At 70.9% G+C, this 55,539-nt stretch carries 54 protein-coding genes, 1 tRNA gene and 2 pseudogenes (2 of these 57 cut by a window edge); 27 read left to right on the top strand and 30 right to left on the bottom strand.

All coding sequences use genetic code 11. The annotated features are described in order from the left end of the window. Both AB0J66_RS10595 and AB0J66_RS10590 read left to right on the top strand, forming a co-directional pair. Positions 1-1,064, top strand: partial view of a trypsin-like peptidase domain-containing protein gene (locus tag AB0J66_RS10595; protein WP_364658693.1) — the 3' portion only. Its footprint begins 184 nt before the window's first position; only the last 1,064 of its 1,248 coding nucleotides appear in the window; its start codon lies beyond the left edge, outside the window; the stop codon is at positions 1,062-1,064. 72 nt (positions 1,065-1,136) lie between these two features. Further along, the gene (locus AB0J66_RS10590) at positions 1,137-1,547 is read left to right on the top strand and encodes a preprotein translocase subunit TatB (protein WP_364658299.1); all 411 of its coding nucleotides are present in this window, start codon (positions 1,137-1,139) and stop codon (positions 1,545-1,547) included. A gap of 6 nt (positions 1,548-1,553) precedes the next feature. Here the strand turns inward: AB0J66_RS10590 and AB0J66_RS10585 are convergent, their stop codons facing one another. Genes AB0J66_RS10585 through AB0J66_RS10575 form a run of 3 tightly spaced genes read right to left on the bottom strand, consistent with a single transcriptional unit; the run spans position 1,554 to position 4,547 of the window. Next, the gene (locus tag AB0J66_RS10585) at positions 1,554-2,705 is read right to left on the bottom strand and encodes an Mrp/NBP35 family ATP-binding protein (RefSeq protein ID WP_364658297.1); all 1,152 of its coding nucleotides are present in this window, start codon (positions 2,703-2,705) and stop codon (positions 1,554-1,556) included. A gap of 25 nt (positions 2,706-2,730) precedes the next feature. Beyond that, positions 2,731-3,273 carry a DUF1003 domain-containing protein gene (locus tag AB0J66_RS10580; protein ID WP_364658294.1) on the bottom strand — a complete coding sequence of 181 codons (543 nt, stop codon included), beginning with the start codon at positions 3,271-3,273 and terminating at the stop codon, positions 2,731-2,733. Beyond that, on the bottom strand, positions 3,270-4,547 hold the full coding sequence (locus AB0J66_RS10575; protein ID WP_364658292.1) for a CBS domain-containing protein: 1,278 nt from the start codon (positions 4,545-4,547) through the stop codon (positions 3,270-3,272). Before AB0J66_RS10575 ends, AB0J66_RS10580 begins: the two co-directional genes overlap by 4 nt. 27 nt (positions 4,548-4,574) lie before the next feature. Here AB0J66_RS10575 and AB0J66_RS10570 point away from each other — a divergent pair, with 27 nt between their 5' ends. Beyond that, the gene (locus AB0J66_RS10570; protein ID WP_364658289.1) at positions 4,575-5,447 is read left to right on the top strand and encodes a PhzF family phenazine biosynthesis protein; all 873 of its coding nucleotides are present in this window, start codon (positions 4,575-4,577) and stop codon (positions 5,445-5,447) included. 170 nt (positions 5,448-5,617) lie between these two features. On the opposite strand, the gene AB0J66_RS10565 is transcribed toward AB0J66_RS10570, so the two are convergent. Together AB0J66_RS10565 and AB0J66_RS10560 are read right to left on the bottom strand one after the other, a co-directional pair. After that, the gene (locus AB0J66_RS10565) at positions 5,618-6,115 is read right to left on the bottom strand and encodes a hypothetical protein (RefSeq protein WP_364658286.1); all 498 of its coding nucleotides are present in this window, start codon (positions 6,113-6,115) and stop codon (positions 5,618-5,620) included. Between the two features lie 4 nt (positions 6,116-6,119). Continuing rightward, complete coding sequence (locus AB0J66_RS10560) at positions 6,120-6,830, bottom strand: HAD family hydrolase (RefSeq protein WP_364658284.1); 711 nt, start codon at positions 6,828-6,830, stop codon at positions 6,120-6,122. Positions 6,831-6,989: 159 nt separating this feature from the next. Here AB0J66_RS10560 and AB0J66_RS10555 point away from each other — a divergent pair, with 159 nt between their 5' ends. From AB0J66_RS10555 to AB0J66_RS10545, 3 genes are all read left to right on the top strand, one after another. After that, on the top strand, positions 6,990-7,883 hold the full coding sequence (locus AB0J66_RS10555) for a DMT family transporter (protein ID WP_364658282.1): 894 nt from the start codon (positions 6,990-6,992) through the stop codon (positions 7,881-7,883). A 76-nt stretch (positions 7,884-7,959) separates the two neighbouring features. Beyond that, on the top strand, positions 7,960-8,601 hold the full coding sequence (locus AB0J66_RS10550; RefSeq protein ID WP_364658279.1) for a hypothetical protein: 642 nt from the start codon (positions 7,960-7,962) through the stop codon (positions 8,599-8,601). A gap of 124 nt (positions 8,602-8,725) precedes the next feature. Further along, entirely contained in the window at positions 8,726-9,517 is a 792-nt protein-coding gene (locus AB0J66_RS10545; protein WP_364658276.1) for an SDR family NAD(P)-dependent oxidoreductase, read from the top strand. Positions 9,518-9,615: 98 nt separating this feature from the next. Here the strand turns inward: AB0J66_RS10545 and AB0J66_RS10540 are convergent, their stop codons facing one another. The 4 genes from AB0J66_RS10540 to trxA form a co-directional block, all read right to left on the bottom strand. Next, on the bottom strand, positions 9,616-10,062 hold the full coding sequence (locus tag AB0J66_RS10540) for a DUF4190 domain-containing protein (protein ID WP_364658274.1): 447 nt from the start codon (positions 10,060-10,062) through the stop codon (positions 9,616-9,618). 63 nt (positions 10,063-10,125) lie between these two features. After that, complete coding sequence (locus tag AB0J66_RS10535) at positions 10,126-10,533, bottom strand: CoA-binding protein (protein WP_364658271.1); 408 nt, start codon at positions 10,531-10,533, stop codon at positions 10,126-10,128. 19 nt (positions 10,534-10,552) lie between these two features. Further along, entirely contained in the window at positions 10,553-12,463 is a 1,911-nt protein-coding gene (locus AB0J66_RS10530; protein ID WP_364658269.1) for an intein-containing Rv2578c family radical SAM protein, read from the bottom strand. Positions 12,464-12,564: 101 nt separating this feature from the next. Then, complete coding sequence (gene trxA / locus AB0J66_RS10525; protein WP_364658266.1) at positions 12,565-12,927, bottom strand: thioredoxin; 363 nt, start codon at positions 12,925-12,927, stop codon at positions 12,565-12,567. Between the two features lie 390 nt (positions 12,928-13,317). Here trxA and AB0J66_RS10520 point away from each other — a divergent pair, with 390 nt between their 5' ends. The 7 genes from AB0J66_RS10520 to AB0J66_RS10490 all read left to right on the top strand — a co-directional run bounded on the left by AB0J66_RS10520 (position 13,318) and on the right by AB0J66_RS10490 (position 18,334). Further along, positions 13,318-13,950, top strand: coding sequence for an RNA methyltransferase (locus tag AB0J66_RS10520; RefSeq protein WP_364658264.1), 633 nt, complete (start codon positions 13,318-13,320; stop codon positions 13,948-13,950). A 64-nt stretch (positions 13,951-14,014) separates the two neighbouring features. Then, entirely contained in the window at positions 14,015-14,695 is a 681-nt protein-coding gene (locus AB0J66_RS10515; protein WP_364658262.1) for a DUF6758 family protein, read from the top strand. Between the two features lie 130 nt (positions 14,696-14,825). Beyond that, a complete protein-coding gene (locus tag AB0J66_RS10510; RefSeq protein ID WP_166661190.1) occupies positions 14,826-14,984 on the top strand; it encodes a hypothetical protein in 159 nt (52 codons plus the stop codon). A gap of 9 nt (positions 14,985-14,993) precedes the next feature. Continuing rightward, positions 14,994-15,833: a PH domain-containing protein gene (locus tag AB0J66_RS10505; protein WP_364658258.1), complete on the top strand. Its 840-nt coding sequence runs from the start codon at positions 14,994-14,996 to the stop codon at positions 15,831-15,833. Between the two features lie 63 nt (positions 15,834-15,896). After that, positions 15,897-16,748 (top strand): PHP domain-containing protein, encoded by an 852-nt coding sequence (locus AB0J66_RS10500; protein WP_364658255.1) that lies wholly within the window; start codon positions 15,897-15,899, stop codon positions 16,746-16,748. 52 nt (positions 16,749-16,800) lie between these two features. After that, positions 16,801-17,418 carry a MarC family protein gene (locus AB0J66_RS10495; protein ID WP_364658252.1) on the top strand — a complete coding sequence of 206 codons (618 nt, stop codon included), beginning with the start codon at positions 16,801-16,803 and terminating at the stop codon, positions 17,416-17,418. 91 nt (positions 17,419-17,509) lie between these two features. Further along, positions 17,510-18,334: a PD-(D/E)XK nuclease family protein gene (locus AB0J66_RS10490; protein WP_364658692.1), complete on the top strand. Its 825-nt coding sequence runs from the start codon at positions 17,510-17,512 to the stop codon at positions 18,332-18,334. 475 nt (positions 18,335-18,809) lie between these two features. Here the strand turns inward: AB0J66_RS10490 and AB0J66_RS10485 are convergent, their stop codons facing one another. Together AB0J66_RS10485 and AB0J66_RS10480 are read right to left on the bottom strand one after the other, a co-directional pair. Then, on the bottom strand, positions 18,810-19,667 hold the full coding sequence (locus AB0J66_RS10485; protein WP_364658249.1) for an oxygenase MpaB family protein: 858 nt from the start codon (positions 19,665-19,667) through the stop codon (positions 18,810-18,812). Between the two features lie 56 nt (positions 19,668-19,723). Beyond that, positions 19,724-20,152, bottom strand: coding sequence for a Fur family transcriptional regulator (locus tag AB0J66_RS10480; protein ID WP_364658246.1), 429 nt, complete (start codon positions 20,150-20,152; stop codon positions 19,724-19,726). 164 nt (positions 20,153-20,316) lie between these two features. Here AB0J66_RS10480 and AB0J66_RS10475 point away from each other — a divergent pair, with 164 nt between their 5' ends. Beyond that, on the top strand, positions 20,317-20,790 hold the full coding sequence (locus tag AB0J66_RS10475; protein WP_364658243.1) for a DUF2231 domain-containing protein: 474 nt from the start codon (positions 20,317-20,319) through the stop codon (positions 20,788-20,790). A gap of 665 nt (positions 20,791-21,455) precedes the next feature. On the opposite strand, the gene AB0J66_RS10470 is transcribed toward AB0J66_RS10475, so the two are convergent. Next, entirely contained in the window at positions 21,456-21,788 is a 333-nt protein-coding gene (locus tag AB0J66_RS10470; protein WP_364658240.1) for a translation initiation factor 2, read from the bottom strand. A 64-nt stretch (positions 21,789-21,852) separates the two neighbouring features. Between AB0J66_RS10470 and AB0J66_RS10465 the strand changes: the two genes are divergently transcribed. After that, entirely contained in the window at positions 21,853-22,029 is a 177-nt protein-coding gene (locus AB0J66_RS10465) for a hypothetical protein (RefSeq protein WP_179854984.1), read from the top strand. A gap of 71 nt (positions 22,030-22,100) precedes the next feature. Here AB0J66_RS10465 and AB0J66_RS10460 read toward each other — a convergent pair whose 3' ends face one another. The 3 genes from AB0J66_RS10460 to AB0J66_RS10450 form a co-directional block, all read right to left on the bottom strand. Next, a complete protein-coding gene (locus AB0J66_RS10460; RefSeq protein WP_364658237.1) occupies positions 22,101-22,763 on the bottom strand; it encodes a hypothetical protein in 663 nt (220 codons plus the stop codon). A gap of 692 nt (positions 22,764-23,455) precedes the next feature. Further along, complete coding sequence (locus AB0J66_RS10455) at positions 23,456-23,815, bottom strand: FmdB family zinc ribbon protein (protein ID WP_364658234.1); 360 nt, start codon at positions 23,813-23,815, stop codon at positions 23,456-23,458. Positions 23,816-23,925: 110 nt separating this feature from the next. Next, positions 23,926-24,744 carry a 5-formyltetrahydrofolate cyclo-ligase gene (locus AB0J66_RS10450; protein ID WP_364658232.1) on the bottom strand — a complete coding sequence of 273 codons (819 nt, stop codon included), beginning with the start codon at positions 24,742-24,744 and terminating at the stop codon, positions 23,926-23,928. Between the two features lie 81 nt (positions 24,745-24,825). On the opposite strand from AB0J66_RS10450, the gene AB0J66_RS10445 reads away from it, so the two are divergent. The 5 genes from AB0J66_RS10445 (at position 24,826) to AB0J66_RS10425 (ending at position 29,784) form a co-directional block, all read left to right on the top strand. Then, the gene (locus AB0J66_RS10445; RefSeq protein WP_364658229.1) at positions 24,826-26,757 is read left to right on the top strand and encodes a diguanylate cyclase; all 1,932 of its coding nucleotides are present in this window, start codon (positions 24,826-24,828) and stop codon (positions 26,755-26,757) included. Positions 26,758-26,822: 65 nt separating this feature from the next. Then, positions 26,823-28,133, top strand: coding sequence for a gephyrin-like molybdotransferase Glp (gene glp, locus AB0J66_RS10440; RefSeq protein WP_364658227.1), 1,311 nt, complete (start codon positions 26,823-26,825; stop codon positions 28,131-28,133). Then, complete coding sequence (locus AB0J66_RS10435) at positions 28,130-28,762, top strand: GNAT family protein (RefSeq protein WP_364658224.1); 633 nt, start codon at positions 28,130-28,132, stop codon at positions 28,760-28,762. The genes glp and AB0J66_RS10435 overlap by 4 nt, the downstream gene beginning before the upstream one ends. 135 nt (positions 28,763-28,897) lie before the next feature. Beyond that, the gene (locus AB0J66_RS10430; protein ID WP_364658222.1) at positions 28,898-29,623 is read left to right on the top strand and encodes a hypothetical protein; all 726 of its coding nucleotides are present in this window, start codon (positions 28,898-28,900) and stop codon (positions 29,621-29,623) included. Positions 29,624-29,710: 87 nt separating this feature from the next. Then, positions 29,711-29,784: transfer RNA gene (locus AB0J66_RS10425), tRNA-Ala, on the top strand. Between the two features lie 84 nt (positions 29,785-29,868). Here the strand turns inward: AB0J66_RS10425 and AB0J66_RS10420 are convergent. From AB0J66_RS10420 to AB0J66_RS10400, 5 genes and pseudogenes are all read right to left on the bottom strand, one after another. Then, positions 29,869-30,054: pseudogene (locus tag AB0J66_RS10420) on the bottom strand (site-specific integrase); the annotation flags it as partial. A gap of 658 nt (positions 30,055-30,712) precedes the next feature. Further along, entirely contained in the window at positions 30,713-31,369 is a 657-nt protein-coding gene (locus tag AB0J66_RS10415) for an ImmA/IrrE family metallo-endopeptidase (protein WP_364658690.1), read from the bottom strand. Between the two features lie 291 nt (positions 31,370-31,660). Next, a pseudogene (locus tag AB0J66_RS10410) lies at positions 31,661-31,819 on the bottom strand (helix-turn-helix transcriptional regulator); the annotation flags it as partial. 38 nt (positions 31,820-31,857) lie between these two features. Then, positions 31,858-32,535: a hypothetical protein gene (locus AB0J66_RS10405; RefSeq protein ID WP_364658219.1), complete on the bottom strand. Its 678-nt coding sequence runs from the start codon at positions 32,533-32,535 to the stop codon at positions 31,858-31,860. 619 nt (positions 32,536-33,154) lie between these two features. After that, the gene (locus AB0J66_RS10400; RefSeq protein WP_364658217.1) at positions 33,155-33,409 is read right to left on the bottom strand and encodes a GntR family transcriptional regulator; all 255 of its coding nucleotides are present in this window, start codon (positions 33,407-33,409) and stop codon (positions 33,155-33,157) included. A gap of 289 nt (positions 33,410-33,698) precedes the next feature. Between AB0J66_RS10400 and AB0J66_RS10395 the strand changes: the two genes are divergently transcribed. The 4 genes from AB0J66_RS10395 to AB0J66_RS10380 all read left to right on the top strand — a co-directional run bounded on the left by AB0J66_RS10395 (position 33,699) and on the right by AB0J66_RS10380 (position 38,323). Beyond that, positions 33,699-35,864: a helix-turn-helix domain-containing protein gene (locus AB0J66_RS10395; protein WP_364658216.1), complete on the top strand. Its 2,166-nt coding sequence runs from the start codon at positions 33,699-33,701 to the stop codon at positions 35,862-35,864. Between the two features lie 64 nt (positions 35,865-35,928). Next, positions 35,929-36,711: an alpha/beta hydrolase gene (locus AB0J66_RS10390; RefSeq protein WP_364658214.1), complete on the top strand. Its 783-nt coding sequence runs from the start codon at positions 35,929-35,931 to the stop codon at positions 36,709-36,711. Further along, positions 36,708-37,526 (top strand): alpha/beta hydrolase, encoded by an 819-nt coding sequence (locus AB0J66_RS10385; RefSeq protein ID WP_364658211.1) that lies wholly within the window; start codon positions 36,708-36,710, stop codon positions 37,524-37,526. Before AB0J66_RS10390 ends, AB0J66_RS10385 begins: the two co-directional genes overlap by 4 nt. Continuing rightward, positions 37,523-38,323, top strand: coding sequence for an alpha/beta hydrolase (locus tag AB0J66_RS10380; RefSeq protein WP_364658209.1), 801 nt, complete (start codon positions 37,523-37,525; stop codon positions 38,321-38,323). Before AB0J66_RS10385 ends, AB0J66_RS10380 begins: the two co-directional genes overlap by 4 nt. On the opposite strand, the gene AB0J66_RS10375 is transcribed toward AB0J66_RS10380, so the two are convergent. Continuing rightward, positions 38,300-40,882 (bottom strand): AAA family ATPase, encoded by a 2,583-nt coding sequence (locus AB0J66_RS10375; RefSeq protein WP_364658206.1) that lies wholly within the window; start codon positions 40,880-40,882, stop codon positions 38,300-38,302. The two genes, AB0J66_RS10380 and AB0J66_RS10375, sit on opposite strands and share 24 nt — an antisense overlap. 80 nt (positions 40,883-40,962) lie before the next feature. Here AB0J66_RS10375 and AB0J66_RS10370 point away from each other — a divergent pair, with 80 nt between their 5' ends. Next, entirely contained in the window at positions 40,963-41,985 is a 1,023-nt protein-coding gene (locus tag AB0J66_RS10370) for a helix-turn-helix domain-containing protein (RefSeq protein ID WP_364658203.1), read from the top strand. 454 nt (positions 41,986-42,439) lie between these two features. On the opposite strand, the gene AB0J66_RS10365 is transcribed toward AB0J66_RS10370, so the two are convergent. Genes AB0J66_RS10365 through AB0J66_RS10350 form a run of 4 tightly spaced genes read right to left on the bottom strand, consistent with a single transcriptional unit; the run spans position 42,440 to position 45,691 of the window. After that, entirely contained in the window at positions 42,440-43,420 is a 981-nt protein-coding gene (locus AB0J66_RS10365; protein ID WP_364658201.1) for a helix-turn-helix domain-containing protein, read from the bottom strand. Between the two features lie 21 nt (positions 43,421-43,441). Beyond that, positions 43,442-43,954, bottom strand: coding sequence for a hypothetical protein (locus AB0J66_RS10360; protein WP_364658199.1), 513 nt, complete (start codon positions 43,952-43,954; stop codon positions 43,442-43,444). Positions 43,955-43,997: 43 nt separating this feature from the next. Beyond that, entirely contained in the window at positions 43,998-44,780 is a 783-nt protein-coding gene (locus tag AB0J66_RS10355) for an SDR family oxidoreductase (RefSeq protein ID WP_364658197.1), read from the bottom strand. Next, complete coding sequence (locus tag AB0J66_RS10350) at positions 44,777-45,691, bottom strand: aldo/keto reductase (protein WP_364658194.1); 915 nt, start codon at positions 45,689-45,691, stop codon at positions 44,777-44,779. The genes AB0J66_RS10355 and AB0J66_RS10350 overlap by 4 nt, the downstream gene beginning before the upstream one ends. 99 nt (positions 45,692-45,790) lie before the next feature. Here AB0J66_RS10350 and AB0J66_RS10345 point away from each other — a divergent pair, with 99 nt between their 5' ends. After that, positions 45,791-46,657, top strand: coding sequence for a hypothetical protein (locus AB0J66_RS10345; RefSeq protein ID WP_364658191.1), 867 nt, complete (start codon positions 45,791-45,793; stop codon positions 46,655-46,657). 46 nt (positions 46,658-46,703) lie between these two features. Further along, the gene (locus AB0J66_RS10340; RefSeq protein WP_364658188.1) at positions 46,704-47,948 is read left to right on the top strand and encodes a GAF domain-containing sensor histidine kinase; all 1,245 of its coding nucleotides are present in this window, start codon (positions 46,704-46,706) and stop codon (positions 47,946-47,948) included. 2 nt (positions 47,949-47,950) lie between these two features. Here AB0J66_RS10340 and AB0J66_RS10335 read toward each other — a convergent pair whose 3' ends face one another. The 5 genes from AB0J66_RS10335 to AB0J66_RS10315 form a co-directional block, all read right to left on the bottom strand. Next, positions 47,951-49,486 (bottom strand): hypothetical protein, encoded by a 1,536-nt coding sequence (locus tag AB0J66_RS10335; RefSeq protein WP_364658185.1) that lies wholly within the window; start codon positions 49,484-49,486, stop codon positions 47,951-47,953. Next, entirely contained in the window at positions 49,479-50,324 is an 846-nt protein-coding gene (locus tag AB0J66_RS10330) for a hypothetical protein (protein WP_364658183.1), read from the bottom strand. Before AB0J66_RS10330 ends, AB0J66_RS10335 begins: the two co-directional genes overlap by 8 nt. A gap of 4 nt (positions 50,325-50,328) precedes the next feature. Beyond that, a complete protein-coding gene (locus tag AB0J66_RS10325; RefSeq protein WP_364658181.1) occupies positions 50,329-52,587 on the bottom strand; it encodes a glycosyltransferase family 2 protein in 2,259 nt (752 codons plus the stop codon). 305 nt (positions 52,588-52,892) lie between these two features. Next, entirely contained in the window at positions 52,893-55,301 is a 2,409-nt protein-coding gene (locus tag AB0J66_RS10320) for a bifunctional polysaccharide deacetylase/glycosyltransferase family 2 protein (protein WP_364658688.1), read from the bottom strand. Between the two features lie 11 nt (positions 55,302-55,312). Further along, positions 55,313-55,539: the 3' portion of a hypothetical protein gene (locus tag AB0J66_RS10315; RefSeq protein WP_364658179.1), read on the bottom strand. 802 nt of this gene lie beyond the right edge of the window; only the last 227 of its 1,029 coding nucleotides appear in the window; the start codon falls outside the window, past its right edge; the stop codon is at positions 55,313-55,315.

Raw genomic sequence — 55,539 nt, 5'->3', positions numbered from 1 at the left:
GGTCGTTCACCCCGATCCTGCTCATCTGCCTGGTCACCGCCCTGCTCGCGGGCGGGCTGGGCGGCACCCTGGGCTATGTCTTCGCCGTCCGCGGCGGGGTCGCCGGGAGCTCCGCCTCGAGCCTGGGCGCGCCCACCGAGGAGGCGCCGGCCGCGGCCAACCGGGCGCCCGACTCGCTCGCCGGCGTGGCCAAGAAGGTGCTGCCCAGCGTGGTGACGGTCCGGGTCACCGGCGCCATCGGCTCCGGCTTCGTGGTCTCCAAGGACGGGTACGTGATCACGAACGACCACGTCGTCGAGGGCGCCGACAACGACACCATGTCGGTCGCGTTCAGCGACGGCTCGACCGCGAGTGCCAAGGTGGTCGGCCGGGCCCCCGAGTCCGACATCGCCGTGATCAAGGTGGCCAAGTCCAACCTCACCCCGGTCGCGATCGGCAACTCCGACTCGATCGCCGTGGGCGACCCGGTGCTCGCCTTCGGCTCCCCGCTGGCCCTGGTCAACACGGTCACCGCAGGCATCGTGAGCGCGCTCGACCGCACCATCGAGGCGGGCGGCGAGCAGGGTGGCACCACCCGCTACTACGCGGCGATCCAGACCGACGCCGCGGTCAACCAGGGCAACTCGGGCGGCCCGCTGGTCAACGCGGCCGGCCAGGTCGTCGGGGTCAACTCGGTGATCCGCTCGGTCGGCGGCACCGACACCGAGGCCGGCAACATCGGCCTCGCCTTCGCCATCCCGATCAACCAGGCCCGCCGGGTGGCCGGCGACATCATCGACACCGGCAAGGCCCGGCGCACGGTGATCGGGGCCGAGGTGGCGACCGGTGGCACCAGCGCCACCGGGGCCCGGCTGCGGGCGGTCGAGCCCGCCGGCCCGGCCGCTTCCGCCGGTCTCAAGGCGGGCGACGTGATCACCAAGATCGACGGGCACGTGGTCGAGGACGGCACCGACCTGATCGCCCTCGTCCGCAAGTACGCTCCGAGCTCGGTCGTCTCCGTGGAGTACCGTCGCGGCACGAAGACCCAGACGGCGTCAGTGACTTTGGTCGCCGACTCCAACTGAACGGTTTGCGGACTGCCAACTGACAGGTTCCGTGCGTAGGCTGGGCCGCGGAGACAAAGGGAGGCCGCCCTCATGTTCGAGAACCTGAACTGGTGGGAGATCGGCGCGCTGCTGCTGCTCGCGTTGCTGATCTTCGGCGAGCGGCTGCCGAAGGTGATCAGTGACGGCCTGCGCATGCTGCGGGGCCTGCGGGCCATGGCGCAGAACGCGACCAGCGACCTCAACCGCGAGCTCGGCACCGACCTGCAGCTGCAGGATCTGCACCCCAAGGCGTTCATCCGCAAGCACTTGATCAGCGAGGACGAGGAGGCGGCGCTCCGCAAGCCGCTCCAGGGTCTCCTCGAGGACGTGAAGAGCGACCTGAGCGGGGTCAAGAGCGACCTCACCGACGTCGCCGCGGCCGCCGACATCAAGAACGCGCCTTCGACTCAGATCGCCAAATCCGAGCCGAAGGCGCGCACGTTGGATCTCGACGCGACGTAAGACGCGTCAGCCCTTGCGGGCGTTGACCATGAGACCGAGGGGCTTGCCGACGAGCGAGTCCCGGCGCACGGCCAGCTTGGCCGCCACCGCGTCGAGGGCCTTGGCCGCCGGCGCCTCCGGCTCGGTCAGCACGATCGGGTCACCGGCGTCGCCCGCCTCGCGGACCCGGGTGTCCAGCGGCACCTGACCCAGCAGCGGCACCGAGGCGCCGATCGACGTGGTCAGCGAGTCGGCCACGGTCTGCCCGCCGCCCGCGCCGAAGACCTCCATGCGCGAGCCGTCCGGCAGCTCCAGCCAGGACATGTTCTCCACGACGCCGATCACCCGCTGGTGGGTTTGCAGGGCGATCGCCCCGGCCCGCTCGGCCACCTCGGCCGCGGCCGTCTGCGGGGTCGTGACGACCACGATCTCCGCGTTGGGCAGCAGCTGGGCCAGCGAGATGGCCACGTCGCCGGTGCCCGGCGGCAGGTCGAGCAGGAGAACGTCGAGGTCGCCCCAGTAGACGTCGGCCAGGAACTGCTGCAGCGCGCGGTGCAGCATCGGGCCACGCCAGACCACGGCGGCGTTGCCCGCGGTGAACATGCCGATCGAGATCACCTTCACGCCGTGCGACTGCGGCGGCATGATCATTTCTTCGACCCGGGTCGGCCGGCCCTCGACGCCGAGCATGCGCGGCACCGAGTGGCCGTAGATGTCGGCGTCGATCACGCCGACCGACAGACCCCGCTTGGCCAGGGCCGCGGCCAGGTTGACGGTCACGCTCGACTTACCGACGCCACCCTTGCCGCTCGCCACCGCGTACACCCGCGTGCGCGAGCCGGGCTGGGCGAAGGGAATGACCGGTTCCGCCGAGGCGGAACCACCGCGCAGCGTGCTCTGCAGCGCCTTGCGCTGCTCCTCGGTCATCACACCGAAGTCGATGCTCACCGAGGAAATGCCGGGGATCTTCGTCAGGGCGGCGGTGATGTCGTTGTTGAGCTTGTCGCGCAGCGGGCAGCCGGCCACGGTGAGCAGCAACTCGACGTTGACCGAGCCGTCGGCGACAGTGAAGCCCTTGACCATGCCGAGGTCGGTGATCGGGCGTCGGATCTCGGGGTCGTCGACGGTGGCCAGCGCGGCCTGGATCGCGTCCTCGATGGTGGAGGCGGGAGCGGACATGGACGCAATGCTACGTCGCTGTTTACTAGTGCTCCGCCTCCCACTCCTTGCGATCGTCCTCCCACTCCTGACGGGCCCGCTTGTCCCGCCGGTGCGCCGCCTCGTCCAGCTCGTCGGCCAGCCGGGCCAGCTCCGAGCGGAGGAAGTCGCGGGTGGCGACCTCGCCCAGCGCGATCCGCAGTGAGGCGATCTCCCGGGTCAGATATTCGGTGTCGGCCTTCTGCAGCGCGGCCCGCCGCCGGTCCTCCTCCATGGCCAGGCGGTCCCGGTCGGTCTGCCTGTTCTGCGCGAGCAGGATCAGCGGCGCCGCGTAGGAGGCCTGCAACGACAGGATCAGGGTCAGGAACGTGAACGTGTACGGGTCGAAGCGCAGCTTCTCCGGGGCCAGCGTGTTCCACAGGAACCAGCCGGCGATGACCAACGTCATCCACACGATGAACTGGGCCGTGCCCATGTACCGGGCGATGCTCTCCGACCACCGGCCGAACGCCTCCGGGTTGAACCGGGGCAGCCGCACCCGGCCCGGCTCGATCGGCTGGTCCAGGCGGTCCCGCCGCGGCTCGGTCACAGCGTGACCTCGTCCGCGCTCAGGTTGTCGCGCTCGCGCCAGTCACGCGGCAGCGAGTGGTCGAGCACATCGTCCACGGTCACCGCCCCGACCAGCCGGTGCGTCGAGTCGATCACCGGCATCGCCACCAGGTCGTACGTCGCCATCCGCTTGATGATCTCGGCCAGCGGCGCCTCGGGGCGCAGCGGCTCGATGTCGTTGTCCACGATGCCGCCCAGGAGCGAGGCCGGCGGCTCCCGCAGCAGCCGCTGGAAGTGCACCATGCCCAGATATTTTCCGCTCGGCGTGGCCGACGGGGCCCGGGCCACGAAGACCTGCGCCGCGACCACGGGGGACAGCTCGGGCTCGCGGATGCGGGCCAGCGCCTCGGCCACGGTGGTGTCCGGGGTGAGGATCACCGGCTCCGAGGTCATCACGCTGCCCGCGGTGCCCGGGCGGTAGTTCATCAGCTGCCGGACCGGGGCCGCCTCGTCCGGCTCCATCAGGTCGAGCAGCACGGTCTGCTCGGCCTTGGGCAGCTCGCCGAGCAGGTCGGCCGCGTCGTCCGGATCCATGCGCTCCAACACGTCGGCCGCGCGCTCGCGGTCGAGGCGGACCAGGATCTCCACCTGATCGTGCTCGGGCAGCTCCTCCAGCACGTCGGCCAGCGTGCGGTCGCTCAGCGCGGCGGCCACCTCGTTGCGGCGGGCGTCCGGCAGGTCCTGCAGGGCGTTGGCCATGTCGGCCGGGCGCATCTGCTCCAGCAGCGCCAGCAGGTTGGAGGTGCCCTGGGTGTCGGTCGGGCCGACCAGGCCGCGCACCCGCTCGTACTCGGCCTGGAAGACGTGGCCGCGCCGGGCCAGCCGGCCGGTGTGCTCGCGCACGGCGACCCGGGTGACCAGCCACTCGTTGTTGCGGTTGAGATCCATGCCGATGTCCACGACCGTGCCCGGCGTGCCGTCGCCTTCGCCGTGCTCGGGCACCACGACCACCCGGCGGTCGAGCAGATCCTCGATGACCAGCAGCTCGTTGGGGCGCTTCTCGAACCGGCGCAGGTTGAGCACCCCGCTCGCCAGCACCACGTTCTCGGCGTCCATCGACGTCACCCGCCCGATCGGCAGGAAGATCCGCCGGCGCAGCGCCATCTCCGCCACCAGCCCCACGACCTGCGGCGGCCGGGTCGTGGTACGCAGCCGGACCACCCCGTCCCGCACCCGCCCGACCCGGTCCCCGTTGGGGTCGAACACGGGCAGACCGGCGAGACGGGCCACATAAACCCTCGTCCCCATGGTCACGTCCTCAGCCTAGGTTAGGGTCCGGACATGTCAGGAGTGGCGTACGAGATCGTCGACGTATTCACTGATCGGCCGTTCGCGGGTAATCCACTCGCTGTGGTCTACGGCGCGCAGGATCTCGCCGCGGAACAGATGCATACCCTCGCCCGCGAGTTCAACCTCGCCGAAACCGTCTTCGTCCTACCCCCGGACGACCCCGCCGCCACCTATCGTGTGCGGATCTTCACTCCCGAGTCCGAGATCCCGTTCGCGGGTCACCCGAGCGTGGGCGCCGCGGTCACCTCGATGCGCCGCGGCCTCTTCCCGGCCGGCGAGGTCGTCCAGGAGTGCGGCGCCGGTCTGCTGCCGATCACGGTGACGTCGCACGGCTCGGCCACCCTTACCGGCGGCGCCCCGCGGCTGGGCCCGGTCTTCGACGTGGAGCCGCTTCTGCGGATCACCGGCCTGACGGCCGAGGACCATTCAGGTGCTGCCCCACGTCTCGCTTCGTGCGGGCTGGACTGGGTGATCCTGCCGGTACGCCGGGAAGCGCTGGCCCAAATCAAGATCGATCCTCGCGCGGCCGACCAGCACGGCATCACCGACCTCAGCGTCGTCGCCTGGGACCCGGAGACCTCGGAGGCGCACTCCCGCGTCTTCATCCCGGGCGGCGCCGTTCCGGAGGACCCGGCCACCGGCTCGGCCGCCCTGGCCCTGGGCGTCTGGCTGGTCGACGCCGGCCTGCTGCCCGGCACGGGCACGTCGTCCTATCGCGTCCACCAGGGCATCGAGATGAAACGCCCGTCCCGCCTGGAGTGCACGGTCACCGCCACCGACGGCGCAGCCACGTCCGCCACCGTGGCCGGCCACGTCTGGCCCGTGGCCGCCGGCCAGATCATGGTGCCGCCCTTCGTCGGTTAGTGCCGTTTTCACGAACGTTCACCGGGTTGGTTGCGTCCGGGCGGTGCGGTGCACCACCGGACCGGCACTAGCCTCACGCCTCCTAGGCATGCGGCTAGTGTGCCACGGCTGTCAGACCCGGCGAACGCTGGTGGCCACCGCATTGGCGCTTGCGGTCCCGCTTTCGCCGGTCAGCGCTTGCGGACTCTGTGCAGCCGGAACGGGCGGCTCACTTCGATCCGGGCCGGCGTCTCGCGAGGCGGCGCCGCGCCCGAGTCCTCGGGCAGGTCGGGCCGGCTCACCGGCGGCTGGTCGGCCGCCGGGGTCAGCCGGACGACCGCGCACCCCGTCTCGGCCCAGCGGGCCACCACCTGCTCGGCCGTGCCCGAGGCGTTGAGCCGCTTGACCGCCAGCTGCGGCGCCACCGTCTCCCACTCCTCGCTGCCCGCGGCCAGCCGCGTCACCGTGGCCTCGGTGACCAGGATCAGGCCGCCGTTGTCGCCGCGCAGGCGCACGGTGGCCCGGGTCGCCTCGGCCAGGCCGGGGGCGTACTGCTCGCCGGGCCCGCTGACCACGATCAGCGTGCCCTCCAGCGGCAGGCACCACAGGGCCAGCGCCGGCCTGTCCCCGACGGAGATCCAGGCCAGCGCGGCCTTCTTCAAAGCCTCGTCGAGCAGCGGAGACGTCACCGCGTCATCTTAGAGCGGGTTCGCCGACGCGGGCCTGGTCGACCAGGCCGACGATCTCGGTGAGGGAGCGGACGGTCCGGCCGGCGAAGTTCGTGTCGGCGTCGAAGGTCAGGTGATCGCCGAGGTCGGGGGCGGCCAGCCGTACGGGCGTCATGCCGACCGCCGCCGCGCCGGTCAGTTCGTGGCTGCCGCCGTCGCCCACGTACAGGCATTCGCCGGGCTGGACGCCGAGCTCCTCGCAGGCGGCGAGGTAGATCCGCGGGTCGGGCTTGCAGACGCCGAGGCGTACCGAATAGATCTTGGCGTCGAGCAGCGGGGCCACCGGGAGGCCGGGCAGGAACGCCGGGAGCTCATGTGTGCAGTCACTGATCAATGCGGTGGACAGACCGCGGCGCTTGATGGCGGCGAGGGCGGCCACCGCGTCGTCCCGCAGCCGGGTGTCGGCCTTGAGGGCGTTGATCCGGGCGGGCACGCCGGCTCGCACCTGAGCTGTCCGGGGGCGGCCGCCGGCCTGCTCGATGACCCACCGTAGGGTGGCTTCGGCGGAGCCGTACCGGCCCCGGGCCCGGGCCCGGAACGTCCGGTCCAGCACCCCGCGGACCGCTTCCGGATCGGCGCCGAGAGCCCGGGCGATCTCGGCGTGCTGAGGTCCGCGCTGGACCGAGCGGGTGAGGGTGCCGAAAAAGTCAAACACGACCGCACGGTATGCGGGCATGGTAAATCAGCCTCCCGGGCATCAGGGGTTCAAAAGGGGTCATGCGAAACCTCGGTGACTGTAACGAGAGCATCACTCTCTGCTCAATAGGCATCGATGAACTGTGGTGCACGCATCCGCAAGAAGCGACGGCCGGGGATGAATAAGCGTTCATTGCGCGTGAACGGGTCAGTTGTCGCATTGGTGGTCGCCGTCCTCGCCGTCTCCTCCTCGGCGCCCCTGATCGCCTTCGCCGCCGCGCCCGCCCTGGCCATCGCCTTCTGGCGGAACTTCCTGGCCACGGTCGCGCTGACGCCCATCACGTACGGGCCCCGGCGGGCCGAGATCCGGGGCGCGTCCCGGCCCGCGGTGATCTTCGGCGTGCTGGCCGGGGTCGCCCTGGCCGCCCACTTCGCCACCTGGATGCCGAGCGTGCAGCTGGGGTCGGTGGCCACCGCGACCGCCCTGGTGGCGACCCAGCCGGTCTGGCAGGGCCTGATCGCGCTGGCCCAGGGTCGCCGCCCGTCCGCGGCCGGCTGGGCCGGGATCGTGCTGGCGGTGGCCGGCGCCGCCTGGGCCACCGGCGCCGACGTGGGTGTCTCGGGTCAGGCGGTGCTGGCCGACGTGCTGGCCGTGTTCGGCGCGATCTTCGCCGCCGCCTACACCGCGCTCGGCGAACGGGCCCGCGCCACGTTGAGCACCACCACGTACACCTGGATCTGCTACGGCGTCTGCGCCGTCCTGCTCCTGATCGTCTGCCTGGTCGGCGGGGTCCGGCTGGCCGGCTACGACGGCCGGACCTGGGCCGCGATCCTCGCCCTGGTGGCCGGGGCCCAGCTGCTCGGCCACTCGATGTTCAACTACGCCCTGCAGCACACCTCGGCCACCACCGTCAGCGTGCTGATCCTGCTCGAGGTGCCCGGGGCCGCTCTACTCGCCTGGCTGTGGCTCGGCCAGGCGCCGCGACCGGCCGCCCTGCCCGGTCTGGCCCTGCTCCTGCTCGGGGTGGCGGTGACCATCCTCGGCGCCACCCGGGCCACCCGTCCGGTGGTTGACCCCGCTTTGACCGACTAAAGACGGTTTCGTTCGTTGAGCCCAGCGGGTCACGCCTGGCGGGCAGTGCCGGGCCGGGGTAGAGAGGGGGAATGCGATGCACCGCGCTCGATTCCTGGTCGGACTGGTCGCGACTCTCGGGGCGATCCTCGTGATCGGCGGATGCGGCGATCAGCCGGCGGAGCCGCCCGCCGACCGGCCGGGCCTGACCGGCGGCTGGAGCACGGCCGGCTGCGAGTTCCACCGGCGGCCCGAGCAGGTGGCGGTCTCCGGCCTGCTCATGCCGGCCACCCCGGCCAAGCTGGAAGCCGCGATGGATCGCATCGACCGCGGCGGGCGCGGCGAGTTCGCCGACAGCTACGCCGGGCTCGAGGTCGACCAGGAGCTGGTCCGGGCCATCGTCTACCGGGTCCCGTCGGCCGCCTTCGACCAGTTCATCCGGCGCGCCGCCGAGGACTCCTGCATCGTCGTCCGCGACGCCGACCACTCCGCGACCGACCTGGCCTTCTGGCACGACCGGGTGCTGGCCGACATCCAGTTCTGGACCCACCGGGGCATCCGGCTGGTCTCGATCGGCGCCCGCCACGACGGCGCCGGCATCGAGATCGGCACCCGGGACCTCGAACGGGCCCGCCTCGAGCTGCCCGCCCGCTACGGCGCCCGGGCCCCGCTGCTGTTCGTCGAGGAAGGCCCGATCCGGCCCCTGCCGGTCCAGTCGGCGACCCCGCGCGCCGACTGAACCGGACTCGGAGTGCGCCACGGGCCGTCGATGTTTGCTCTGGGTGAGGGGAGCGGGCAGGATCGCCGCATGGTCCGGCGCGGCCGCGCGGGGTTTCCTCAGGTCTGGCGAGGTGGGTATCGACGTGGAAGCGACGGAACCGGAAGAGGCGCCGGTCACGCTGCGGTTGGACGGGAAGGTCGCCCTGGTCACCGGGGCCGGCAGCCCGGACGGGATCGGCTATGCGACGGCCCGGCGGCTCCGCGACCTCGGGGCCCGGGTGGCGATCGTGTCGACCACGCGGCGTATTCATGAGCGGGCGGGCGAGCTGGGTGTGACCGGGTTCGTGGCCGACCTGACCGACGAGGCCGAGGTGGGCGCGCTCGCCGACGCCATCAGCGACCAGCTCGGCGACGTCGAGGTCCTGGTCAACAACGCCGGCCTGGCGAGCCGGGCCAGTCCCGAAGTGCTGCGGCCGGTGGCCCAGCTGACCTACGACGAGTGGAAATCCGAGATCGACCGGAACCTGAGCACGGCGTTCCTGTGCAGCCGGGCCTTCCAGGGCGGCATGGCCGAGCGCGGCTGGGGCCGGATCGTGAACCTTGCGGCGACCGCCGGGCCGGTCAACGCGCTGCCGACCGAGGCGGCCTACGCGGCGGCCAAGGCGGGCGTGGTCGGCCTGACCCGGGCGCTGGCGATGGAGCTGGTGGCCGACGGGGTGAACGTCAACTGCGTGGCCCCGGGAACGATCTACACGGCGGCCTCCACCGTCACCGAGATCAAGCAGGGGCTGGGGACGCCGATCGGGCGGCCGGGCGCCCCGGACGAGGTGGCGGCGGCGATCGCCTTCCTGTGCTCGCCGGCCGCGTCCTACATCACGGGGCAGATGCTCGTGGTGGACGGCGGCAACAGCGTGCGCGAGGCCCAGTTCCGCTAGCCCTGTCCAACCACCCCGCCGCCGCCCTTGATCTGACTGAAGGCTGTGCTGACCGGTCTTTGTGCGCGGTAGGCGCGCACAAAGACCGGCCCGGCGGATCACGGCGAAGTGGAGCCCGAGTTGACGGCGACGGCGATGATGATCACGTAGCCGATGCAGACCAGCAGGCCCAGGGCCGTGAAGATGTAACCCAGCCACAGACCCGCGGTGGCCAGGCCCTCGCCCTGCTCACCGGTCTGGCGGATCTGCTTCTTGGCGATGTGGCCCAGTACGATCGCGGCCGGCGAGAAGACGAACGCGAACACGAGGGCCAGGATCGCCATCGTGTTCGTGCTGGTCACCGGCTGGTAGGGCGCGCCGTAACCCGGCTGGGCGCCGTACGGCTGGCCGTAGCCGGGCTGCCCGCTGTAGGGCTGGCCGCTGTAGGGCTGATCGCTGGGCGGCTGCGCCCCGTACGGCTGGCCGCTCGTCGGGTCGTACGGCTGCTGCCCGTAGGGCTGTTGTGGCTGGTATGGATCCGGTGTTCCGCCGGATGGATAGGTCATCAAGGCCTCCTCGTTCCCCGGGCACGGTACTAGCCCGGGTACAGGGAGAACACGGTAGGTGACCTATTGCAGCCGGGTGAGCTGGCCGACCGCGCGCTCGACGGCCAGGCAACGGTCCTCGACGTAGTCGATGCCCGCCTCCTCGGCCAGACGACGGCCCTCGGCCGAGACGATGCCGCTCTGCAGCCACACGGCCGGCGCCTTGATCGCGATCGCCTGGCGCACCACGTCGAGGGCGTCGTAGGAGGGCCGGAAGACGTCGACCAGGTCGATCGGCTCGTCGATGTCGGCCAGCGTGGGCACCGCCTTGATCCCGAAGATCTCATCGGCGTACGGGTTGACGGGGATGATCCGCCAGCCGTGACGCAGCATCTGCAGCGGCACGGAGTGAGAAGGCTTCCACGGATCGCGGGAGGCGCCGACCACCGCGATGACTGCGGCCCCGGCCAGGATCTCTTGTGCGCTTCTCATGCCCTCGACTGTAGTGCGCTCAGATCAGCGTCAGCTGCTGTGACGACTCCACCGCCTTCTCCGGGATCGCGCGGGCCTCGCCCGGCCCGGCCCGGTGCAGGCCGTGGCGCCGGGCGGCCATCCGCACCCGGGCGACGACCTCGTGCTGGTAGGACTGCGGCGAGTACGAGCCGTTGCCGTACAGCTCGCGGTAGCGCGGGGCGAGCTCCGGATGCGTGCTGGTCAGCCACGACGCGTACCACTCGCGGGCGCCCGGCCGCAGATGCAGCGGGAGTGGCGTGACACTGGTGGCCCCGGCGGCGGCGATGGCCGCGACGGTCTCGTCGATCGACTCGTCGGTGTCGGTGAGGCCGGGGAGGATCGGCGCCATCAGCACACCGATCGAGAAGCCGGCGTCGGTGAGCCGGCGGACCGCGTCGAGCCGCCGCCGCGGGCTGGGCGTGCCCGACTCGACCGCGCGCCAGACCCGCTCGTCGACGAACCCGACCGAGAACGACAGGCCGACCCGGGTCACCTCGGCCGCCTGCTTCAGCAGCTCGAGATCGCGCAGGATCAGCGTGCCCTTGGTCAGGATCGAGAACGGGTTGGCGTGGTCGCGCAGCGCGGTCAGGATCTCCGGCATCAGCTTGTAGCGGCCCTCGGCGCGCTGGTAGACGTCCACGTTGGTGCCCATGGCGATCGGGGCGCCGGACCATCGCGGAGCGGCCAGCTCGCGGCGGATCACCTCGCCCGCGTTCACCTTGACGACGATCTTGGTGTCGAAGTCGTGGCCGGTGTCGAGGTCGAGGTAGCTGTGCGTGTGCCGGGCGAAGCAGTTGTGGCTGACCACCCCGTCGGCGATGAAGTCGCCGGTGCCGGTGGAGATGTCGAACAGCGGCAGGGTGAGGCCGAGCTCCTCGATGTCGACCACGGCGAGCTGCCGGCCGGCCCGCACGCCCACCCCGGACGCGTCCAGCGGCGCCCCGTCGGCGCCGGTGAGATGCCGGAAGCGCAGCGCGGACCAGAGGTCACGGTCGAGCTCGACGACGCCGTTGCCGCGGGCCGGGCCACGGCTGGGCAGACCGAGATGGGTCAGCGCCTCGGTCACCCGGCTCAGGAACTGCCGGTCGCCGCTGGTGAAGGTGATCGCCAGCCGGTCGGCCCGGCCGACCGAGCCGAACGCGCCGGCCAGGAAGCCCCTGTACCACCCGTTCGTGGGCAGCTCGGGCCAGCGCAGCGCCTCGTGCAGCGGGACGTCCTCCAGATAGCGCTCGGCCCGCTCCCGCGATTTGTCGAGCCCGGCCGCGTCCCCGCGGACCAGTCCGCACAGGAAGCCGGCCTGGTAGTCGTGGCTCTCTTTGGGCGGCTCGGCGAACCGGCCGACGCCGAACATCAGGTCGCCCACGGCGAGCGCGGGCTGGTGGGCCTCGGCCGGGCGTACGAACCGCCAGCCGCGCCGGGTCAGGAAGCGATGGTCGCCGCTGGAGACCAGACGGGTGCCGTCGGCCAGGGTGACCCTGAAGGCCGGCTTGGTGGTCGACCAGTGGTCGCGGACGGTGGTCGGCACATACCGCCGGCAGGCGCCGGCGCCCATCGTGCCCATGATGGCGTCGCCCCGCTGGAGCTCGGCCAGCGGCCGGGTGCTCCCGTCGGCCATCAGGATGGGAGTGTCACCCGACAGGCAGTACGCGCAGGCGTGCGAGCACCCGCGGTACGGATTGATCGTCCACTCGAACGGCACACGGGACGCTCCGGGAACGCGGTTGATCAGGCTTTTCGCCTGGACCTCGTAGAACGTCATGCCGGCGAAGCCCGGGGTGTCGAAGGTGCGGACGGTAGAGCCGGGCAGCGCCAGCGGCAGGGGTGGGGCCACCGGCGCTGCCCTGTCCAGGAGCGAGCCGCCGTCAGAGCTGGCTTTGGAGTGCGCCGCCGACAGGTTGGACCATCGCATGGCGGCTATTCGAACACGCGTTCGATCACGTTGTCCAGTCGAACACGCGTATCAAAAAAGCCCCGCCGGCCGAATGGCCGGCGGGGCTTTCGAAGATCAGATCAGTGGCTGTGCGCGGCGAGCTGCTGGCGCACCTCGTCCATGTCCAGCTTCTCGACCTGCTCGATCAGGTTCTCCAGGGCCGACTCGGGGAGCGCCCCGGGCTGCGAGAAGACGATGACGCCGTCGCGGACGGCCATGATCGTCGGGATCGAGCGGATGTCGAACTTCGCGGCGAGCGCCTGCTCGGCCTCGGTGTCGACCTTGCCGAAGGTGATGTTCTCGTGCTTCTCCGAGGACCGCTCGTAGGTCGGAGCGAAGCGGACGCACGGCCCACACCAGCTCGCCCAGAAGTCGACCAGGACGATCCCGTCCTTGCTGGTCATCTCGTCGAAGTTCTCAGCGGTCAGCGCAACCGTCGCCATGTTGTCTCCGTCCACGGGAAATTGGCTTTCGTGCGGTGAAACCCATCCGTCCCCCTCGCCATTCCCGCCTCGGCGCCGGATGACACGTGGTCTACAGCACGAATTCAGAACACGGGGTGGGCCGTAGGCTACCCATCGTAACGAGAGGTGAGGGGCACGCTGCGCTTAACGAGACAACTCACAGCGCCCGATTCGCCCCAGGTTCACATAGTTGAATCTTGCCCACCGTAATAGGAAATAAAGTTAAATGTGAGCTGGGTCACACCTGAGCTTTCTTCACATCGATACGGACGGTAAGGCAGACTGGCCCCACCAAAGCGTGGGCGGCGGGTGCCGGGGAGGGCCCCGCCGCTCATTGCGTCTCCCGGCGGGTCGGTAGGTTGTCGGCCCATGATGATCGGTGAGGACGAGTCCGCCGAGGTGGGTGTCGGCCCCTGGCCCGGCGAGTGGCCAACCGACGCCCGGTACGACCCGGAGCTGCTGGCCAACGGGGATCGCCGCAACGTCGTCGACCGTTACCGCTACTGGCGCCGGGAAGCCGTCGTGAAAGATCTGGACACCCGCCGGCACGGCTTCCATGTCGCGATCGAGAACTGGCAGCACGACTTCAACATCGGCACCGTGGTCCGCAACGCCAACGCCTTCCTCGCCGCCGAGGTGCACATCGTGGGGTTACGCCGATGGAACCGCCGCGGCGCCATGGTCACCGATCGTTACCAGCACGTGCGCCATCACCCCACGATCGAGGAGTTCGTGGCCTGGGCGGCCGAGCGCGGCCTGCCGGTGATCGGGATCGACAACCTCCCCGGCTCGCGGCCGATGGAGACCACGACGCTGCCCCGGCAGTGCGTGCTGCTCTTCGGCCAGGAGGGTCCAGGTCTTTCCGAGGCCGCGCGGGCGGCCTGCGCCCAGCTCTTCTCCATCGCCCAGTACGGATCGACGCGCTCGATCAACGCGGGAGTCGCCAGTGGCATCGCGATGCACGCGTGGATTCGCGCCCACGCGGGACCCCCGCCCGGGTGAATCTTGCGGATACGTCCGGGTTCTGCGGATCCGCTTGACGGCGGCTCGTACGAGCCGCACGGTAGTGGATGTGGGTGTCACGGTGAGTTGCCCCAGGTGTGGCGCACAGGTCCGCAAGCCGGACCTGATGCACAGTGACTGGCGCTGTGACAACTGCGGCGACGTGCCGCCCTTCCATGTCGCCGAGCACATCAACGCCGACATCGTCGACAGCATGCTGCGCCGTCAGGCCTCGACGCCGGAGAAGGTGCCGTTCTGGTGCCCGTGGCCGTTGCCGGCGGGCTGGATGGTCACGGGCGTCGGCTGGGCGGGCGACGACCGGCGGGGCGTGCGGGCCACCGCGATCGCCTGCAGCGGCCCGGAGCCGCTGGCCGGCGGGCCGGCCGACGTCATGCTGATCGCCGAGCAGCCGGGCGTCGGGCTCGGCACCAGATTCGCCGGGATTCCGGGCATCGACCCGGGATATCTGATCGCCGAGGCGCTCGCCGACCCGAGTGGCCACCCTGGACCGCACGCCAAGGTTAAAGCGGCCGGGCACCCCACTCCACTGTGGTGCGTCAAGTCCCCGGAAGATCGAAGCGCGTACGTGAGTGAGGCGAAAGGAATGTGGCTCTATGCGGTAGCGTGGCCCGCAAGCGCGGGCTACTTCCTCGCGGAGCACGTCGTCCTGCACGATCTCTCCGAAGGGGTGCCGCCCGAGCTGGTGTACGGAGCGCCGTCCCCGTGTCTGCAGGGCAAGGCCTGAAACTTGGGTGCTGACCTGCGGAGACGGTATCGGCTTTTCGGGCACATTGTTCACACGGAGCGACGAAACTGATACCGTCAGTACTGCCGCGGCGCTGACCGTCACCCGCACCCACAGGAGAAGGCCCGCCATGATCAAGAAGGTTCTGACCTGGCTTGGTATCGCGTTCTTGATCTTTTTCATCGCCTTCAACCCGAACTCGGCCGCCTCGGTCTTCGAGTCACTCGGAGGCACGATCGCCGATATTGCCCGGGGCTTCGGCACGTTCTTTACGAACCTCGTCGCTTAGCATCACCACATGGGTGGTCCTGCTGAACCGCGCGAGCCTCGAGGCGAGGGTGCAGGGCGCCCTCCGGAGGACGACGAGAACTACGGGTACAACGACCCGGCGTTCGACGACGCGTCCGCGTACTCGAGGCGCCGAACCTATTCGGACGGTCCTGGCTACTCGCCGGACGCCGGCTACAGCCCCAGCGCGGGCTACGCCAGCGACGGCGACCCCGGCGACGAGTACGAGCCGCCCATTTTCACCGAGGAGGAGCTCGAGGGTCTCGGGCCCGAGGGCGGCGGCGGCCCCCGGCGGGTCCTGCCCCTCGAGGACGAACCGACCACTCTGGTCGCGCGCTACCTCTTCCCCACCGAGCGCTACCGCGGCGAGTGGAAGAGACATTGGATCCATCTCTCGGCCCCGCTCGGCATCGGGGCCGGCGCGACCCTCGCCCTGGGCTACCTGGCCGGCTTCCTGACCCGGCAGAACATCAACGGCCTGGTCACCGCGGCCGTGCTGATCTGGCTCGGCGTGATCAGCTGGGTCGCCTGGAAGGTCTTCGACTGGTACTTCGACCGGTTCATCCTGACCAACAAGCGGGTCATGGTGGTCAACGGCATCATCACCCGCCGGGTGGCCATGATGCCGCTGCTGAGGGTCACCGACATGAAGTACGAGCAGTCTGCCCTCGGCCGCATGCTCAGCTACGGCACCTTCGTGCTCGAGTCGGCCGGCCAGGATCAGGCGCTGCGCGAGGTCAAACACCTGCCCAACCCCAACGAGCTCTATCTGCGGGTCGTCGAGGAGATGTACGAGCCGCAGGCCGTCGAAGCGCGACTCGGCAAGGACAGCGAAGGCGACGACGCCTAGCTGTGACGCAAGGATCGGGCTGTCGGCGGGCCGCCCGCGACACCGGGCCGGTAGCGTTCTCAGGTGACCCGAATCGACCTGCACTGCCATTCGACCGCCAGCGACGGCACTCTGACCCCCGCTGAGCTGGTCCGGGCGGGGGCGGCGGCCGGTCTCGACGTCATGGCGATCACCGACCACGACACCACCGGGGGCTGGGTGGCAGCGGCGGCCGCCCGGCCGGAGGGCCTCCAGCTCGTCCGCGGGGCCGAGCTGTCCTGCCGCTGGCACGGGGCCGAACCGCCGATCGCTCTGCACATGCTCGCGTACCTCTTCGACCCGGACGAGCCCCGCCTGGCCGGTGACCTGGCCCGGCTGCGCACCGACCGCGAGCAGCGGGCCGAGAAGATCGTGAACAGGCTGGCGGCCGACGGTGTGCCCATCACCTGGGACGAGGTGCACGGCTACGCGGCCGGCGGCTCGGTCGGTCGCCCGCACATCGCCCAGGCGCTGATCCGGGCCGGGCTCGTGCGGACCACAACCGAGGCGTTCCATTCGCAGTGGCTGGGCGCGCGTTATTTCGTACCGAAGGCGGACCTTGACGTTTTCGAGGCCGTGCGGGCGGTGCGGGCGGCCGGTGGGGTGACCGTCTTCGCCCACCCACGGGCCACAGTCCGGGGCCGCGTGGTCCCCGACCGGCTGATCGTGCAGCTGGCCGAGGCCGGATTGTTCGGGCTCGAGGCCGATCACGAGGACCACTCGCCCGAGGAGCGCGCCCACGTGCGGGCCCTCGCCGAGGACCTCGGCCTGGTCGTGACGGGATCGTCCGACTTCCACGGCACCCACAAGACGGTCCGGCTGGGTGCCTTCCTGACGGCACCTTCGGCGTACGAGAAGATCGCGTCCGCCGCCACCGGAGTGCCTGTGCTGGGGTGACGCTGACCGCATGGAACTGCGGGGCGGCGCTCCGGACCCCTACCTTGTTCGGGTGAATCTCAAGTTCCTCGGCGAGGTCTTCGTGACCCTCTTGGTGATCGTCGACCCACCCGGCATGGTGCCGGTCTTCCTCGCGCTGACCGGCACGATGGCGGCCCGGGACAGGGTCCGGGCCGGGACCCAGGCCGTCCTGCTCGCGCTCGGCGTGATCGTCGGCTTCGCGGTGGCCGGGCAGACCCTGCTCGACTACCTCCACGTGCAACTTCCGGCCCTGCAGGGCGCCGGTGGTCTGCTCCTCGTGCTGGTCGCGCTGCAGCTGCTCACCGGCAAGACCGACGAGCCCGCCGAACAGGGCGGCACCAGCAACGTGGCGCTGGTCCCCCTCGGCACGCCGCTGCTGGCCGGGCCGGGCGCGATCGTCGCCACCATGCTGTTCGTGCAGCGTGCGGAGGGCTTCGACGAATACCTGGTGATCGCCATCGGCATCCTGCTCGTCATGATCACCGTCTGGGTCGTGCTCCGGTTCTCCGGCGTTATCGTCAAGCTGCTGCGCCCGGCCGGCATCGAGGTCCTGACCCGCATCGCCGGTCTGCTGCTGGCCGCGATCGCGGTGCAGCTGATCGCCGACGCGGTCGCGGCCTTCGTGGAGATGTACGCCGCCGCGTTCTGACTCGGTATCTGTCGTACCGGGCTGGCAGGATTGCTCCGTGCCTCCCACCAGATCCCGTGCCGGCGTCCCCGAGCAGCTCGGCTTCGACGGCATGCCCGAGCGGCTCTTCGTGTGCACCCCGAGCAAGCTGGGCACCTATGTCGACTGCCCCCGGCGGTACAAGTACTCGTATGTCGAGCGCCCCAGCCCGCCCAAGGGCCCGCCGTGGGCGCACAACTCGCTGGGCGCCAGCGTCCACACCGCGCTGAAGAACTGGTACGGCCTGCCACCCGGCCAGCGGGAGCCGAGCGTGCTGCCCAGGCTCCTCAAGAGCACCTGGGTCCGCGAGGGCTACCGCGACGTCGACCAGGAGAGGGCGGCCTACCGCGCGGCGCTGGGCTGGCTCGAGACTTATGTGGCCGGCCTCGACCCGCAGGACGAACCGCTCGGCGTCGAGCGCACGGTGGCCGCCAAGACGGCCGTCCTCGCCCTGAACGGCCGCGCCGACCGCATCGACTCGCGCCCCGGCCCCAACGGCCCCGAGGCCGTGATCGTCGACTACAAGACCGGCCGCACCGGCTCCGACGCCGACGACGCCCGCGGCTCGCTGGCCCTCGCCCTCTACGCCTACGCGGCCCAGCGCGTCTTCCGCCGCCCGAGCTACCGCGTCGAGCTGCACCACCTGCCCACCGGCACGGTCGCCGCCCACGAGCACACCGAGGAGTCCCTGGCCCGCCAGCTCCGCCGCGCCGAGGACACCGCCCGCGACATCATGGCCGCCGAACGAGCCGTCGCCGCCGGCGCCGACCCCGACACCGAGTTCCCCACCACCCCCGGACCCCTGTGCGGCTGGTGCGACTTCCGCAAAATCTGCCCCGCCGGCTCCGAGATGCCCGCCAAGGAGCCGTGGGCCGCCGTCGCCCACCTCACCCCTTGACCAGCCCTTCAGCCCACCAGCCGGCGACTCTCCGTCCCCGGCTTCCCGACCCTCGGCCCCGGCCCTCAGCTCGCGACCTTGCCTGGCCCGCGGCCCGGCAATCTGGCCCTGGGCCCGGGCCCTCAGCTCTCGGCTTCGCCTCGGCCCGCGGCCCGGCAACGTGGCCCTGGGCCCGGGCCCTCAGCTCGGCTTCGCCTCGGCCCGCGGCCCGGCAACCTGGCCCTGGGCCCGGGCCCTCAGCTTGGCTTCGCCTCGGCCCGCGGCCCGGCAACCTGGCCCTGGGCCCCCGCCCTCAGCTCGGCTTCGCCTCGGCCCCCGGCCCGGCAACCTGGCCCTGGGCCCGGGCCCTCAGCTCTCGACCTTGCCTGGCCCGCGGCCCGGCAACCTGGCCTTCGAGCCCAGCTTTCGACCCTTCCCCCCGGACCCATAGCCCCCTCCACCCCCATCGGGAGCGGGGTGGCGGGCGAGGGGGTGATCAGGCGGCGGCGGTTTGGGTTCGGGCCAGGGCGGCCTGGCGCATGGAGCTGTCGCGGTAGCGGCGGGGGAGGGTGGCCAGGACGGTGGACATGAGCAGGCGCAGGCCGCGGATGGAGAGGTCGGCTGTCATGTCGGTGGTGGGCCAGCCGGGGGCGCCGTAAAGACGGCGGGCCCAGGGCGGGAGCAGGGCGGCGGCGGTGGTGGCGATGCCGAGATAGGCCCAGCGGGCCGGGCCCAGGGTCAGGCCCAGGCGGAGAGCGCGTGGACCCCAGGTGTCGGGAACGGGCGGGACCGTCAGGAAGAGGGCGGTCTCGGCGGTGTCCTTGGTCATGCCCAGTTCGGGGCGGACAGCCTCGTAGTAGGCGGCCACCTCGGCCGCGGTGGACGGCACGGTGGACGGGTCCAGGCCGACCAGCTCGGCGGCCTTGAGCTGCTCGGTGTAGTAGCGGTCGACCTCGTCCGCGGTCAGTCGCAGACCGGCGCGGGTGGCCGTGGTCAGGAACGACTCGACCTCGGTCACGTGGACCCAGCGGAGCAGGTCGGGCTCGTCGATACGGAACGTCTCACCCGTGGCCGGGTCGACCGCGGTCATCTTCGAGTGCAGGCGGCGCAGGCGGCTGGAGGCCAGCTCGACCTCGTCCGTGCTGCCGTAGATCACCGTGGCCACATAGGCCGACGTACGGCTGAGACGGCCCCACGGGTCGGCCCGGTAGCCCGAGTTCTGGGCGACGCCCGCGACGGCGCGCGGGTGCAGCGCCTGCAGATAAAGCGAGCGGAGACCGCCGAGCATCAGGATCGGCTCGCGGTGCAGCTTCCAGGTGACCGAATCCGGTCCGAACAGCCCGACATCGCTCATGACATCCAGACTGCCACGGCGCCCGGCGAAAGTTGAACCTGTTCAGATATCGAAATTCAGGCCTCGTCGGCGTGCTGTCGCTGGCAGGCCGGGCACAAACCCCAGAACGTCACCTCGGCCTCATCCAGCTGGAAGCCGTGGTTGTGGGCCGGGGTGAGGCACGGCCGCTCGTCCACCACGCAGTCGACGTCGGCGATCTCGCCGCAGCCCCGGCAGACGATGTGGTGGTGGTTGTCGCCGACCCGGGCCTCGTAGCGGGCCGGGCTGCCGGCCGGTTCCAGACGGCGGGCCAGGCCGGCCCGGGAGAGGGCGCCGAGCACGTCGTAGATCGCCTGGGTCGACACCGAGTCGAGGCGGACCCGGGCTTGCGCGGCGATCTGCTCGACGTCAAGGTGGCCGCCGCCTGTGAGGATCTCCAGCACGGCGAGGCGCGGCTTGGTGACCCGGAGGCCGTGCTCACGCAGCAGGTCTTCACCCTTAGGCATCGGTCAATGACAGCACGGTTAGGGGTGATTCCCCAACAGTTGTGCCCCGAAAGACCTGCGGAGAGGTGAACCGTGGCGGGTCAAAGGGTGTAAGCGGACTCGAGGAAGTTTGCGTCGTCAGATACTTCTAAGCTGGCGGCCGACCAGTTCCATGAGGAGGCTTCGTGTTCGACCAGATCAACGGCCTGCCGGTGCATGCGCTCGTCCTGCATGCCGCGGTGGTGTTCGTTCCGCTGCTGGCCCTCGCGGCCGTCGTCTACGCGCTGGTGCCGCGGTGGCGTCCCAAGCTGGGCTGGGCGCTGGCGCTGCTCGCGGTGGCCGCCCCGGTCGCGACGTTCGTGGCGAAGGAGTCGGGCACCGAGCTCTACAACCGCCTGATCGGCCAGGGCATGAGCGGCCCCGGCAAGGAAATCCTGGACGACCACATGGGCTTCGGCACCCGCACGTTCTGGTTCACCCTGGCCCTTGGCGTGGCCAGCCTCGTCCTGGTCGCCCTCACCTGGCGCCGCACCGGCCGCCTCCCCTTGATCGGCGAGGCCGCCGGCGCCGTGGTTCTGGTCGTCCTGGCCGTGATCTCCGGCTACTACGTCTACAAGACCGGCGATTCAGGCGCCACCGCAGTCTGGGGCACCTACTAACCGCAGTCTGGGGCACCTACTAACCGCAGTCTGGGGCACCTACTAAAAGCGGCACACCCGCTAAAAGCGGCACACCCGAAGCGCCGGGTGGTGGCACCAGCCACCGCCCGGCGCTTCGGGTGTGCCCAGCACACCGAGCCGGGCTGAGACCGCGTCAGCCCCGCGAGGGCACCACGCCCAGCGCGCCCCTCTGCGAGGGCGCCGTGCCGAGGGCCGCGTGACCGTACGAGAGCGCGAGCCGACTGCCGCCCGCCGGGTGGCGCCCCCGTCGCGCCGGCTGGAGGCGGGCCCAGGGGGGTGGTGGTGGCGCCGGGCCGGATGGTGGCAGGCCCAGGGCGGTGGTGCCGGGCCGGATGGTGGCGGGCCCAGGGCGGTGGTGCCGGGCCGGATGGTGGCGGGCCCAGGGCGGTGGTGCCGGGCCGGATGGTCGCGGCCCAGGGCGGTGGTGCCGGGCCGGATGGTCGCGGCCCAGGGCGGTGGTGCCGGGCCCGATGGTCGCGGGCCCAGGGGTGGGGGTGCCGGGCCCGGGTCATGGCGGGCCCAGGGGTTGTGGTGCCGGACCGGCTGATGGCTTCCCGGCGGGTGCTGGTGCCGTGACGGCGGGGGTGCTGCGCCACGCCGGGTCGGGGGTGGGGTGGCGCGTCGAGTAGGGCGGGGCGGGTGGGTCAGAAGATGGCTCGGGCGCAGAGTAGACAGATGAGGATCAGGGCGATGGCGCCCGCGACCAGGCCGACGCCGTAGGTGAGGGTGCGGGCTGAGCTCTCGGACTCGTCCAGGGCGTCCATGTCCTGGCCGGGCATGGCGCGTGGGGGTGGGGGCTGGGAGATCGTGGGCGGGCGCCAGTTGCCCGACGGGGGTGCGGGCTTCGGCGGACCGGGATAGCTCGGCTCCGGCTTCGGGGTGGGCTCGGCAGGGTCAGGGGACGGACCGGGCACGGGAGAGTCAGGATCCGGTCGCTGCCAGTAAGAGTCGTCCGGGACGCCGGTGGGGCTGCTCACGTTCACCGACGGTACAGCCGAAGGGGGAAGACTTCCGCAGCGGCGCGGGCCTACCCTCTTAGGCGTGGACATCCTGGATGAGCCCGAGCGCGACTTGGACGGCGAACGCGAGGTCGATTTCGAGTCCGAGGAGGCGCCCGTCCTCCCCGATCAGACCCGGGACGACACCGAGCGCGGCTGGGGCGAACGCTCCTCCGACAACGACGAGCGCCTGCTCGAGGACCGCCCGCCCCACTGGTGAGCGCGCGGCCGGCACGGCTGGGCGCACGACGTACGGCTTCGCGACCCGAGACCCGACTCGGCCGGCACAGGTCAGCCGGGGCGGATGAGGACGGCGAAGCCGTGGTTCGGTGTGGCCACCGCATGCTCGGCCTCGGTCGGCGGCAGGGCCAGCAGCAGGCCGCCGGTAGTGGGGTCGGACGCCCCGGTCACGGTGAGGACCAGCGCGGCGGCCGCGACCGAGGTCGTGGCGCCCTTGTCGTCGACCCGTAGCAGGTCGACCCGGTTGCCCGGCTTCACCAGCGCGAGCGCTGTGGGGTCGGCCAGGCGGATGGGAACGCCGACGGTGCCGGAGGGCACGACGGCGTTGCCAGGCCCCGCGGCGTTGTCTGGCCGCGCGGCGCTGCCCGGCCTCGCGGCAGCGGAGTCTCCCGGCGGGTCAACGGCGGAGTCGGCCGGCGGGAGCGTGGCTGAGCCGTTCGGCGTCGCTGGAGTGCCGTCGGCTGGGAAGGCCCCGGAGGCGGACGGGCGCACGACAACTGTGTCCGTGGCGGGCTCACACGCCTCCGGGGGTGACCACGACAGCAGGGCGGCGAGGCTCAGCAAGGCCGCGACCGCTGCGAGGCGGAACAGCGTGCCGCGGGCCGGCCGGCGGCGCCGCACGGGATCCAGGCGCCCTTCGCCGCTGTCGCGGCCGGCTTGCCCGTGCGGTGGGGGAAGTGCCTTCCCGAGCCGGGACATGCTCGGTCTGGCCATCGTCCTGCTCCCTCTCGCTCGCCCTGGCGTCGTGGTCCGGCGCCGAGGCGAACGTTAGGCGGGCGGGGAGATCGCCCGCTCCGAGCCTGTGGACAGCGCGCGAATGTGGATAACCGGCGCGGTCACAGGTGATTTTGGTAGCGGTCCCGCCCCGCGACGGGTCACCGCCGGGACCGCCTGAACGCGCTGATCGAGACGCGACGCGGCCCGGGGTAGGGGCCGGGTGCGAAGGCAAGGTGCGCGGTGGGGAAGGCGCGGGCCGCGAAGACAGGGTGCGCGGTGGGGAAGGCGCGGGCCGCGAAAGACGAGGTGCGCCTCAGGAGGGCCCGGGCGTGAGGACGGGGTACGCCTGGTCGGCGCGGGGTGCGGGGCGCGGGGTGCGGGGCGCGGAGAGTCGATGAGCCCGGGGACTCCAGGAGCGCGCGGACGCAGAGCGCGGGCGATAGGGAGGGGTAGCCGCCAGCGGACGCAGAGGGCGGACGGGAAGGCGGCTGCTCGTGGACGCGACCGGACGCGCGTACGCGGGGCGCGGACCGGCGGGAAGGGCGGCTACTCGCGGACGCGGGGGCGCGGACCGGCCGGGCAGGGTGGTTGTTCGTGGGCGCACGGACGCGGGGTGCGGGTGGGCAGAGTGGCCGCTCGTAGGCGCGCGGGAATCGCGCCGGGGGTGCCGGCGCGATTCGGGGTTGGCGTCAGGAAGCGGCGGGGGCCTTCGTGCTCGACGAAGAGGACGACGAGGTGGTCGAGCTGCTGCTAGATGACGACGTCGAGGTGGTCGAGCTGGAGGACGAGTCGCTCGAGGTGGAGCTTGACGTGTCCGGCTTCTTGGTGGCGTCGCCGTTGGTGGAGGCGGACTTCTCGGCGCTCACGCTGCCGGAGCGGGAGTCGTTCCGGTAGAAGCCCGAACCCTTGAAGACGACGCCGACGGAGCTGAAGACCTTGCGGAGTTTGCCCTGGCAGTTCGGGCACTCGGTCAGCGCCGGGTCGGAGAACGACTGCACGGCCTCGAGCTGGTGGCCGCATTCGGTGCAGGCGTACTGGTAGGTAGGCACGGCTCCTCCGGATCTTTCGGCTGTTGGCACTCGCCAACTCCGAGTGCCAATGTTGCGCCATCGGAGGTCATTTCGTCCACTCGAACGGCAGGTTGAGCGTTGGGCGGACATCACGTCGGGGCCAGGAATAGCCCACCGTGCGGCGTGAGGGCCCCGTGCACGGGCCGATCATGTGGCTCCGCCGGCACCTCGTCCAGCAGCTCACCGTCGTGGAGCAGGGCCAGGACCAGCGGCGTTCGCGCGCCAAGGGGGGCGCTTGCGGGAGAGGTGTGGTCGGCGGAGGAAGGGCTGCTTGGCGGAGGGGCGCTGGGCGGAGGGGCGCTGGGCGGAGGGGTGCTGGACGGAGGGGTGCTGGGCGGAGGGGTGCTGGGCGGAGGGGTGCTGGACGGAGGGGTGCTGGGCGGAGGGGTGCTGGGCGGAGGGGCGCTGGACGGAGGGGCGCTGGGCGGCGGGAGGACGGCGAGGCGGCTCAGAACCCGGTCGTAGGAGCCGCCGCCGCGGCCCATGCGGAAGCCGTGGCGGTCGACGGCCAGGGCTGGGACCAGGACGAGGTCGGCCGAGAGGATGGCGTCGACGCCCAGGCGCGGGCCGGGGGGCTCCAGCAGGCCTCGAGGGCCGGGGACGGTCGTGCCTTCGTACGGGGCCCAGTCCAGGTCGTTGTCGGGGCGCAGCACGGGCAGCAGGACGCGGCCGTGGGCGGCCAGTGAAGCGACCAGGCCGGGGCCCCCGGGCTCGGCGCCGACGGGGACGTACGCGGCAATTGTGGTCGCCCGCTGAACCCGTACCGCCTCAAGCACTTGATCTTGAAGTTGGGCGGCCGCTGCGGCGAGGGCTGAGGGTGACATCTGACGCCTTGCCGTGAGCAGATGACTGCGGAGCGCGATCTTGCGGCGTCTCGTTTTTTCCGCGGCACCGGTTAAATCGGGCATGCAACACCCCCTTTTTAAAAGCGGCAAACGGTGCACACTATGTCAGCATCGCTCCAAAGAGGGCCACTCCCGGGAGGATGCGTGACGCTACGTGGCCGGCTCACCACGGCCTTTTTGGTGGTCGTGCTCGGTCCGGTCCTGCTCGGGTCCATCTTCGTCGCCCTGACCGTCACCACGGTGAGCCGGGACCGGACGACCGAGCGGCTCGATCGGGCCGCGACCACCGTCAGTACCAGCATTTCCGCTGCTTGCCGCCAGCTCCAGGCGGCGGCCGACGCGGTGGCGGTGGTGCCCGCGAATGACCGATCCGCGGTGGCGGGCCAGCTGATCGCGCGCGGCCTGGCCACCGGCATCGAGGTCAGCGCGCGAGAACGCCACGACGACTGGCGGAGCTGCGCCACCCCGTCCGAGGGGCCGGCCACCACCATCTCGGCCGCGGCGGTCGCCCGCGACACCACCATCACCGCAGCTCAGACCGTCGATGACGCGTTCCTGGGCCGGCTCAGTGCCGTCAGCGGGGCCCGGGTGAGCCTGACCGGCGACGGTGAAGGGCAGGTCCGGCGGATCGTTCCCGAGCCCGGGCAACCGCTGGCGATCACGCTCACCGTGCCGGCGTACAGGCCGACCTTCCTGTACGCCGTACTCCCCGCCGTCGTCCTGGCCGCGGCCCTGGCCGCCGTCCTGGTCGCCCGCTGGCTCGCCCGCACCACCACCCGGCCCCTGGGCGACCTGGCCTGGGCCGCCGGCCGGGTGGCGGACGGCGATCTCGACACCCGCGTGCCGATCCTGCGGCCGGACGAGCTGGGCCGGCTGGCGGCCACCTTCAACCGCATGACCCGCGAGTTGCAGGCGTACGTCCAGGCCCTGACCGCCAGCCGCGACCAGCTCCGCGGCCATCTGGCCATCCTCGGCGAGACCCTCTCCAGCACCCACGACCTGCAGCGCATCCTCCAGGTCATCCTGCGGACCGCGCTCGCCGCCACCGGCGCCCGGGCCGGCCTCGTGCTGCTGATCGACCCGGTGAAGGGTGAGCTGGTCGCGCAGTGCGGCGTCGGGCTGACCGGGAACTGGGACGTGCCCGACGCCGACCTGCCCCAGCGGCGGCTGACCGTCGGCCACGGGGTGCTCGGCGGGGTGGCGGCCAGCGGTGAATGGCGGCGGGGGCACGGCGAGATCGCCACCTCCGAGCCGCCGTGCCGGACGTACGTGGCCGTGCCGATCTGCGCGCCGGTCGAGGACGGCGACGAACCCGAGACCCTCGGGGTCCTGGCCCTTTACGACCGGGTCGGCGGCGACCGCTTCGACGACGCCGACCTGCGGACCCTGCGGACGTTCGCCGGTCAGGCCGGGGTGGCGGTGCACAACGTGCGGATGCACGAGGAGGCGCAGCGGCTCTCGCTGACCGACCCCCTCACCGGGTTGTGGAATTACCGTTACCTGCGGGAATCGTTGCGCCGGGAGGTGGAGCGGGCGAGCCGGTTCGGGCGGATGCTCACGGTGCTCGTGCTCGACCTGGACCACTTCAAGGACGTGAACGACACGTACGGGCACGCGGCCGGTGACGCCGTGCTGGCCGAGTTCGCCCGGCGTATCCGGGTCGGGCTGCGCGAGGTCGACGTGGCGTTCCGGCAGGGCGGTGAGGAGTTCGTGGTGCTGCTGCCGGAGACCGACGCGTACGGCGGGGCGATCGTGGCCGAGCGGCTCGGCGCCGCCGTACGGGACCGACCGGTGCCGATCGACCCGCTGCGCCCCGACCACCTGGGCATCCCGGTGACCGTGTCGATCGGCGTCGCCGTCTACCCGGAACACGGTGGTGACGCGCGGCAAGTGCTGGCCGCCGCCGACACCGCGCTCTACGCGGCGAAGCGGGCCGGGCGTGACACGTACCGCCTGGCCGAGCCCGAAGATGTGATCAATTCGCAAGTTTCCCCAGCCATACCCGAAGGAAACTTGGATACCGAGGCCGCCGTCCCGACCGGGCCACGACCGCCCGGGCAGGCACGCGGCCGTTAGTCTCGCTGCAGAGCACGGACTCGATACTGAAGGTGCGGTGACTTGATGACCCGGAACGCGCAAGGATGACGGCCACGGCCGATGCCGAGGCGGCCGCCAACGAGCTGAAGCCTCTCGCCGAATACCTGGGCAGCGTGCTGCGCAGGCTCCGGCCGCTGCCTCCGCTCGACCTCGACCTCACCCAGGCCCACGGCAACACGCTCGCCACCGACGTGCTGGCGCCGCATCCGTACCCGGCGTTCGACCAGGCCGCGATCGACGGATACGCCGCACGCTGGGAAGACCTCGGCGGGGCGGGCCGGGTCGGCTCCCACCCGGCGTTCGGGCGGGTCGAGGGCGGCCCGCGCCCGGTCCGGCTCAACGTGGTGGGTGACCTCGGCGCGTCCAGCTGGCGCCCGGTCCGGCTGTCGCCCGGCACGTGCTTCTCGGTGGCCGCCGGCGCGCCGCTGCCGATCGGGGCCGACGTGGTCGTGCCCGTGCACTGGACCGACCAGGGCATGGCCGCCGTGGAGATCCTGCACGCGCCGAAGAGGGGCTCGGGCGTACGCCGGGCGGGTGACGAAGTCGCGGTCGGTCAGGTGCTCGCCCCCAAAGGCGCCTACGTCACCCCGGCCATGGTCGCGACGTTCGCCGCCTCCGGCATCGGGCACGTCGTGGTCCGGCCCAGCCCGCGTGTGGTCGTCGTGGCCACCGGCGACGAGCTGGTCGACGTGGGCCGGCCCAGCCAACCCGGGCAGATCGTCGACGCCAACTCGCACGCGCTGACCGCCGCCGCGGTCGAGGCCGGCGCGCTCGCGTACCGCATCGGCATCTGCGACGACGACCCGGAAGGGCTCCGCGGCCTGCTCGAGGACCAGACCCTCCGGGCCGATCTGATCATCACGACCGGGGGCACCGGCACCGGGCCCGGCGACATGCTGCGCCGGGTGCTCTCCCGCCGCGACCCCGGCCGCGGCGCCGTCGAGTTCACCGACGTGGCCCTCTGCCCCGGCAGCACCCTCGGCTTCGGCACGGTCGGCGGCGAGGAGGTCCCGGTGATCTGCCTGCCCGGCGAGCCCGGCGCCGCCCTCATCGGCTTCGAGGTGCTCGCCCACCCCGTCATCCAGCTGCTCGCCGGCAACGAGCCGGTGTTCCGCCCCAGCGTCAAGGCCCACCTGCTGGAGACCATCTCGTCCCCCGGCGGCCTGCGCGAGTTCCGCCCCGCGTTCGTCACCGAACGGCGCGGCGGGGGACATACGGTGCAGCCACTGGCCGGCGGGCCGTACACTCTCTCCGGCCTGGCCGAGGCCAACGGCCTACTGGTCCTCGGCGAGCGGGTCACCACGGCGGCCGCCGGCTCGACCGTGGACGTGCTGCTCCTCGACCGGAGGCGATGATGCTGGGGTCCACGCCCGGATGGCCCGCCGTCCTGGCCGACGGACCCGTCGTGCTGCGCCCCTACAAGCGCAGCGACGGCCGCGCCTGGTCCGACGTGCGGACAGCCAACCAGAAATGGCTCGCCCCCTGGGAGTCGGCGCCGCCCGGCCCGTGGTCCGAGATGAACTCGGCCCGCGCCTTCGGCTACGTCTACCAGGACATGAAACGCGCGGCCCGGCGCGGCGAGAGCATGCCGTTCGCGGTCTGCCTCCAGGAGAACGGCCACGAACGGCTGGTCGGTCACCTCAACCTCGGCAACATCGTCCGGCGCGCCTTCAGCTCGGCCTACGCCGGCTACTGGGTCGACAGCCGCGTCGCCGGCCGGGGCGTCATCCCGACCGCGCTCGCCCTCGCCGTCGACCACGCGTTCGGCCCCGGCGGCCTGCACCGCATCGAGGTCAACATCCGGCCCGAGAACAAACCCTCCCGCCGGGTCGTCGAGAAGCTCGGCTTCCGCGAGGAGGCGTACCACCAGCGCTACATGCACATCGACGGCAGCTGGCGAGACCATCTCGGATATGCCCTGACCAGCGAGGAAGTGGCCGCCGAGGGCGGTCTGCTGGCCCGCTGGCGCCGGGTCCGGGCCTGAGAAGGGCCCTGACACGCCCGGCGCGCCGTGACCATTTCCGCAGCTCGCGCCCGTAGCCTCGGGGAGATTGGGTCTTGCGGTCCGTGGCCGGGAAAGTGTAAAGCGGACCGCCCGTAGCTGACGGGAGGGGTGAGGGTGCCGACCTCGGTGCTCCTCGCCGTCCTCACCGCGGCGGGTCTGCTCGCCCTCGCGCCCGCGCTCGTGCGCCGGTACGACGCCACCGAGCGCCTCGCCGCGGAGCGGGCGTCGTCGACGGCGAGGGTGCTCCAGCGCCACCGCCGTCGTCGCACCGTGCCCGGACGCCGACCGATCAACCCTGGGCGGCTGGTTTCGGTTACGGTCTCGCCGTCTCCCTCCCCACGACCAAGACTTCGGCTGGTCAAGCCGGGTCGCCGCCCGGCCCGGCGGGTGCCGGTCCGCCGGCACACCCCGGCGGTGGTACGCCGCCGGCGCGTCTTCGCGGCGCTGATCCTGCTCAACCTGATCGAGCTGATCGGGGTGGTCGCCGTGGGGCCCGGTTTCTGGATCGGGTTTGCGGTGACCTTCACGCTGCTGGTGATCGACCTGTTCCACCTGCGTAATCGGGCTATCGCCGACCGCCGCCGACGGCGCGAGGAGGCTCGTGAGGCGGCGTGGCTGGCGGCTCGGCAGGCTGAGGTGCGGCGGGAGCAGGCCCGCCGGCAGGCGGCCCGTCGCGAAGCGGCCAAGCGGCTGGCGGCTCAGAAGGAAGCGGTGCGCCGGGCGGCGATGGGCCTGGACCAGGATCTGCCGCCGGCGGCTACGGCCTCGGTCTCCTACCGCCGGGCGGGCGGGTTGCGCGGGCGGGCGTACGAGGCCGGAGGGCGCCACCACACGGCGTGAGGACCGGTGTGGGGGTCGGTTCGCGGGGGCGGTGCGTTACCTGTTAGCCTTGCTGCGGTTCCACGGACACGTCCGAGGGATCGGTAAGGGGCTGTGGCGCAGTCTGGTAGCGCACCTCGTTCGCATCGAGGGGGTCTGGGGTTCAAATCCCCACAGCTCCACCGCAGGTGAGAGGCTGCTCTGGGTACTTCCCGGAGCAGCATTTTGATGTTGTAAAGCAGTTAAGTGCAGCAAGTCATGAAGCTTCACCTGTCGAGGCTGTCGCTGAGCCGGCGCAACGCGTCGATCATCTGCTTGGACGAGACCTGCGTGTAGACCTTCATCGTGACCTTGAAGTCGACGTGCAGCAGGATCTGCATGGCCAACCGCGTGTTCAGGTCGAGGTCCGCCAGGAGCGAGCCGCAGGTACGTCGGGCGTCTTGGACACTGATTCGCGACACGTCGGCCACGATCCAGGGTGAGCTTGACCTAATGGTCGAGGGTCAGTGAGACGAGTCGAGGCCGCGCCGCCCAGCGAGGGTGACGCGACCTCGATGATTATGTTGCCGAAATATGGGCGGAGCCAAGATGCTCTATCGGCAAAGCGCCGCTGCCGGTTGAGGAGGGGATTCGCCGATAGCGGATCTTGACTGCGGGTGGGTTGCGCTTCGCCTTAGCGTCTTACGCTTCAGTGGTACAGCCGTCCAACGGCATCCACCAGATGAGCGAGACCATGCATAAGGGCCGACGCTGCACTCACCAATAGCAGGACCAGGTCGTGCCGCTCTGGCTTGTGGCGCGGTACTTTGTTCTTAGGCATGTCTTGGGTGCTCCTCTTCAACGGGCTGAACTCATGACTAGGTGACGCTCGGGTGGCCTCCCGGGCGTCACCCCGCCGTAATGGCAGGTCCTGTGAAGAGACGATAGTCGCAGGTAAGTAGCGTGCCAAGTAAACCTTCTAGTGTACCACAACTGTACCCACACTGTCTAGTGGCACTCCCCACCCTAAAACGCCTGGTCAGACGGCTAATGTAGTACTCCGCTATGGGATGGGCCACATTTTTTCATCGCTCGGCTGAGCGGAACAGCCCTTGTCGAGAGATGGGCCTATTAAGGCTTCCCACCGACAACGAGCCGTAGCCCATCTGGTCGAGGCGACAAACGCTCCTCCTCGCCGCCGCCGTCAACAGCGCCTACGAACAATCCGAAGGTGAGAGCGTTCAGGTCCTCAAGCCGTAAGCCAAGATCGGCAGCAAATACGCGGGCAGTAATCTTCTGCTGACGGAGGCCAGTGAAGACCTTTTGGAGTACTTGTGACCTCTCTCGGTCAATGCCGTTCGGCTCGGTGGTTCGGTAGCCTAACTTTGCAAGCTCAATCAGGCAGCGCCGGTAATTCCACTCACTGAACATGCCGACGTCATTGACTCGGTAGGCGAGAGCTAGGGCGGCAACTCGCCAGAAGCGCTTCCCTCTGAGTATCTGATCCGTGGTCGGATTACTGGGGATACGCGATCTAACGCTTAGGCGGGGCATCAGGAAGGAGGATGCAAAAGTATTCGCATCACGCTCGCTGTCTCTGTCCCAGTCGCTGCAACCATTGTGTCCGTGAAGGACTAGATGTCCGAGCTCGTGAGCGGCATCAAACCTTCCCCGCTCCCCGGTCTTCAGAGTGTTGAGGACGACGATAGGTGTTCCTTTTTCCCAAAAAGAAAAGGCGTCAACATCGCTGTATTCGGGTGCCAGAGAAAACACTCTAACGCCGTTCACCTCAAGCAAGTGCACCATATTTGGCGCCGGCGAGCCTTCGGCGAGTCCCCACCTGGCCCGCACGTACTCTGCGGCTTGCTCCGGGCGATGGCGTTCCAATGTAGGTACATTCGGACCAGGTAGGCGAAAGCGCTCGTCGAGAAGGGCGCTCAGTTCGGCGCTCAGCGCTGCGGTTGTCAAGGCTGCGTCCCGAGCTGTTGCCTGAATCTTGGTTCTAGCTCTGAAGCTGACGCGGTCCTCTTCGATTGTCTCTATATGCGGTCGAGAGAAGAAGGCCGATGGAAAATCTAGTTCGGAGGCGATTCTCGTGAGAGCATCGTCTCCGGGTTTCTGGCGTCCTCGCTCGTAGTTGTAGATACTTTGCGTTGTCAAGCCGACACGTCTAGCCAGCTCCGCAGCCGTAAGTCCGCGACGCTTGCGCGCAAGAGACAATCTAGACGGCGTAAACACGGCGCACTCTTCCTCGTAGAAGGCGCCTACAGGAGGCGCTACTTCGGCTCGACGGGAACGTCGATTTCCCCAAAACCCTCGTTCGGGTCGTCGTCGTCAGGGAACTCTGTGAACTCTTCAACCGCGTATGGCGGAGGGGTGACACGGGGACTCCACTGAGTGATGTACCCGCGAGCGTTCGTTCCGATCGGACGTGAGACCTCGTACCGTATCTCACACTTAGCCTTATCGATGAACATGAGCAGGAGCCAGAGGTCGAGGTCGGCGATCGACTCGTCATCGCTACTCTCCGCTTCCTGGCTGACATCGAAGAGTCGCATCCACCCCGCTGGCTGGTTCCGTTGGACCATCTGCTGAGTCAGCTCGCCCTTGGGGTATCTGCTTCGTGGCTGGATCCCTGTTCCCCTGATGCCCGTCATGGAATTACCACTCGTCACACCCAGCTTGACGCCGCGTTCTCGGTTTACCCACAAGGGCAGCACGCCGTTGACATTGATGCGACGGAACCCGTGATCTTTCAGCTGCCCAGTGAGGCCGATGACGGCACCGTTGTAGGCGTAGTACCCGAACGCTGTTCGGGCGGAGGTCAGTGCGCACAGGCGTCGCTCGGTGTTGCTGGCTCCGATCACCTCGAGCAGCGCTTCGTACGGGATCCCGAGCTGCTGAAGCTGTCGTTCGTAGCCGCCCCCATCGAAGGGAAGAGCGCTCACCGTCATCGGCCATCCTCCAGGTCTTATGAATCCGGCCCCTCAGTTGAGGTTGGAAAAACATAAGACACTGTAGACGCGCGGTTGGCAAGCTGTGCGGCGCGAAGGCTCGGCACGCCGCGCCCATGGAGTGACGTGCGTTACTTGCGAGCACAGGCATGCAATCGAACATATGTTCGTTTTGGCATCCGGTCAAGATCGGAATGATGCCCGAGGGCTAGGTTTGCCGGAGCTGGCGAGAGTGAGGGGCGCGGCAGGGAAGTGCAGCAGCCGTGCAGTCTTCAACGAGCCGAGGGAGACCGCTTCGCCATCTGACCTCGGGGAAGCACCAAGTCCGACCGGACCGCCCAGAGTTCATCGCGGGGGTCTGGGGTTCGAATTCCCACAGCTCCACGAGACTTCAGGCGCTCTCTGTCTGCGTGAAGCGTGGGCCGGGGCCTCTCGTCATGTCCGTTCCGGGCCGAGCCCGGAGACCCCCGGTGTGGTGCGCGTGGTGGGTGGGATGGTCGCCGTGAGCGTGAGTCGTCTGAGTGTTGTCGGCCGGGCCAGCATCGTTAAATATGCGTAAGTGATGCGCGCTTCGCTGGGCGCGGGTGTCGATATGCATAAATTTGCACAAGCGCGCGTTTTAGGTCTGCAAGCGTGGGCTGACGAAGGAGCCCCGGCCGGGGACGGTGTAGACGAGGCCGCGGTCTCGCAGCTCGGCTATGGCGTGACGGGCGGTTGCCCGGGCTACGCCCCAGCGCTGCTGAATGTCCTTCTCGCTGGCGATCGGGGAGTCGACGGGAGCGTTGGCGATCTCGGCGGCGAGTTCGTCCGCGATCGTCACGTAGACCGGGCGGGGTGTCCGGTGGCGATAGGACTCCTGCGGCTCGTCGTTCATAGATCGGACAGTAGGCGGTCAGCTACGCCTAGCTCCCTTCATCTACGTATACGTACGCACGTAGACAGGAATAGACCGGAGCGGTAGGTTGTGAGTGCCGGATGACACGTGGTCTGGCTTCCGCGGGATTCGCGGTCCTGCCGACAGCTCGGCCCCGGCGTCGACCAGGCGTCGGGGCCAGTGGCGACCTTACGGGCGGCGCGGCTGGGTGGATCGTGCGCGGTGGGTCGAGAACCGTGCGCTGAGGGCCGATTCGGCTGGTTCGGGCGTTACTAGCGTCGGCTCGGCTATGACACTTCCTGAGCAGGGTGGGCTGGGGTTTGGTGGGCGGCTTCGGGAGCTGCGGGTTCGGCGTGGGCTGACCATTGAGGGGCTGGCCGAGGCGTCCGGGGTCAGTGCGCGGGCGATCAGCGACATGGAGCGGGGGCGTAGCCGGGCGCCGCGGCCGCGGACGGTTGCGGCGCTCAGTGGGGCGCTGGGTGGGGACGGCACGCTGGTTGAGCTGGCCCGGGCCGGGCGGGAGACGAGCAGCGCCGGGCGGCCGCGGATGTGTGATCTGCCTCGGCGTAGTGGGCATTTCGTGGGCCGGGGTGACGAACTCGCTGCGATCGCTGAGCACTGGGCAGACGTGTCGCCGGTGACGGTTGTGCACGGGGCGCCGGGGGTGGGGAAGACGGGGCTGGCTCTGAAGGTGGCCGAGCTGCATGAACAGCGGTTTCCGGACGGGCGGTTCTATCTGGATCTGCGGGGGACCGAGCCGGGTGGTGGGGTGCCGGTCGGTGAGGCGCAGACCATGCTTCTGCGGGCGCTCGGGGTCAGCTCGCGGTTGATCGCGCGGGGGGAGCCGGAGCGTACGGGGCAGTTGCGGGCGATCCTGGCCGAGCGCCGCTGTCTGGTGATTCTCGACAACGCCGGCCGGGAGGCCCAGGTGCGCGGGCTGATGGGCGCGACGACCGTCGTGACGAGCCGGCGGGTGCTGGGTGGGCTGGAGGCGGTACGGCGGGTCGCGCTGGCGCCGTTGAGCACGGCCGAGGCGGTGGAGCTGCTCGGGGAGGCCGGGTCGGAGGAGACCGCGCGGCTTTGCGGGTGTCTGCCGCTTGCGCTGCGGATCGCCGCGACCCTGGACGACCAGAACCAGCTGACCGATCCGGATCGGCGGCTGGAGGTGCTCACGCCGGTCGAGAACGCCTTCGACGCCTCGTACCGCCACTTGCCCGAGACGGCCCGGACAGTCTTCCGCCGGCTGGCCCATGTGCCGACCCTGTCCTTCTCGGCCGCGGCGGCGGCGGTTCTCGCCGAGCGTGACCTCTACGACGCCGAGGATGTGCTGGAGGAGCTGCTCGAGCTGGGGCTGTTGCAGCCGGAGGGGCACGACCGGTATCGCTTCCACGATCTGATCCGGCTGTATGCGCGGGCGCGGCTGCGGGCCGAGGAGAGCGCGGCGGTGCGGCGGGCGGCCGAACAACGGCTGGTCGGGTGGTATCTGGACACGGCGATCGCGGCCGGGCGGTGGTTCGAGCCGGCGTACGGCAAAGCGCCCGGGAACTGGCGGCATCCCGTTCCGCTGGACACCCGGGAGCTGGCCCAGGCGTGGCTGCAGGCCGAAGTGGACGGCTGGTTCGAGGCCATGCGGCGGGCGGCCGCGGCCGGGGACCATCAGCGCGTGGTCGACGTCGCCGAGTCGCTGCACTGGTACTCGGATCGGACCTACACCGTCGACCCGTGGGGCGCGGTCTACGCCATGTCGCGGGAGTCGGCCGCCCGGCTGCCCGACCGGCTTCAGGAGGTCGTGCACCTCAACTACCAGGCGTGGGCGTCGGCCAGCTGCGACGGGCTCTACTCCGACAGCGCGGCCCAGGCCCTGGAGGCGTACGGCATGGCGGTGGAACTCGGCGACGTCAGAGAGCAGGCGATCGCTTTGAAGTACGCGGCGGACGGATACAACCACAACCGCGATCACGCACGGGCCATTGAGCTGATGACCCGTTCGCTGGAGCTGGCCGAGGCGGCCGGTGACCATGACGGCTACCTGCAGACCATGGTGGCGATCGGCGAGGCGCTGGAGGGACTCGAGCGTCTGGAGGATTCGGTCGCGCAGTATCGGGCCACCCTGGCCGAGCTGGAGCGGCGGCCGTTGTCGCCGCCGGCGCGGGAGGTGGCGCAGCTGACGGCGACCGTCTTTCTCGCCTATGGGCTGACCCGCCTGAAACGCTGGGACGAGGCGGCCGCTACCGCCCACGCCGCGATGCCGCTGGCCCGCACGTTCGGCGAGCCGTTGCTGATCGCGCTGGTGCACCTGGTGCTCGGCCTGACCGAGGCGGCGGCGGGCCACGAGGACCAAGCCCGGGCCGAGCTCACCCGCACGGTCGAGCTCACCCGCGGCCGCAACGTCGCCAACAGCAACAGCTGGATCAAGGTCGCCGAGCAGGCGCTGGCCGAGCTGAGTTCTGCCTAACTCTCCGCATGGTCCTCCCCCGGGCGGCGCTGTTTGCATGAGATCACCGATCGAGAGGATCCACATGCCCACTCTCAGCCGCCGCGCTGTTCTGGCCGGCTCGGCCGCGATAGCCGCTACCGGGGTGCTGGCCGCCCCGGCCGCCGCCCACGGCACCAAGAAGCCGACCATCGTCGTCGTCCACGGCGCCTTCGCCGACGCCTCCGGCTGGAACGGGGTGCTGAGCCGGCTCATCCGGGCCGGCTATCCCGTGCTCGCCCCGGCCAACCCGCTGCGTGGTGTCGCTTCCGACGCCGCCTACCTCGCCAGCATTCTGGCCTCGCTCCCCGGGCCCAAAGTCCTCGTAGGACACTCCTACGGCGGCATGGTCATCACCAACGCGGCCACCGGCAACCCGGACGTCAAGGCGCTCGTCTACGTCGCCGCGTTCGCTCCCGACGCCGGCGACACCGTCTACGGGCTGCAGAACAAGTTCCCCGGTACGAAACTGGGCGAGCCGCAACTGGAGTTCCGGCCCTACGGGGCGAGCGCCGACGGCTACGTCCGCCGGGAGTACTTCCACGACGTCTTCGCCGGTGATCTGCCCCGGTCGACGACCGACCTGATGTGGGCCGGTCAGCGCCCGGGCGACGTGACCACGCTGCGGGAGGCGTCCGGCCCGCCGGCCTGGGCCACCGTCCCGTCGTACTACCTGGTCGCCCGGCGCGACAACCTCATCCCGGCCGCGGCGCAGCGCTTCATGGCCCGGCGGGCGGGCGCCCGCACGGTCGAGGTCGACGCCTCGCACGTCGCGATGATCTCCCAGCCCGGGGCCACCACCGATCTGATCAAGAGGGCCGCCCGATGAGCTACGTGACCACTTCCGACGGCACCCAGATCTACTACAAGGACTGGGGTACGGGCCGTCCGGTCGTCCTGGCCCACGGATGGCCGCTCAACTCCGACAGCTGGGAGGCGCAGCAGCTCTTCCTGGCCGAGCACGGCTACCGGGCGATCGCGCACGACCGGCGCGGGCACGGCCGGTCGACGCAGACGTGGACCGGCAACGAGATGGACACGTACGCCGACGACCTGGCCGCCCTGATCGAGCACCTCGATCTGCGGGACGTGACCCTGGTCGGCTTCTCCACCGGTGGTGGCGAGATCACCCGCTACATCGGACGGCACGGTACGGCGCGGGTCGCCCAGGCCGTGCTGGTCTCGGCCGTGCCGCCGTTCATGCTGCGGACGGCCGACAACCCGGACGGCGTACCGGTCAAGGTCTTCGATGATCTGCGGGCGGGTTCGCGGGCCGACCGGTCGCAGCTCTACCAGGATCTCGCGGCCGGGCCGTTCTTCGGCGGCGCCGCCTCGCCGGGGATCCGGGACGCGTTCTGGCTGCAGTCGATGGCGGCCGGGCACCGCAACGCGTACGAGTCGATCGCCGCCTTCTCGGCCACCGACTTCCGGGCCGACCTCGCGAAGTTCGACGTGCCGACGCTGGTCGTCCACGGCGACGCCGACCAGGTCGTCCCGTTCGACGTCGGTGGCAAGGCATCGGCCGCGCTGGTCGAGGGGGCCGAGCTGATCGTCTACGCCGGCGCGCCGCACGGCATCACCGACACCCACAAAGAGCAGCTCGCCAACGACCTGCTCGCGTTCCTGGAGGAGTTCGCCGCATGAGCACGATCGTCCTGATCCACGGCCTGTGGGTGACCCCGCGCAGCTGGGAGCACTGGATCCCGTACTACGAGGCCAAGGGCCACACGGTCGTCGCCCCGGCCTACCCCGGCTTCGAGGTCGAGGTGGAGGCGCTGCGGGCGGACCCGTCGCCGATCGCCTCGCTGACCGTGCCGGAGACCATCGCCCACCTCGAGAAGATCATCACGGCGCTGCCCGAGAAGCCGATCCTGATCGGTCACTCGTTCGGCGGCACGCTCACCCAGCTGCTGCTCGACCGCGGGCACGGCGCGGCCGGGGTGGTGATCGACTCGGCCCCGCCCGAGGGCATCCGGGTCACGCCGCCGTCGCAGCTCAAGTCGCTGTTCCCGATCCTCAACAACCCGGCCAAGCGGCATCAGGCGGCCGGCTTCACCCCCGAGCAATGGCGGTACGCCTTCACCAACACGCTGTCCGAAGAGGAATCGAGAGCGGCCTACGAGCGGTACGCCATCGCGGCCCCGGGGAGCTGGGTGTGGGCGTACGGCCTGATCGCGAACTTCAAACCGGGCAAGCAGGAGACCTGGGTCGACTACCGCAACCCGGACCGGGCGCCGCTGCTGTTCATCGCGGGCGGCGCCGACCACATCATGCCGCCGTCGGTGAACCGCTCGAACGCCCACCACTACAAGGGCGAGGGCACGATCACCGACTATGTCGAGGTGCCGGGCCGCTCGCACTGGACCTGCGCCGAGCCGGGCTGGGAGAAGATCGCCGACACGGCCCTGGAGTGGGCGCTACGGCACGTTCAGGACGCTTGACAGCTGTGCGCGCCGGGTGATGCCGAGCTTCGGGTAGATCCGGTACAGGTGCGAGCCGATGGTGCGGTGGGACAGGAACAACCGCTCGGCGATCTCGCGGTTGGTCAGGCCTTCTGCCGCCATGGCGGCGATCTGCAACTCCTGCGGAGAGAGCCGCGCCTGTACGGGTTCTGAGCGGCGCCCGCTGTGCTCGCCGGCCGCCCGCAACTCGGCCCGGGCCGCGTCGGCCCACGGCACGGCGCCCAGCGCATCGAAACTGTCGCGAGCGGCGCGCAGCAAATCGCGAGCCGGTCCGCCGTGGCGGCGGCGGGCCCGTCCGCGGTGCAGCTGAAGCCGCGCCCGGTACAGCGGCCAGCGGGTGGTGATCTCCGGCTCGCCCGGATCGGTCACCACGGCCGCGTACTCGGCCGCCACCTGCAGCATCGGCGCCCGGACCCGGTCGGCCAGGGCGGGCAGTTCGGCGATCAGCTCCCGCGCCTCGGCCAGCCGCCCGGCGCCGATCGCCGCGTCGAGCAGCTCCGGCACGAGCCACCAGCGCATGTAGCGGTGATACGTGGGGTCGGCCGGGTCGAACGTGCGGGCCAGCACCCCGTACGCCTCCGAGGCCTCACCCCGGAAGAGATGGACCAGGCCCCGGGCCTGGGCGAGCGCGACCTGGATGTACCGCATGCCCTCGGTGAGCGGGCTGGCGGCGACCTCGTCGATCAGCCGGCGCGCCTCGTCGAGCTCACCCCGCAGGGCGGCGATCGCGGCCAGGGTGGTCTGCGCCGCCACCGCGTAGAACGCCTCGCCGGTCTCCGCGGCCAGCGTGCCGGCCTCGATCAGCTCGGCCTGGGCCCGATCCCACTGCCCCAGCCAGATCCGGCCCCAGTTGCTGCTGGCCAGCAGCCGCGTCAGCACCCCCAGCCGGCCCTGGGCCCGGGCCTCGGCCACCGCCTCGTCCAGGGTGGTGGAGCTGCGCTCGAAATCGCCCAGCACGAGGGCGGCGCTGCCCAGGAACCGGGCCGCCTCCGGGCCCGTGTCGCCGGTCATCCGTTTCAGGACCTCGAAACCCCGCTCCTCGGGGACCGTGTAGGCGAGAACCGCCAGCGCCAGCGGGTCACCGGTGTCGATCAACGCGGCGATCCGGGCCCGGGCCGCGGCGGTCTCCGGCCCGGTGGCCTGGAAGAAACAGCGCGACGCGGCCCGCCACAGGACCTGCCGGCCGACCTGCGGGCTGCCGGCCTCGTACGCGGCCACGGCGATCTCCGTCAGCTCCTCCACCCGCCGCAGCGGATCGGTGTAGCGCGGATAGCGGACCACCTCGAGCACATTGGTCAATCGGGCCCGCTCGACCGGCCCCAGATCGGTGAGGTCGTTGCCGTCCAGCATCTGCTCGACCTCGTGCCGCGCGCCGACCTCGCTCGCCAGCTCGGCCGCCCGCAGCGTGAACCGCTCGGGCCGGTCGGTCAGCGCGCCGGCCCGCCGCAGCGCCGCCACGGCGGCCATCGTGGCGCCCCGGGCCCGCGCCCGCTCGGCGTACAGCTCCAGCTCGGCCGCGAGCGTCTCGTCGGTGCCGACCGTGGCCGAGGCGAGATGCCACAGGCGGCGATCGGGGAAGTCGGCGAGCTGATCGGCCAGCGCCCGGTGCGCGGCGAGCCGGGCCGCCAGCGGCGCTTGCTGGTAGACGGCGGACCGCATCAGCGGATGCCGGAAACGCAGGCTCGCGCCGTCCAGCTCGATCAGCTCGGCGTCGATCGCCCGCTGGACGTCGTCGAGCCCCGCCCCGGCCGCTTGAAGGAGACGCTTGAGGTCACAGCTGGAGTCGGCCGCCAGCATCAACAGCAGCCGGGCGGTGCCGGTCCCTTCCGCTTCCGCCCGCGCCGCGAAGGCCCGCTCCAGGCGGCTGTTGAGCGGCAAGGTGTCGTCCAGCGGCCGGCCGGCCGCGGTCTTGGGCAGCTCGACCAGGGCCAGCGGATTACCGGCGGCCTCGGTCAGCAACCGCTGCCGGGCGGTGGCCGACAGATTCGGGGCGTACGCGTCGAGCAGAGCGGCGGCGACATCGCCGGGCAGGCGGCCGATTTCCAGGTCGGGCAGGCCCGACTCGCGGGACAGCAGCCGGGTCGCGCCGACGGCCAGCACGGCCTCACCACCGATGCGGCGGGCCACGAAGGCGAGGACGTCGCCGCTCTCCTTGTCGAACCAGTGCAGGTCGTCGAGCACGAGGACGACGGGCGCCAGGTCGACGATCAGCTCCAGGACGGCGCGCGCGACGGCGTACAGGTCGGGCTGCTCCTGCGATCTCTCCCCGAGGGCGGCCAACAGCTCGGGCCGGCGGATCTGCCTGGTCAGCGGGAAGAAGAGCTGGTGAAGCGCGGCGTACGGCAGGCGCGACTCGCTCTCGACGCCGGTGGCCCGCAGGATGTGCAGGTCACGGGCCTCCTGCTCGACCGCCTTCAACAGCGCGGTCTTCCCGATGCCCGGCTCGCCCCGGATGACCAGCGCGCCGCCGTGACCCTGCCGCGCCCGCTCGACGAGCCCGCGCAGCAACCCCACCTCGGCGTCCCGGCCCACCAGCACCATCGCATTCTGTCATCAGCAGTAACGATCGCAGTCGTTCGACTGAGCTGCATCGCGGTACTCACGGCGAGACTTTTCCCGTGACGTTCGCCGCGCTGATCCGCTCGCACCGCCGCGCCGCCCGCATGACCCTGCGGGACCTGGCCGACGCCTCCGGGGTGAGCGCCCGCGCGATCAGCGACATGGAACGAGGCCACAGCACGGTCCCGCAACGGCGCACATTGGACGCCCTGGCCGCCGCCCTGGCTCTCGACCCGTCGCAGCGTCACGCTCTGATCGACGCGGCGCGCTCGTCGCGCTCCCACCGGCCGTACGCTCCGCCGCGCGCCGTCCCCGACTTCACCGGCCGCGCCGCCGAGCTGGCCGTGCTGGTGTCCGCCGGCGCGCCGGTCCTGATTCACGGCCAGCCGGGTGTCGGCAAAACCGCCCTGGCCGTGCACGCCGCGTCGCTGGTGCCCGGCCCCGTCCACTTCCACGACCTGCGGAACCCGCTGCCGGCCGTCCCCGACGGCCAGCTGCTGATCCTGGACAACGCCAGCAGCGTGCACTCGCTCCCACCGCTGCCACCCCGGGTCTGGATCACGAGCCGGCGCGCCCTGTCCGGCCTGCCCGGCGTCACCCGGCTGCCTTTGCCGCCGCTCCCTCCAGCCGACTCGGTCACCCTGCTGACCGCGATCACCGGCACGCCCGACCCGGCTGCCGTCCAGGTCGCCGACTACTGCGCCCATCTGCCCCTGGCCCTGCGCATCGCCGGCAATCGAGTGGCCGGACGTCCCGGCTGGACGATGAGCCACCTCGCTCAGCGCCTGACCGACGAGACGCGCCGGCTGTCTGCGCTGACCGCCGGCGACCTCTCTCTGGAGGCGACGCTGGCCCAGGCCTTCGGCGCCCTCTCGCCGCGAGCCCGCGACCTGTGCCGGGCCGCCGCCCAGCTCCCCATTTTTGACGCCGTGGCCGCCGCCGAGCTGACCGGGTGGACGCTGCCCCGGGTGGCCGGAGCCATCGCCGAGCTGCTCGACCACAACTTGATCCACCCCGCGGCGAACCGCTACCGCCACTACGCCTTGATCCGCCTCTATGCCATGATCACCTCAGGTAGTTGATCATGTAACGCTGAGTGGAGCGCCTGAACCTGACCTACGAGCAGCTCAAGGAGATGGCCATCCGCCGCGACTTCACGTCGTGGGAGGCCAGGAAGCTTTGTCGAGGTTGGCGAGGTGCAGTCGCCCCTTTCCTGGCCGATCGCCTGAGGACAACTTCCGCCGACTTGAGCAGGACGAGACGGAGTTCCGGGAGCGCTTCTGGTTCAGGCAATGGGGTGAAACCGTCGACAACGTGTCCCGGTATGCGTACCTCGACGGCGAACTCGTACTCGCGTTCGCTTTCTGGCGAACGACGCACCCCGTCCCTGACGACCGGGGCCGGGTGTTCGTCGCCCGGATTCCGCCGGATGATTTTGTGGCTACCCTCGTTGCCGCAGCGGACCTGTTGGACGCGTAGCCCGCGCAATGGTTCATCGATCGCGGCTGAGCGCAGGCGACGAGGTTGCGGATGCGCTCAGGTGGTTGGGTCTGGGTTGGCGTGGCTGTGGCTGTGGCTGCGGCGCCACTGGCTTGGGGTCAGGCCGTAGCGGGACTTGAAGCGGCGCGTGAAATGGGTCGGGTCGCGGAAGCCCCAGCGGCGGGCCAGGGTGGCTATGGGCAGGTGGGCCAGGTCGGGCTGGGTGAGGGCGTGGTGGAGGTGGGCCAGGCGCTGGTCGATGATCCACTGTTCGAGGCTGAAGTTGGCGGCGGCGCAGAGTTTGTACAGGTGGCGTAGCGAGATGTGGTGGGCCGCGGCGACCGAGGCCGGGGTCAGGTCGGGGTCTCTCAGGTGGCGGCGGGTGTGGGCGCGGATGCGGGTCAGCAGGGTCTCGGCGTGGATCTCGCGGGTGTGGCGGGGGGAGCGGGCGGCCGAGGCGAGCAGGGCTCGGGCCAGGTCGATGCTGGCGGTGGCGACGGTGGGCCGGGCGGGGTCGGCGGTGATGGCGGCCGGGGTGCGGGCCAACTGGGCTATGTGGTCGGTGACCAAGGCGTAGAGCGGGCTGGCGGCCAGGTCGGCCAGGCCGCGGCGGACCACTTCCATGGGCAGGCCGAGCTGGTCGAAGGGGATCTGCAGGCAGCCGGCGGCGCCGTCGCCGGACCAGGAGAAGTCGTACGGGGCGGAGAGGTCGACGGCCATCAGGGTGCCGGGCGGGACGACGCGTTGCCGGCCGTGCTGGTCGATGCGGCCGTCGGCGCGGCGCTGGACGGAGAGGGCGATCACCGGCATGGCGTCCTGCCGGGCCAGTTTGGCCGTGCGCAGCAGGCGGATGCCCGATGAGCGGTGGGTGAAGATGTTGGCCGGGCCGAGGTCCCACACCTCGAGCCGCGCGTGGACGGGGCCGTCCGGGTTCTCGTGCAGGACGTGGCACGGCGCGGAGGCGTACAGCATGGCCGTGTGCAGAGCCTCGACCCGGTCGGCGGCCGGCAGGTCCTCGGTGTCGAGCACGTACCCCATGCCGCCAGTGTGGCGTGCCGGTCAGGCCGCGGGGGAGACGCCTTTCGGGCAGATGATCAGCAGGCAGGCGTCCACCCGGACATCGTCGATCACCGTGCCCGCGCCGGCGAACTCGACGCGGAACGACGGGCCCTTGGCCAGCACGTACGCCGCACGTCTGAGGTAGCCCATGGTCGCGGCCGTCCGGCCGGTGGTGTCGAACGACATGGCCTGGATGACCTTGTCGTTGACCCGCAGTTCGCCGGTCTTGACCGTGGGCGGCGCGGTGGGGTCGCCGGCCAGGTCCCAGGAGATGCGGTAGGTCAGCAGCGGCTCGGTGGCGAAGGTGGCCGCGACCGCGCCGTCGAGCCCGAGGTTCTGCCGGCCCTCGCTGACCTGCCAGTACGAGGTGCTGGCCACGTTGACGTCGCCCCGGGTGACCGTCCACGGGCCGAGTTGTGTGCCCGCGGCGTACCGGTAGTAGGCGCCGTCGACGGTCGGTTTCTCGAAGCCGTCGCCGAATGTCGGCGTCGCCGCGAGCAGAAGGGCGAGCAAAGTGTGCACGCTGACCCAACGGGCAAACCGGACAAAAGGTGCGCTACCAAGCCGTCCAGCCGCCGTCGACGACGACATTGGTTCCGGTGGTGAAGCTGGAATGCGGCGAGGCCAGATAGAGCACGGTGGTCGCGATCTCGGCCGGGTCGCCGACCCGGCCCAGGGGAGTCTGCTGGGCCAGGCGCTCCAGCAGCGCGGGGTCACCGCCCCCGCCCGGGAACGGGCCGGGAGTCACGCAGTTGACCCGGATGCCGGCCGGGCCGAGCTCGACCGCGGCATAGCGGGTGAGCTGCACCAGCCCCGCCTTGACGGCGCCGTAGTACGGCGGGTTGCCGGCCTCGGGCGAGGAGTAGAGCTGCGGCTTGGGGCTGACCAGCCCGTACATCGAGGCGACCGTGATCACTGAGGGCGAGCTGTCGGCCGCGGCCGCCGTCAACAGGTCGCGCGTGGCGTCGAGCAGCCGCTGGAAAGCGGAGAGGGCCAGGTCGGCCGCCTCCAGATAGTCGGCCGGCCGGGCCGAGCGCAGCGATCCGCCGCGGCCCACGTGGGCATTGTGGACGAGCACGTCGACGCGCCCACCCTCCTCGCGCAGCCGGGCCCCGAGCGCCGCCACGTCCTCGTCGGAGGTGACGTCGCAGCGTGCGGGCACGCAATCGCCGCCCAGCTCGGCCGCCAGCGCGTCGAGCCGGCCCTGTTCGCGGCCGACCAGCCAGGTCGTGGCGCCGGCACCGGCCAGGGCCGAGGCCATCACCTGGCCGAGGCGACCGGTCGCGCCGGTCACGACGGCCGTCCGTCCTTTGAGTCCGAACAGGTCGTCGAGGTTCATGCCGACCACCGGCTCGGGTCGAGCAGCTCCACCGGCATCTCGGGCAGCGCGCGCAGCACCTGCTCGCGCTCGGCCCCGGTCAGCGGCTTGCGGCCGGCCAGGTCGGCGTTGCGCCGCAGCTGGTCCTCGGTCTCGGCCCCGACGACCAGCGAGGTCACCCACGGCAGCGACAGCAGGTAGGCCAGGCACAGGTCGATGCGGCCCTCGCGGCCCAGCTCGGTGGCCAGGCCGTCCAGGATGGACACCACCGAATCCCGTTGCTCGTCGGGGTAGTGGGGCCAGGTCACGCCGCTTCCGGCGGCGAGAAGACCTTGGAGGTACGCGCTCCGTACCGTCACCACCAGCTCGGGGCGCTCGGCCAGCGCGGCCGTCAGGTCGCCGGCCAGCCAGCGACGGTCGAGGATGTTGCAGGGCAGCTGGACGTACCCGAGGTCGGGCAGCTCGAGGACCCGGCGCAGCTCGTCCGGCGACTGCACCGACACGCCGACCCGGTCCGCCTCGCCCGTCTCCAGGCAGCGCCGCAGGTCGGCCCAGGCGCCGGGGACGTCGGCCGCGCGGTGCAGCAGGATCGTCAGCGGCCCGGCGACACGCAGGGCTTCGCGGCTGACCGCGACGCTGTCCCGGACGGCGCCGCCCGGGGCGATCTTGGTGATCACCTTCAGGCCCAGGTCGCCCAGTGCCGCGCCGATCCGGCGCTCGCTGTCGCCGTACGCCCGGGCGGTGTCGAGGTGGGTGACGCCCAGCTCGCGGGCGGTGGCCAGCATGCGGGCGGTGGCGTCGTCGTCCGGCACGCCGGTGCGGTTGGCGATGCCGTACGCCCCGCCGAGTTGCGCGGTGCCGAGCACCAGCGCCGATTGGCGGTACGAGCCGCGCGCCCGGATCGGCACCACCGGCCCCGCGTGGTCATTCATCGGTTGCCCTTCGTCGCATATGGCGGTGCTAGGCTTCAGCCCCGACGCCGCAGGACCGACCGTATTAGATCGGTCGACGCTCGAAACAGCAGGGTGGACATGCACCACGCCAATTACTACTACGGCCACGCGCACGTGCTGGCCCGGTATGCCCAGCTCGACGACTGGATGCACCCTCCGCGCATGCAGGGCTACCTGCAGCACGGGTGGAACATCGGCGACGGCCTGGCCCCCGGTGTCCCGTTCGTCGAGGGCAGCCGGCTGCTCGTCTGGTCCGAGCAGGTGCGGCGCCGGGCGTGGTCGCAGGGCCGGCGGGACGTGGTGGCGGTCGGCTCGCCGTTCGCGTACCTCCTGGAGATGGACGAGACCCCGGTCGACGAGTCGAAGCGCGAGGGCACGATCTTCTACCCCTTCCACGGCTGGGAGGGGCAGGAGGTGATGGGTGACCACCAGCGCCTGATCGACGAGCTCAAGGCGCACGAGACCGGCCCCATGACCGCGTGCCTGTACTGGAACGAGCACAAGGTCCGCAAGATCCGCAAGCTGTACGAGGACGCCGGTTTCCGGGTCATCTGCCACGGCTACCGCGGTTTCTGGTGGCGTGACCACGACCGTGACTTCCTGGTCCGCCAGCTGGCCGAGCTGCGCCGCCACAAGCGCGTGGTCTCCAACCGCCTGTGCAGCGCCATCTGGTACGGCTTGCTGGCCGGCTGCCAGGGCGCGGTCTACGGCGACCCGATGGTCCTCGAGGGGGCCGACCCGACCTTCGGCGGCGAGCCGCGGCTGCGGCGCCAGTGGCCCGAGGTCTACGGCTACGACCCCGACCCGGTGGCCGCCCGCGAGATCGCCAAGATCGAGCTCGGGGCTGACATCCTGGCCACGCCGGAGGAGCTGCGCCTGCACCTGGGCTGGCCGGCCGCGACCGGGCCGCTCCGGTCGTGGAAAAAGTCCGAAACGGTGGGATAGCTACTTTCGGGTGGTACCTCTGAAGCAAGTCTTCGGAGGTGACGGCATGAAAGCTCCCCTGCCCGACAACGAGATCGACCGGCTCGCCGCGCTGTACGCGCTCGACATCCTGGACAGCGCGCCCGAGCAGGATTTCGACGACATCGTCGCGCTCGCCTCGAACGTCTGCGGCACGCCGATGTCGCTGGTCACCCTGGTCGACACCGACCGGCAGTGGTTCAAGGCGCGGGTGGGCACGGAGGCGCTGGAGACCGACCGGGACATCTCGTTCTGCTCGCACGCGATCCTCGGGCGTGACCTGCTCGTGGTGCCGGACGCCACCAAGGATCCCCGGTTCGCCGACAACCCGACGGTGACCGGCGACGACGGCATCAAGTTCTACGCCGGGGCGCCGCTGATCACCACCGACGGATTCGCCCTGGGCACGCTCTGCGTGATCGACCACCAGCCGCGCGAGCTCGACGTCGAGCAGCGGCAGGCCCTGCGGGCGCTGGCCCGGCAGGTCACCTCGCAGATGGAGCTGCGCCGGCACGCGATCGCGCTGGCCAACACCACGGCCCGGCTCCAGGAGCTGGAGCGCCGCAAGGACGACCTGGCCGGTCTGGTCGGCGGCGACCTGCGGGCCCCGCTGCGGCTGATGTCGGAATACCTCGGCAAGCTCGGCAAGACGGGCTACCACGACGCCGAGATGGGCGATCTGGTCGCCCACGCGGTGTCGGGGCACATCCGCGGCTTCCTGGAACTGCTGCACCACCTGACCACGATGGCCGACGCCGGGTTCGGCCGCGAGAGCCTGCACATGCGGCAGATCGATCTGACCCGGGTCACCCAGCGGGCGGTCGAGGCCGTACGCCCGATCGCCGCCACCAAGCAGATCTGGATCCTCAACCAGGCCGGCGGCCCGGCCATGCCGATCATCGCGGATCCGGTGCGGCTCGAGCAGGTGCTGACGCATCTGCTGTTCGCGGCGGTGAAGTACACGCCGGCCGGCGGGCGGGTCCGGGTCGGCACCGAGATCGAGTCCGGGCCGACCGTGCGCCTGGACGACATGGACATGCCCGACGGCCTGCGGCCCGACCTGTTCCCGCACCTGTATTACGGCGCGATCGCCAACCCGTCGACGGTGCCCGGCCCGGACCGGGGGCTGGCCGTGGCCAAGAAGATCCTGGACGCGCACCACGCGACCGTGGCCCTGTCGGACCGGCCCGGCGACGGCACCTCGCTGCACGTGGTGTTCCCGTTCGCCGACCCGGCCCCCATCGACATGCTCGAAGACCTGATCGCGGTCTAGGGTCAGCCCTTCAGCTTCTTCTTCACCGCGCGGGCGAACTGCTTCGGGTGGCGGATCTTCGCGACCTTGCGGGCCGTGTCGTGCAGCTTGAGCACCGGCGAGTTGCGGTACTGCCGCAGCTCGTCGCGGAGTTTGCGCAGCTGGGCCTCGCGGGTCTTGAGGCTCTGGTCGCGGAAGCGCAGCGTCCGCTCGAGGCCGAAGACCTTGCCGGCCAGCTCCTTGATCCGTTTCTGGTCCTCGTCGGCGTCGGCCAGCGCGGTGGCCACGTCCGGCACCTCGGCCGCCGGCGGAGCGAACCCGTCGGCCAGCTCCCGGCCGCGGGCCAGCAGCTCCGGCGTGGCCTCGATGCCCGACATGCCCAGCCAGGTGGTGACCAGGTCGTCGCTGTCGACCATCCACGGCGGCCACGGGTGGCGGCGGTGCGCGGCGACGAGGCGGTCCCGGAACCGGAACCAGGAGGCGGCGATCAGCTCCTCACGGCTCGCGCCCTCCGGGGCCTCGGTGAGGCCCCGGGCGAAGCCGTCGGCGGCCGGGTAGAGGTCGTCCAGCGGGAAGCCGTCGACCCGGGCCGCGTAGGCCCGGAAACCGGGCACGTCCTCGGCGGCGGCCAGCCGGAACAGCTCGGTCTCGGCCGAGACCGTGTCGGGCACGACGCGGTCGCCGACCGTCCAGCCGGCGTCGGTGAGGTCGAGGCTGTGGGTGGCCGTGTACGCCGTGTGGGTGGCGCCGGCCGGGCCGAGCACGGCCAGCCAGCCGGGCGCGACCGCGCCGAGCAGGCCGGCCCGGGCCGCGGCGTCGGCCCCGGTGGTGATCGGGGCGACCAGCGGGGTGTGCGCGGCCGTGGCGGCCAGGCCCTCCAGGGCCAGGCGGGCGCCGGGCCGGCCGGGGCGGGTGCTTGCGGCGGCGGCCGCGTCGAGCAGCGTGTGGGTTTCGCCGGCGGCGTCGTACGACGCGTACAGGCGGGCCCCGGGCAGGGCCGCCAGCACCTGGTCGGGCGAGGTGGGCCGCTCCGGGTCGTCGTGCAGCGGGCGCCACTCGTCGTCGCCGTGACGGGCGTCGACCGGGCGCCGGTCGTAGAGCCCGGCCAGGCCGAACTCGTTCTCGACACCGATCAGCACCACCGCGCCGGGCCCGGCCAGCGCGTGGATCAGGTCGGCCCGCTGCGGCCAGTTCAGGGCCGGGGAGTCGTAGCCGAGCACCCGGTCGAGGCCGTCGGCCGCCACCACCAGGTCGTACGGGCCGTTGGCGAGGCCGTCCAGCGCGCCCGCGATCACGGTGACCTCAGCCCCGGGGAACGCCGCGCGCAGGTCGGTGGCGTCGCTGACCGAGCGGATGAGCACGGTGACGTGCTCGCTGCGGGCGGCCACCAGCGTGATCAACTCGTGGCTGTGCGGGCCGGCGACCAGCGCGCGCGACGCCTTCGCGGGCAGCGCATCGGTCAGGAAGGCCAGCAGTGCGTCGCCCCCGGCGGGCTTGCGGTAGCCGGTGTAGTCGGTCCAGGGCTGGATCTCGCCGCGGACGACCTCGATGTCAGTCATGGTGGTTCCAATCGAAGAGAGACCGCATCTCGGCGGGCGACATCATCCAGGCCTTGCCGAGCTCGTCGTCGGTGATCGCGCGGGCGGTGGCGAGATCGATGTCCTTGCCCAGCATGTCGGGCCAGAGCCGGGCGATGCGGGACTGGCCGCCGAACAGCGGGTTGTCACCCTCGAGGGCCATCGCGTCGCCGTAGACGGCCGGCTCGCACCCGGCCGCGACCCCGTAGAAGATCGCGGTGGCGAGCCGGTTGGAGGCCACCCGCTTGAACCGGCGGAACGCGGCCAGCTGCTTGTAGAGGAACTGACGGTCGGTGCCCTCGTAGTTCCAGCCGCGCTTGCCGAAGCAGATCACCTCGAAGCCGGCCTCCTCGTACGCCCGGCGCACGTCGGCCCGCTCGTACTCGGTGTAGTAGAGACTGATCGTGACCGGCTCGGTCTCGGTCTCCTTGATCTCACTGATCAGGCGGGCGTGGTCGCCCTCGATCTTGGCGCCCAGGCCGCCCGGCGCGTCCCAGCCGTGGAAGAGGAACCAGAGCGTGCCCTCGCGCTCCTCCTCCTTGACCTTCCCGAGATCGGGCTCGAGGTCCATGAGGTAGAGGAACGGCGCGCCCGTGACCGCGTAGTTGCGGCGGCTCAGCGCGTGCCCGCGCCGGCGCGGGGCGTCGCTCCAGACGAACCGCCAGGCGCCGTCGAAGAACTCGTGCACCGGGTTCCAGCCGCAGCCCACGTTCCAGCCGTGCTGCAGATAGCCGGGAATGCGCGGCGGGAACTCGTCGTCGAGCCCGCAGTGCCGGGCCAGAATGTGCGTCAACCCGTAGTAGTGGTTGTGGTGATGCATGGGATCAGTCCATCTCCAGGTGCAAAATGCCACTGCGGGCCCGCAGGACCAGCTTGCCCAGCCGGCGGGGGAGCCGGCTCACCAGGAAGCTGTCGGCCTGCACGGCGTACGGCGTGCCGTCCTCCGGCGAGGCGAACAGGGCCCAGTTGAGATCCTCCCCGTCGGCCAGGTCGTCCAGTCTCGTCGATGCCGTCCACCGGTCGTCGTCGAGGGTGATCTGGACCGGCGCGTCGATGCCGTCGTCGGAGTTCGGCAGGAAGCGGCGCCAGGTGATCCGGCTGTAGTCGGTGCCGGGCCAGCGCGGGCCGGAGACGGACAGCCAGGTGGCGTCCGGGACGGCCACGACGTCGTCCGCGCTGACCATGGCCGGGCCCTCGATCAGGTTGAGGTACATGCCCGGGGAGCGGCTCACCGTGATCACCCGGCCGTCCCGCTGGGCCAGCACGCCCCGGTCGAGGCCGGTGATCGACATCATGAACTGGTGCTTGCCGTCGTGCATGCGCGGCACCAGGACCGTACGCCGCAGGAACGGGTCGTCCGGCTCGGTCGCGCCGATCAGGTCACCCAGCGGCACGCGCGCGGTGAAGTCGTCCATCGCGTCGCGCGGGATGCGCTGGATGGGCACGTTGATGGCGCCCACCGAGTGGCTCAGCCGCAGCTCCGGCGCCTGCAGCCGGGACGCCAACCGGCCGCTGAGGACGAGCTCGTCGCCGTCGACCTCGGCCTTGGACAGCTCGACCGTGTTGCGCCGGAACTCCAGGAAGACCCGTCCGTCGCCGCCGTTGAGCGGCTGCACCCAGACGTCGCCGACCCAGTCGCCGACCGGGTACTGCAGGCCGCCGGCGGCCAGCACGCCGCGCCGCTTGAGGCCGTGCGAGCGGACCTCCACGCTCACGTGGGCCTTCTTGACCGAGCCGGCGAGCGAGGCCAGCAGCGTCCGCGGGATGCGGGTGACGAAGCCGACCGGCCGGTCCTCGCCGTGCGTGTCGTGCTCGACCAGCCGCTCGACCGAAAGCTCCTGCGAGTGCTTGCCCCAGACGAGGGCGACCCGGATCTCCGACCTCGCCGTGGTCGGCAGGTGGGCGATCTCGGCCGTGCCGTGCAGCACCAGCGCGTCGTCGGTCCAGGAGAGGTCGCGCACCGCCGTGCGGACGTCGAGCTCGGTCCGGGGCAGCGTGTAGATCGAGGCCGAGACCTTGGAGCCGTCGCGCAGGCCGGGGTACTGGCCCTCGTAGCGCCAGGGCATCCTCGGGTGCCGCCGAGCACGGACTCCCCCGCGGAGTCCGCCGTCGGCCCGGAAGCGGGCGAGGCTCTGGAGCAGCTCGGCGTCGCCGGACTGCAGCGCCTCGTACTCCAGGCGGGCGAAGGTCGAGGACGCGGCCATCACGGCCGGGTCGAGCCGTTTGCTCAGCCGCTTGCCCAGCGCCAGCAGCGGGGTCACCTCGTGATCGGCCGCCGAGTCGAACGACTGGACGATGGTGGTCAGGTCGACCTGGGCCAGGTGCCGGTGCACCTCGCCGCGCAGCTCGGGGGCGCGCTTGTCGACCAGGTCGAGCACCATCTCGGCCGAGACGACACGGTCCTCGATGTTGGCGAACTGGAACTTGAGCTGGGTGATCGACTCGCCCGACTCGCGCTCGCGCCAGTAGTAGACCGGGACGGCGAGGCAGTCGACGGTCACCGCGTCCAGGTGGGCGCGCAGGGTGACCGGATAGTCCTCGTACCGGATGGCCGGGAACTGGTACTTGAACTGGTCCCAGAAGCTGCGGCGGTAGACCTTGTTCCACACCATGCGGTCGACGGCCAGGCCGGGGTGGTCGAAGACGTGGGTGGCCTTGCGCGGCGAGCTGTAGCCGAGCCGGTGGACGTACGACTGGCGGACGCCGTAGGTGTTGTTGAACCGGCGCGCGTTGCCGCCGGCCAGCGACGAGGAGGTCTCGTCGAGGCTGCGCACCATCATCTCGTACGCGTAGCGGGGGATCAGGTCGTCGCTGTCGACGAAGGTCAGGTACTCGCCCTGGGCGTGCTTGACGCCGGTGTTGCGGGCCGGGCCGAGGCCCTGGTTCTCCTGGGTGACGATGCGGAACCGGGGGTCGGCCGCGCAGTGCGCGCGGGCGATCTCGGCGCTCCCGTCCGGGGAGCCGTCGTCGACGAGGATGACCTCGAAGTCAGTGAAGGTTTGCCGGGAGAGCGAGTCCAGGCAGTCGCCGATGTAGCGCTCGACGTTGTAGAACGGGACGACGATGCTCAGCCGTGGGGTCACCTCGCTTCCTCACCGGGAGCTGACACTGACGGTGAGCGATGGAGCAGCAGCATGACACCAGTTCCTGCGAGGAGCGCGGGGGACTTGGCGATGCTGCCTGGCCCAGGAAGACGAAACCAGACCCTGAAGATGAACTTCAGATGAACTTGTCAGGTACGGAGCATGAAGTGAGGCGTACATATCCCCAAACATCCGATAATCCTAGTTTGTGAATCCCTGATCTTCCCCGTCCGATTCAACCTTCCTGTGAACACATCGGCCCGCGCCCCGCTCGGCTGCAGTTCGAGCGGGGCACGGGCCGACGATCACCCGGTACGCACCGGGCCCGAGCCGCCACCCGGGGGCGAGCCGGCTGACGGAAGATCGCGGGGGTCGAGCTCGGCAGTGCGGGCCGGCTGCGTCGGAACCACCGGCCGGGCCACCGCGCGGCCCGACGCCGGGTGGTCGTCGCGGCCCTGACCGAGCGTGGAGGGCCAGGTGTCCACGACCGGGGCGACGTCGCGCCCGGCCGGCCCCGACACCGCGTCGGCCCGGGCCCCGAGCCCGGCCCGGTGCAGCTTGTGCCAGCGCAGCCGGCCGCCGGTCAGCGCGGTCGTCGCCGACTGCATCAGCACCAGGTACATCAGCTGGCGGTAGGCGAACTGCTGCAGCGGCAGACGCCACAGCGGCTTGAGCGACTCCTTGTCGAAGCGGAACGCCACCGCCGCCGTGAACAGCTGCAGGGCCAGCATGCCGAGCCAGGCCACCACGGTCTCCTCGAGCTCCCAGAAGACCAGGCCGTAGACGAGCATGATGTCGACGACGGGGGCCAGCATCGGCAGCGCCACCCCGAACAGCGCCAGGAACGGCAGCCCGACCCGGCCGAAGCGGCCCGACGGGCCCTTGTCCCACAGCGCCTGGCGGTGCTTCCACATCGCCTGCATGGTCCCGTAGCTCCAGCGGTACCGCTGCCGGTAGAGCTGCTCCAGCGTGGCCGGGGCCTCGGTCCAGGCCCGCGCCTTCTCGGCGTAGACGACCTTCCAGCCCGCCCGCAGCAGCGCGATCGTGACGTCGGTGTCCTCGGCCAGCGTCTCGTCGCTGACCCCGCCGACCTGGGCCAGCGCCTCCCGGCGGAACGCGCCGATCGCCCCCGGCACGGTCGGCATGCAGCCCAGGACCTCGTACAGCCGCCGGTCCAGATTGAAGCCGATCACGTACTCGATGTGCTGCCAGGCCGCGACCATCCGCTCCCGGTTGCCGACCTTCACGTTGCCGGCGATCGCGCCCACCCGAGGGTCGGCGAACGGCTGCACCAGCTCGCGGATCGAGTCCGGCTCGAAGATCGTGTCGCCGTCGACGGTCACGATGAGGTCGTGCTTGGCCAGCGCCACCCCGGTGTTCAGGGCGTTCGACTTGCCGCCGTTGGGCACCCGCACCACCCGGACGTTGGGCAGCCGCATCTGCTCCACCAGCGCCGCCGTGCCGTCGGTGGAGCCGTCGTCGACGACCACCACCTCGATGGCCGGGTAGTCGCCGCCGGCCAGCGAGCGGACGGCGGCCTCGATGCCCTCCTTCTCGTTGTAGGCGGGCACGATCACCGACACCGGCTCGACCACCGGATCGCCCCAGCTCCAGCCGCGCTTGCGGCGCTGCCGGGCGTGCCGGGTGGCCAGGAGCAACAACAGGGCCGTACGCCCGATGGTCAGCGACCCGACCACCAGGAACAGGCCGGCGATGACCCAGACGAGCCCGTCCGCGAGACGAACCGTCCAGATCACGGCCGTGCCCCGCCACACGTCACTGCCGGCCGCCTCCGGGTTCTCGGCCAGCAGCGGCACGGGCGCGGCCTTGTTGGCGGCCGCCTTGTTGCTGGCCGCGATGGTCCCGTTCAGGCCCTCGGTGACCGTGGTGAAGCGGTAGCCGCGGGCCTGCATCGCCGGGATGTAGCGCTCGAGCGCCTGCAGGGTCTGCGCCCGATCGCCGCCGGCGTCGTGGAACAGCACGACCGCCGAGGCGCCGCCGGCCGGCGTCGCGTTCTTGATGATCTGGGGGACGCCCGGCCGCTGCCAATCCTCGCTGTCGAGGTCGTTGACGACCACCAGGTAGCCCTGCCGGCCGGCGTCCTTGATCAGTTTCCAGTTGGTCTCGTCGATCGCCGCGGTCTTCGACGAGTACGGGAAGCGGGCCAGGTTCGTGTGCACGCCGGTGGCGCGGGCGATCGCGACCTGCGTCTGCGACAGCTCCAGGGTGCGCCGCCAGGGTGCGATCAGCTGCAGGTTGGGGTGGGTGAACGTGTGCAGGCCGAGCTCGTTGCCCTCGTCGGTGATCCGCTTGGTCAGGTCCGGCTGCCGGGAGACCTCGGAGCCGACCACGAAGAACGTGCCGTGCGCGTCGTGCTTCTTGAGCACGTCGAGGACCTTGGGCGTCCAGGTCGGGTCGGGGCCGTCGTCGAAGGTCAGCGCGATGGTCTTGGCCGGCATCCGGCTGGTGCTCTCCTGCCCGCCGGTGGTGTTGATGACCGGCCCGCCGCCCAGGATCTCCGGGGGCACGCCGGCCTGATCGCCGACCTCCGACTCGGCGTGGTCGCTCTTGAACTCGGCGTTCACGTACGCCTGCACGATGAGCACCGCGACGAAGACACCGAGCAGCAGCGTGCCGAGCAGAACGCGCGGCGCGGGCAGCAGGCGGCGGCGGACGGGGCCGCGGCCGCGGGTGCGCGCCCGGCGGGTGGGCATGGGGGGAGGGGTCACGGAAGCACCTTGGAAGTGGGGTCGTCGGTGGGTGGCTCGGGAGCGGGCGGCTTGGTGGTGGCGCCGGATCCGCTGCCGCTGCCGCTGCCGGAGCCGCCGGAGCCGGAGTTCGAGCCGTTCGTGGTCGAGCTCGGGACGTCGACCACGGTGCCGCCTCCGCTGCCACCACCGGTGCCGCCGCTCGTGCTGCCCGTGCCCGATCCGCCGCCGCTGTTTGAGCTGC

It is taken from the genome of Actinoplanes sp. NPDC049598 (assembly GCF_040675435.1).
Classification (GTDB): domain Bacteria; phylum Actinomycetota; class Actinomycetes; order Mycobacteriales; family Micromonosporaceae; genus Actinoplanes.
Note: the sequence above shows the minus strand (reverse complement) of the source record. Positions and strands in the feature narration are given on the sequence as shown.

Excerpts from the sequence above, each read along its gene's own strand:
- AB0J66_RS10590 (WP_364658299.1), top strand. The coding sequence starts at position 1,137 with ATGTTCGAGAACCTGAACTGGTGGGAGATCGGCGCGCTGCTGCTGCTC.
- AB0J66_RS10585 (WP_364658297.1), bottom strand. The coding sequence starts at position 2,705 with ATGTCCGCTCCCGCCTCCACCATCGAGGACGCGATCCAGGCCGCGCTG.
- AB0J66_RS10570 (WP_364658289.1), top strand. The coding sequence starts at position 4,575 with ATGTCAGGAGTGGCGTACGAGATCGTCGACGTATTCACTGATCGGCCG.
- AB0J66_RS10560 (WP_364658284.1), bottom strand. The coding sequence starts at position 6,830 with ATGCCCGCATACCGTGCGGTCGTGTTTGACTTTTTCGGCACCCTCACC.
- AB0J66_RS10550 (WP_364658279.1), top strand. The coding sequence starts at position 7,960 with ATGCACCGCGCTCGATTCCTGGTCGGACTGGTCGCGACTCTCGGGGCG.
- AB0J66_RS10540 (WP_364658274.1), bottom strand. The coding sequence starts at position 10,062 with ATGACCTATCCATCCGGCGGAACACCGGATCCATACCAGCCACAACAG.
- AB0J66_RS10535 (WP_364658271.1), bottom strand. The coding sequence starts at position 10,533 with ATGAGAAGCGCACAAGAGATCCTGGCCGGGGCCGCAGTCATCGCGGTG.
- AB0J66_RS10530 (WP_364658269.1), bottom strand. The coding sequence starts at position 12,463 with ATGCGATGGTCCAACCTGTCGGCGGCGCACTCCAAAGCCAGCTCTGAC.
- trxA (WP_364658266.1), bottom strand. The coding sequence starts at position 12,927 with ATGGCGACGGTTGCGCTGACCGCTGAGAACTTCGACGAGATGACCAGC.
- AB0J66_RS10520 (WP_364658264.1), top strand. The coding sequence starts at position 13,318 with ATGATGATCGGTGAGGACGAGTCCGCCGAGGTGGGTGTCGGCCCCTGG.
- AB0J66_RS10510 (WP_166661190.1), top strand. The coding sequence starts at position 14,826 with ATGATCAAGAAGGTTCTGACCTGGCTTGGTATCGCGTTCTTGATCTTT.
- AB0J66_RS10505 (WP_364658258.1), top strand. The coding sequence starts at position 14,994 with ATGGGTGGTCCTGCTGAACCGCGCGAGCCTCGAGGCGAGGGTGCAGGG.
- AB0J66_RS10490 (WP_364658692.1), top strand. The coding sequence starts at position 17,510 with ATGCCCGAGCGGCTCTTCGTGTGCACCCCGAGCAAGCTGGGCACCTAT.
- AB0J66_RS10485 (WP_364658249.1), bottom strand. The coding sequence starts at position 19,667 with ATGAGCGATGTCGGGCTGTTCGGACCGGATTCGGTCACCTGGAAGCTG.
- AB0J66_RS10480 (WP_364658246.1), bottom strand. The coding sequence starts at position 20,152 with ATGCCTAAGGGTGAAGACCTGCTGCGTGAGCACGGCCTCCGGGTCACC.
- AB0J66_RS10460 (WP_364658237.1), bottom strand. The coding sequence starts at position 22,763 with ATGGCCAGACCGAGCATGTCCCGGCTCGGGAAGGCACTTCCCCCACCG.
- AB0J66_RS10450 (WP_364658232.1), bottom strand. The coding sequence starts at position 24,744 with ATGCCCGATTTAACCGGTGCCGCGGAAAAAACGAGACGCCGCAAGATC.
- glp (WP_364658227.1), top strand. The coding sequence starts at position 26,823 with ATGACGGCCACGGCCGATGCCGAGGCGGCCGCCAACGAGCTGAAGCCT.
- AB0J66_RS10435 (WP_364658224.1), top strand. The coding sequence starts at position 28,130 with ATGATGCTGGGGTCCACGCCCGGATGGCCCGCCGTCCTGGCCGACGGA.
- AB0J66_RS10405 (WP_364658219.1), bottom strand. The coding sequence starts at position 32,535 with ATGACGGTGAGCGCTCTTCCCTTCGATGGGGGCGGCTACGAACGACAG.
- AB0J66_RS10400 (WP_364658217.1), bottom strand. The coding sequence starts at position 33,409 with ATGAACGACGAGCCGCAGGAGTCCTATCGCCACCGGACACCCCGCCCG.
- AB0J66_RS10395 (WP_364658216.1), top strand. The coding sequence starts at position 33,699 with ATGACACTTCCTGAGCAGGGTGGGCTGGGGTTTGGTGGGCGGCTTCGG.
- AB0J66_RS10390 (WP_364658214.1), top strand. The coding sequence starts at position 35,929 with ATGCCCACTCTCAGCCGCCGCGCTGTTCTGGCCGGCTCGGCCGCGATA.
- AB0J66_RS10385 (WP_364658211.1), top strand. The coding sequence starts at position 36,708 with ATGAGCTACGTGACCACTTCCGACGGCACCCAGATCTACTACAAGGAC.
- AB0J66_RS10380 (WP_364658209.1), top strand. The coding sequence starts at position 37,523 with ATGAGCACGATCGTCCTGATCCACGGCCTGTGGGTGACCCCGCGCAGC.
- AB0J66_RS10365 (WP_364658201.1), bottom strand. The coding sequence starts at position 43,420 with ATGGGGTACGTGCTCGACACCGAGGACCTGCCGGCCGCCGACCGGGTC.
- AB0J66_RS10355 (WP_364658197.1), bottom strand. The coding sequence starts at position 44,780 with ATGAACCTCGACGACCTGTTCGGACTCAAAGGACGGACGGCCGTCGTG.
- AB0J66_RS10350 (WP_364658194.1), bottom strand. The coding sequence starts at position 45,691 with ATGAATGACCACGCGGGGCCGGTGGTGCCGATCCGGGCGCGCGGCTCG.
- AB0J66_RS10345 (WP_364658191.1), top strand. The coding sequence starts at position 45,791 with ATGCACCACGCCAATTACTACTACGGCCACGCGCACGTGCTGGCCCGG.
- AB0J66_RS10340 (WP_364658188.1), top strand. The coding sequence starts at position 46,704 with ATGAAAGCTCCCCTGCCCGACAACGAGATCGACCGGCTCGCCGCGCTG.
- AB0J66_RS10335 (WP_364658185.1), bottom strand. The coding sequence starts at position 49,486 with ATGACTGACATCGAGGTCGTCCGCGGCGAGATCCAGCCCTGGACCGAC.
- AB0J66_RS10330 (WP_364658183.1), bottom strand. The coding sequence starts at position 50,324 with ATGCATCACCACAACCACTACTACGGGTTGACGCACATTCTGGCCCGG.
- AB0J66_RS10320 (WP_364658688.1), bottom strand. The coding sequence starts at position 55,301 with ATGCCCACCCGCCGGGCGCGCACCCGCGGCCGCGGCCCCGTCCGCCGC.